We start from the raw sequence: 57,671 nt of genomic DNA, 5'->3' as shown, positions 1-57,671 counted from the left end.
TGTATTAACTGCGCCAATGATTACACTTCCTAAAAATAAAATACGTAACATCCATAAATAAATTTTATTATTGGTTTTGTCAATGTATTTTAAATTTGATTCAGCAATAAAATAATATGCCATCGCTGTTGTAAAAGCGAAAAGAAGTAACGCAATTCCAACAAACTCACTTCCAATTGCTGGGAAATGATACGAAATTGCACCTTGAGTAAATGCAGGGCCATCTTCAACGCTTGGTAGATTTTCTATTATATAAGTCGAGTTTTCTATTTGTTTGATATTTTTTGCTTCGTCTTTATAAACGTTGTATTGTCCTGTGAAAAGAATCATAAAAGCAGTTGCGCTACAAACAAATAACGTATCAATATATACAGAGAAAGCTTGAACCAAACCTTGTTTTGCAGGATGCGATGTCGCAGCAGCAGCAGCAGCATGTGGTGCAGTTCCTTGACCGGCTTCGTTTGAATAAATTCCTCTTTTAATTCCCCAAGCAACAGCAGAACCTAAGATTCCACCAAAAGTAGAATGAACACCAAAAGCTGAACTGATAATTAAAGAAAACACTTCAGGAATTTTAGAGAAATTCATTACCATTATAATGATTGCCATTAAAATATAGGCTCCAGCCATAAAAGGAACAATTACTTCTGCAAATTTTCCAATTCGTTTAGCACCACCAAAAACAATCAACGCTAAAGCAATAGCAACTCCAATTCCTGTATAAAGATGGTCAAAATTAAAAGCTCCTTCTAAACCGTTCGCAATACTATTACTTTGAACTCCAGGTAAAAAAAGTGTACAACTTATAATTGTTACAATGGCAAATAAAACAGCATACCATTTTTTACCTAAACCTTTCTCGATATAATAAGCAGGTCCACCAACGTATTCACCGTTTTTTTCTACTTTATAAATCTGACCTAAAGCAGCCTCTATGTATGCAGTTGCACTTCCAAAAAAAGCAATAACCCACATCCAAAAAATGGCTCCGGGTCCACCAAAAGCAATTGCAGTAGCAACACCAGCAATGTTTCCGGTTCCAACTCGTCCGGCAATTGCCATAGAAAATGCTTGGAACGGACTTACACCTTTGTCACTCGAACCTTCTTTAAAGAGAAGCTGAACCATGTCTTTTAAATTCCGAATTTGAAGGAGTTTTGTTTTGTAAGTGAAGTATAAACCAATTAAAATACAAACAATAATAAATGGAGGTGACCAAATAATACTGTTTAAAAAAGAAATAATACTATCAAAGTATTTCATAAAATTGTGTGTTGTGTGTTAAGAAATGCGAAATTCTAAAAAAGATTTTAATCCGAATATAATAAAATTACTTTTAACGTTCTTTTTTTTCTTGAAAATGTTTCAAACTATATTTTTTTATCAAATAATAATGTTTTTTCGTGATAATAATATAATTATTTACTTTTGTAAAGAATTAAAATTGAAATGAAAAAAATATTTAGCTTGTTGTTATTGGGAACTTTTACAATGGTAAGTGCTCAAAAAAGAAACATCATAGAACCATCTGCAGAATATGTTACGCATTTAAATGCTGCTAAGTCACATAAAGTTGATTTGATTAAAAACAAAAAACAACTTGATAGATTGGTTAAAGGCGGTAAATTAGTAAAAGTTAAACAACGTGGTTACGGTTACAGAATTGACCATTTAACACACAGTCATGCGTATTTAATTCCTTTAGCAAATTCGGTTTTATCTGATATGGCTCGTGATTTTGTTAAAGAAACGGGACAGAATTTTTTTGTTGTAACTTCGATGACTCGAACTGAGGATGACCAAAATAGATTACGTAAAATTAATCCTAACGCATCTTCAAACGATAGTTCACATAGCTACGGAAGTGCAATTGATATTTCTTACGTTAGATTTAATCATAAAAAAGAAGTAAATTCTAAATTAGAAAATAGCTTAGAGAATATTTTAAATCAATATGAAAAAGCAGGAAAGATTTATTTTGTAAAAGAAAAAAAAATGAAATGCTTTCATATCATTTTCAGAAAATAATTTCAAATTTTGATAAATTTCAAAGCCTTTATTTTTTTTGTAAATTGTGAGAATTAATAAAAGTAAAACCGTAATTTTACATCCCGAACACAACACTTCATTTATGAGTCCAAAAATATTGTTATCTTCAAAAGAAGTTAATATCATACTTCATCGTTTGGCTTGTCAATTAGTTGAAAAACATTTAGATTTTTCAAACACTGTTTTAATTGGAATTCAACCAAGAGGAAAATATTTAGCCGAAAGAATAAAAGAAATTATCGAAAAGGAATATCATATTCAAAATATAGAATTAGGTTTCTTGGATATTACTTTCTTTAGAGATGATTTTCGTAGAAACGAAAAACCTATTGAGGCAAACAAAACACAAATCGATTTTCTTGTAGAAGATAAAAAAGTGGTATTTATTGACGACGTACTATATACAGGTCGTAGTATTAACGCAGCTTTAACAGCTATTCAATCTTTTGGAAGACCAAATGAAGTTGAATTAATGGTTTTAATCGATAGACGTTTTAGTCGTCATTTACCAATTCAACCAGATTATAGAGGACGTCAAGTTGATGCTTTTAATGATGATAAAGTAAAAGTACAATGGAAAGGCGTTGATGCGCAAGAAGACCAAGTACTTTTATCTGAAAGTGAAAAATAAAATAAATTCGGGACAACAACACAACACCAGCAATACCAATGAAAGAATTAAGCGTTAATCATTTGTTAGGAATCAAGTACATAAATAAAAATGATATTGATTTAATATTTGAAACAGCCGACCATTTTAAAGAAGTTATTAATCGCCCTATTAAAAAAGTTCCTTCGTTGCGTGATGTAACGATAGCGAACATTTTTTTTGAAAACAGTACACGTACAAAGCTTTCGTTTGAGTTAGCTCAAAAAAGATTATCTGCCGATGTGATTAGTTTTTCTGCTGCGCAATCGTCAGTGAAAAAAGGAGAAACTTTAATCGATACGGTAAATAATATTCTTTCAATGAAAGTTGATATGGTCGTTATGCGTCACAGCAATCCAGGTGCGGCTCATTTCTTATCAAAAAATGTAAAAGCAAGTATCGTAAACGCAGGTGATGGTGCTCACGAACATCCAACGCAAGGTTTATTGGATAGTTTTACTATTCGCGAACATTTAGGTGAAGTAGGAGGTAAGAAAGTTGTTATTGTTGGTGATATTCTTCATTCGCGTGTAGCTTTATCAAATATTTTTGCTTTACAAATGCAAGGTGCAGAAGTTATGGTTTGCGGTCCAAAAACTTTAATTCCAAGATATATTACAGAATTAGGTGTAAAATACGAACCTAATTTACGCAAAGCTTTAGAATGGTGTGATGTTGCAAATATGTTACGTGTCCAAAACGAACGTTTAGATGTAAACTATTTCCCATCAACTAGAGAATACGCGCAACAATACGGATTAGATAAACAATTATTAGATTCGTTAAACAAAGAGATCATCGTAATGCACCCAGGACCGATTAATCGTGGAGTTGAAATTTCTTCTGATGTTGCAGATTCGCAACAATCGGTTATTTTAAATCAGGTAGAAAACGGTGTTGCTGTTCGTATGGCGGTAATTTATTTGTTGGCATCTAAAATAAAATAGTATCTTTAAGAAGATAAAAAAAGGCTCTCTATGAAAGTAAAAGAAAAAGGACATACCGTTATCATTAAACGCAGCGAAGAATCGATTGAAGAATTAATTACTAAGATTCAAGATAATTATGCAACGTTTCAAAACAACAATTTGGTTATTGATGTTTGTAACGAAACGTTTGATGCTACTGAACTTTCTTTGTTCGAAGATTTAAAATCAAAACATAAAAACAATAAAAAATCTTTTGTGATTGTTTTTGAAAATGCAGATTTTAATGAAATCGATGAAGAAGAAGTAATCGTTGTTCCTACACTTCAAGAAGCTTTCGATATCATAGAGATGGAAGAAATTGAAAGAGATTTAGGTTTTTAATTGATGAAAATCTTCATCAGTTTAAAATAAAACTAAATGAAATTAACCATATTAGGTTGCTATTCTGCAACACCTCGTACCATAACCAATCCGACTTCACAAATTATTGAAATCAATAATCAAATGTTTTTAATAGATTGTGGAGAAGGAACTCAGGTACAACTTCGAAAACACAAAATTAAGTTTTCAAAAATCAATCATATTTTTATATCGCATCTTCACGGCGACCATTTTTATGGTTTAGTCGGATTGATTTCTACGTTTATGTTGTTAAATCGCCAGAACGATTTACATGTTTACGGGCCAAAAGGAATTAAAGAAGTTATTTTGCTTCAATTGCGATTATCCAATTCATTTACTGGTTACGGATTGTATTTTCACGAATTAACTTCGAAAGAATCGCAAGTGATTTATGAAGATAATAAAGTAAAAGTTTCAACTATTCCGTTGCAACATCGCGTGTACACCAACGGATTTTTATTTCAAGAAAAACCAGGTGACCGAAAATTGAATTTAGGTGCTGTTTTTAATTATGAAATTGATAAATGTTATTATCAGAAAATAAAAAATGGTTCGGATATTACTTTGGATGATGGACGAGTTATTCCAAATGAAAAATTAACTTTCGATCCAACTCCACCAGAATCTTATGCTTTTTGTTCGGACACGAAATACGATGAATCGATTATTCCTTTAATAGAAAATGTCGATGTTTTGTACCACGAATCTACTTTTTTAGAACAAGATAAAGACAAAACCACACATACCATGCACGCAACGGCTATCGAAGCGGCTATAATTGCTAAGAAAGCAAACGTTGGAACCTTGGTTCTTGGACATTATTCTACCCGTTACGGAAACATTAAATTGTTTAAAGAAGAAGCTAAAACCATATTTGAAAATGTGCTATTAGGTGATGATGGAAAAGTTTTTGAATTTAATAAATAACAACAATGAGTGATTTAGGTAATTATAGAAAATCGTACGAAAAGAGTGAATTGTTAGAAACTTCAATCGATTCAAATCCAATGATGCAATTTCAGAAATGGTTTTATGAAGTTGAAGAATTTGGTGGAGTTGATGAGGTAAATGCCATGACAGTTTCTTCGATTGGATTAGATGGTTTTCCGAAAGCTCGTGTGGTTTTATTAAAAAAATATAACGAAAACGGATTTGTTTTTTACACCAATTACGAATCCGAAAAAGGAAAAGCTATTTTGGCAAATCCAAATATTTGTTTGTCTTTTTTTTGGCCTTCAATCGAGCGCCAAGTAATCATAAAAGGAATTGCTAAAAAAGTAGATCCACAAGTTTCAGATAATTATTTTCATAGTCGACCTGTAGGAAGTCAGCTTGGAGCATTAGTTTCTCCGCAAAGTCAAGTGATTGAATCGAGATCTTTTTTAGAGAATAATTTAAAAGATTTAGAACAAGAATTTGAAGGTAAAGAAATTCCAAGACCTGAACATTGGGGCGGATTTTTAGTAGAACCGGTTTCTATTGAATTTTGGCAAGGTAGAGCCAACCGTTTACACGACCGAATAAGATATACTTTAAACGATTTCGATTGGAAAATAGAACGTTTAGCACCGTAAAAAAATCCCTGAAGTTTTTCTTCAGGGATTTTTTTATTTATTTATTCATTTCAATTAAAGCTTTTCCGTATAAACTTTTAGCAATGTTTTCTGGAAGTGATTTTTGAATCGTGTCTAAATATTTATCAGAAATAGGAGCAATCTCAGTAATTGCAATATAAGGAGCAATTTCTTTATCTTTATTCTTAAGTGCAAAATTAGCAGCGTTAAGATAAATACGTGTACTTATTTTCTGAATGACCAAATCCAAACTATCAGCTTTTTTCTGAAATCCTGATTTTGAATATAATATTTGGTCTTTTATCAATTCATTTTGTTTATTTGACAATAAACGTTTACTAGCTAAATACTTATCAAATAATTCTTGATTTTTAGAACCTTCAACTTTTGCATCTCCATAAAATCGCTCTAAAGATGTTGTGATTTTCATCTCGCCTGGTTCTGCAAAAAACATCAAATCATTATCAATCGAATTTGAGACACCACGATTTAAACTAAAATATAAAACCTGCGGCTCTTCTATTTGCAACGATGTATTGAAAGTTGATTTGCCATCAAAAACAATACTATCTAAAGTTGTTAAACCAGATTCTTTAGCAGTTTTAATATAAATTGTCCCTTGTTTTAAACCTTTGATTTCACCTGATAAATTTAAATTTCCAGTTTCTTTTCCGCACGAAATAATCGAACAAGCGATTGCAGTTAAAAATAAAAACTTTTTCATTTTATTTAAATAAATCCATTCCTGGAATATTTGGCATTCCATCTTTTGCAGCAGCAGCCAATTCAGCTTCATTGATATTTGTAGCTTTAGCAATCGCTTTATTTAAAACCATAATTAAATAATCTTCCAATTGCTCTTTGTCTTCCATTAATTCTTCAGAAATATTTAAAGAACGAATCGTTCTGTTTGCAGTTAAAGTAACTTCAAGTAAACCGTCAGCGCTTTTTTCATCAACTAAAACAGTATCTAAACGTTTTTTAGCTTCTTCAATTTTTTTCTGAGCTTCTTGCATTTTGCCCATCATTCCCATTAAGTCTCCAAACATAGTATCTATTTTTTTATTTTATATTTACATTACAAATGTATCAAATTGAAAATAATAAAGCCTAATTTCTAATGAAAAATCAATCCGTTGTCGTGCTAATTTGTTGTATTTTTGTTGCTTCTTGTGGAACAAAAAAGAATCATATGAATCAAAATATAAAAGAACCAATTGCTAAAATTATTCCTAAAGAATTAGAAAAGCATGGCGATATCCGAATTGATAATTATTATTGGATGAACGAACGTGAAAACCAAGAAGTTATTGATTATTTAAATGACGAAAATAGTTATTATGAAGTAATGACTTCTCATACTAAAGATTTTCAGGTAGCATTGTTTGAAGAAATGAAATCGAGAATTAAAGAAGATGATTCTTCGGTTCCATATTTCTACAACGGTTATTATTACATAACTCGATTTGAGAAAGGAAAAGATTATCCGATTTACGCTCGTAAAAAAGGAAGTTTAGAAGCTGCCGAAGAAATTTTGTTTGATTGTAATGAAATGGCAAAAGGACATTCGTACTTTCAATTAGGTGGTTTAAATATTTCTGACGATAATAAATACGCAGCCTTCGGAGTAGATACCGTTTCGCGTCGTGAATATGTAATTCAGATTAAAAATCTTGAAACAGGCGAAATTTATCCTGAGAAAATTGAAAAAACTACTGGAAGTTCAACTTGGGCAAATGACAATAAAACCTTATTCTATTCACGTAAAGATGAGCAAACTTTGCGTCCAGACCGAATTTTTAAACATGTTTTAGGAAATGATTTAGCTGCTGATGAATTGATTTTTACTGAAGCTGACGAAACATTTACAACGCATATTTACAAATCTAAATCTAAGAAATATTTAATTTTAGGTTCTGAAAGCACCTTGACTTCTGAATATCAAATTTTAGAAGCCGATAATCCAAATGGTACATTCAGAATTTTTCAACCGCGTACGCGTGAGTTAGAATATTCGATTTCGCATTACGGAAATCATTGGTACATTACTACAAATGCAGATGATGCAACGAATTTTAAAGTAATGATTACCGATGAAGATAAAACGGCTATTGAAAATTGGAAAGATTTGATTCCTCATCGCGAAGAAGTTTTAATAGAAGGAATTGATATTTTCAAAAACTTCTTGGTAATTTCAGAGCGTTCAAACGGATTATCACACATTAAAATTCAACCATGGAAAAACCCAGAAGCATCGTATTATTTACCATTTGATAACGAAACTTATACAGCTTATACAACTACAAATGTAGATTTTGATACCGATATTTTACGTTACGGATATCAATCTATGGCAACACCTTCTTCTGTTATCGATTTTAATATGGTAACGAAGGAAAAAGAAGTTAAAAAAGAACAGCAAGTTTTAGGAGGTAAATTCAATAAAGATAATTACATCGAAAAACGTGTTTGGGCTACTGCCGAAGACGGAACAGAAGTACCCATGTCAATGGTTTATCATAAAGATACCAAATTAGATGGTTCAGCTCCGTTATTACAATATGCTTACGGTTCTTATGGCTCAACGATGGAACCTTATTTTTCAACCGTTCGCTTAACGTTATTAGATCGCGGATTTATTTATGTCATTGCGCACATTCGTGGCGGTGAAGATTTAGGTCGTGAATGGTATGAAGAAGGAAAATTATTAGAAAAGAAAAATACGTTTACCGATTTTATCGATTGTTCTAAATATTTAATCGCTGAGAAATATACTTCTCCACAACATTTGTATGCCGAAGGTGGTTCTGCCGGAGGATTGTTGATGGGTGCAGTTATGAATATGGCTCCAGAATTATATAATGGAGTGATTGCTCAAGTTCCGTTTGTTGATGTTGTTACTACTATGTTAGACGATAGTATTCCGTTAACAACAGGCGAATACGATGAATGGGGAAATCCGAACGAAAAAGAATATTATGATTATATGAAATCATATTCTCCGTATGATAATGTTGAAGCTAAAGAATATCCAAACCTTTATGTTTCTACAGGTTTCCACGATTCGCAAGTACAATATTGGGAACCTGCAAAATGGATTGCAAAGTTAAGAGCGCTTCGAACAAATAAAAATTTATTATTGTTTGATATTAACATGGATGCAGGTCATGGCGGGGCTTCAGGTAGATTCGAGTCTTTAAAAGAGGTTGCAAAAGAATTTGCTTTTTTATTAGATTTAGAAGGAATTTCGAAATAGTATTTATTTTTTTATTAATTTTGTATGGTTGTAAGAGAACTAAAAATGTAGTTCTTTAAAAATGGTATTATGAAAGAAGAAATTCAAGCTCATGATGATATTTTAGATTTAATAGGAAATACACCATTAGTTAGATTAAGAAAAGTAACTGAAGGATTAAAAGGAAACTTTTTTGCTAAAGTTGAAGCATTTAATCCAGGTCACTCATCAAAAGACAGAATTGCTCTGCATATTATTGAAGAAGCAGAACGTAAAGGAATATTAAAACCAGGTAGCATTATTGTTGAAACAACTTCTGGTAATACTGGTTTCAGTATTGCAATGGTTAGCATCATCAAAGGTTACGAATGTGTTTTAGCAGTAACTTCAAAATCATCGAAAGATAAAATTGACATGTTACGTGCTATGGGCGCAAAAGTTTATGTTTGTCCTGCTAATGTTTCTGCAGACGACCCAAGGTCATATTACAGCGTTGCAAAACGTTTACATGAAGAAACAAATGGTTCGGTATACATCAATCAGTATTTTAATGAATTAAATATTGATGCGCATTACAAAACAACAGGACCTGAAATTTGGAAACAAACTGCTGGACAAATCACGCATTTAATTGCTTGTTCTGGTACAGGTGGAACGATTTCTGGAACGGCTCGTTTCTTAAAAGAAATGAATCCAAATATACGAGTGATTGGAGTTGATGCTTTTGGATCGGTTTTGAAAAAATTTCATGAAACTAGAGAATTTGATTCTTCTGAAATTTATCCGTATCGAATTGAAGGAATGGGTAAAAATTTAATTCCAACTGCTACAGATTTTGATTCAATAGACGAATTTGTAAAAGTAACGGATGAAGAAGCTGCACATACAGCACGTCAGATTTCAAAAACAGAAGGTTTATTTGTTGGGTATACTTCTGGAGCAGCTTTTCAAGCAGCGAAACAATTAAACGAAATGGGAGAATTCAAAGCTGATAGTAATATCGTAGTTATTTTTCCTGACCATGGATCGCGTTATATGAGTAAAATTTATAGCGAAGAATGGATGAACGAACAAGGTTTCTTTGATAACGTAAATCGTGAAGAAGAAAAACAAATAGAATTTATCAAATAATATCAAAAAGAGAGAAGTTTACGCTTTTCTCTTTTTATTTTTTAACCTTTCTGTAACATTTATCAAAAAAGACATACTTATAACTAAAAATCATAAGTTATGAAGTTACAGATAAAAGGTTTGAGCAAAACCTACAAAAACGGAGTTAAGGCATTAGATAATGTAAATTTAGAAATTGGAACAGGAATGTTTGGTTTACTTGGTCCCAATGGAGCTGGTAAATCGTCATTAATGCGAACCATTTCAACACTACAAAGTCCAGATTCTGGAACCATTTCTTTTGGAGACATTGATGTGTTAAAAGACCAAATGTCGTTGCGTAAAGTTTTAGGCTACTTACCTCAAGAATTTGGTGTTTATCCAAACATGTCTGCTGAAAAATTATTAAATTATTTTGCACAACTTAAAGGAATTGCTTCTGCTTCAGACAGAAAAAAAATCATAAAAGAAGTTTTAGAAGTTACCAATCTTTGGGACGTTCGTAACAAAAGTGTTAGTGGATATTCTGGTGGTATGAAGCAACGTTTCGGAATTGCACAATTACTTCTTAACAATCCAAAATTAATTATTGTTGACGAACCAACTGCAGGACTTGATCCTGCGGAACGTCATCGTTTCTTAAACGTACTTCGAGAAATCGGGAACAATCATACCGTAATTTTCTCAACGCATATTGTTGATGACGTTCGCGAACTTTGTCATGAATTAGCCATTTTAAATGGTGGAAACATCCTTTATCGTGGAACACCAAAAGAAGCGGAAGAAAGTTTAGAAGGGAAAATTTGGATGCGTATTATTGAACGTGATGAATTTGACGAATTTGCTCGTAACTACAACATCATTTCTTCAAACTACAATCAAGACAATACATTGAATATTCGTGTTTATGCTGATGAGCAACCTCATGAAACGTTTGCAAAAGCTAAACCTCAATTAGAAGATGTTTATTTCGTTGCACTTAAAAAAGATAGAGTATAATGCTAAAGAACATATTTTTATTTGAAACAAAAAGATGGTTCACGAGCTGGTCTTTTTATATTTATTTAGCACTGTTTTTTGCCTTATCATTTTTTGTTATGGCTGGAATGGTTGGCTATTTCGATTTTTTAGGTGTCACAACAGCATCGAACACTTACGCAAATTCACCAATGGCAATAAATTCTTTAATTAATGGATTGTCACAATTGGTTTATTTTATTGTACCAACAATAATTGGTGCGACAGTGTACCGAGATTTTAAATACAATGTACATACTATTTTATTCTCGTATCCTTTTAACAAATTTGATTATTTAGCTGGTAAATTTTTAAGTGGATTTGTAATTACAATTCTGGTAACAATGTCAATTGGTTTTGCTTTCTTTTTAGCAACTATTTTACCATTTGCAAATCCTGAATTAGTTGGACCTATACGTTTTTGGGCTTATTTCCAATCTTATTTCTTATTTGTAATTCCAAATATTTTTTTCATCGGAACCATATTATTTGCCTTAGTTACTTTAGCAAGAAACGTTTCGGTTGGTGTAATATTCGTGTTTGTTTTATTTGTAGTTCAAGCGTTAATAAGCAATCTAACGGTTGATATGGATGATAAATTTGTTCCTGCTTTACTTGATCCGTTTGGTTCAGAAGCTATTCAATATGTAACTAAATATTGGACAATTGATGAACAAAATTTAAATAACGTACCATTTACCGATGTGATTATCTACAATCGATTAATTTGGATTGGTTTTTCACTTCTGGTTTTTGTAGGATTGTATTTTACATTCTCGTTTACACAGTCGCCAATTTCATTTTCAAGAAAGAAAAAAGGAATTCGTTTTGTAAAAAACAACTTTGGAAGCATCATGAAGTTGAACCTTCCTAAAGTAAACTATAATTATTCTTTTGGTCAAAATCTAAAAACAACTTGGAACTTATCAAGATTTGAATTTAGTTCTATCATTAAAAACTGGATTTTTATAACTATTGTGGTAATCATGCTTGTTTTTGTTTTGGTTTCTGGAGTTACATTAGGACAAGAATTATATGGCACAAAAACATTTCCAGTTACATGGAAGGTTTTAGAATTAATATCAGGAACGTTTAGTTTCTTCATCGCAATATTAATTTATTTATTCTCAGGAATTTTAATTCAAAACGGAGTTACTTCTCGAATGAATTTGTTAGTAGATTCAACTCCAATTCCAAATTGGGCATTGTATTTATCTAAAGTAATTGCCTTAATAAAAATGACCGTTCTATTACTTTTTGTAGGAATGTTGTCATGTATTTTGGTTCAGATTTATTACGGATATTATCATTTTGAATTCGATATATATTTACAATCATTATTTGTATTTGAATTGATTGATTATCTAATCATCATTCTATTCTCGATATTTGTTCAATCGTTATTCAAAAACTATTTAGCTGGTTTCTTTGCGATTTTAGTATTCATGATTGCAAAACCATTCTTGTACAAATTAGGTATCGAACAGCAAATTTTTTCGTTCAATTCTGGTGGTGTCGGAAGTTATTCTGATATGAATGGATTCGGCACTTTAAGAACTTTCTTTATTTACAAAGCGTATTGGTTTTTATTTACCTTAGTTCTTAGTTGTATTACTTTATTACTTTGGAGAAGAGGAATTGTTTCTGGAATTAAAGAGCGCTTATCGATTGCAAAAAGCCGTTTCAATTTTAAAATAGCGATTCCAATGTTGGTTTTCTTAATCGGATTTGTAGGAATTGGTTATGCAATTTATTGGCACAATAATATTATGGAACCATATTATTCTGCAAAAGAAATGGAATTACAACAAGTTGATTTCGAAAAGAAATACAAGAAATTTGAAAAATACGCGCAACCTAGAATTACAGATGTAAATGTTGAAATGAACATTTTTCCTTACGAAAATAATTACGATGCAACGGTTAAGTATGTTGTTCAAAACAAATCAAACCAACCCATTGATTCGTTATTTATCAACTACGGAAAAAACTTAAAATACATCAAGTTCAGTAAAGAAAACACGTTGGTTTCTAAAGATACGTTGCACGATTTTAATATTTATAAATTAGCTCAAGCTTTACAGCCAGGCGAAACCATGAACGTTGAATTTAAAGTTCAGAATAAACCAAATACCTTTTTAACGAATCGTTCTCCAATTATAGAAAACGGAACATTTATTAATAACAGTATTTTTCCTTCATTTGGATATTCAGACGGATTCGAAATTGCCGATAACGATGTACGAAAAAAATACGGTTTACCAAATAAAGAACGTATGCCAGAAGCTGATGATTTAGAAGCTCGTGCAAACACTTACATTTCTAGCGAAGCCGATTGGATTAACTTTGAAACAACGGTTTCTACAGCTGCAGATCAGATTGCCATTGCGCCAGGTTACCTTCAAAAAGAATGGGAAGATAATGGTCGTAAATATTTCCATTACAAGATGGATCAGAAAATGTTGAATTTCTACGCATTTAATTCTGGACGATATGAAGTCCGCAAAGAAAATAAAGATGGAATCAATTTCGAAGTATATTATCATAAAGGACATGAATATAATGTAGAACGAATGATGGATGCGATGCAAAAGTCTATCAAATATTATTCAGAAAACTTTAGTCCGTATCAGCATAAACAAGCACGTATAATTGAATTCCCTAGAACCATGGGAACATTTGCTCAAGCTTTTGCTAATACGATGCCTTTCTCTGAAGGAATTGGTTTTATCGCCGATGTAGATGAAGAAGATCCAAATGCTGTTGATTATCCATTCTCTGTTGTATCACACGAAATGGCACATCAATGGTGGGCGCATCAAGTAATTGGCGCAAACGTTAAAGGTGCAACTTTAATGTCTGAATCGGTTTCGGAATATAGTTCGTTAATGGTTTTGCAAGAACGTTATGGAAAAGGTCAAATGCGTAAGTTTTTGAAAGATGCTTTAGATAGTTATTTACAAGGAAGAACATTTGAATGGAAAAGTGAAAATCCTTTAATGTATAACGAGAACCAACAATACATTCATTATAACAAAGGTTCGTTAGTACTTTATGCAATGAGCGATTATATTGGCGAAAAGAATTTTAACGATGCTTTAAAAGAATATGTTTCGGCAGTTGCTTTCCAAGAAGCTCCGTACACAAACTCAATCGAATTTGTGAGTTATATTCAAAAAGCTACGCCAGATTCGTTGCAATATTTGATTAAAGATATGTTTGAAACCATCACTTTATATAATAACAAAGCAAATAATGTGATTTCGAAAAAACTTCCAAACGGAAATTATTTGGTTGAGATTGATTTCAATGTTGCTAAATATCGTTCAGGTAAAGACGGAGAGAAAATCTATAAAGATGAAAATGGAAAAACATTAGTTTATGGAACAGGTAAAAATAAAGTTGAATCGTTGCCTTTACAAGATTATGTTGAAATTGGAATTTTTGGAGAACCTAAAAAACAAGGTAAATACGAATTAGAAAATGAATTATTTATCAAGAAATATAAGATTGATAAAATCAATAATAAAATACAGATTGAAGTAAAAGAAAAACCAATCGAAGTTGGTGTAGATCCGTACAATAAATTAATTGATACCGATTCTAATGACAATCGTAAAAAGATTTAGTATTTAATTTTTAACATTTTTAGCAAAAAAACAAAAGGATTTAATCAATGAGGTTAAATCCTTTTGTTTTCTATTTACCCAGTTTTTGGGTTACCGGACACTATCCTAAAAAGTGTGTAAATTTCAAATATATGGACAAAAACCATTCATAATTTGGATGTGATTTTTAATCAATTTTTAGCTTTATTCGAAAAGGGTTCAACTGTAAAAACAGTCAAACCCATCTTAATTCTGTTTCCACAAAATTTTGGGCAGTGTCTTAAAAAAAAATCAAGGATCTAACTGATGAGGTTAGATCCTTGATTTTTTTATTATTTAGTTAAAACAATTTCTAATGTAGATTCTGTTTTCTCTTTATTGTAGGTAATAATAGATGTGTCCACTTTGAAAACACTAATTTTTGTCGCTTCTTCTTTAGTTACAACTTTACCATTTACTGTAACTTTTGTCACACTCGGATTCATTATAGATTTCACAAATTGACGTTGTAAATGATTCCCAAAATTAGTTGTTAAGGTAATGTCGTTTTCTTTTTTTCTTTCGTTTTCAGCAGCTTGTTTTGCTTCAGCTTCTAAACGTGCAATTTCAGCTTTTCTATTTTCTTCAGCTTTTTTTGCTTCTGCTGCTAAACGAATTTCTTCAGTCTTTCTAGCTTCCTCAGCTTTTTTTGCTTCCGCAGCTAAACGATCTGCTTCTTTTTTCGCTTCTGCTGCTAAACGAGTTTCTTCAGCCTTTCTAGCTTCCTCAGCTTTTTTCGCTTCCGCTGCTAAACGGTCCGCTTCAGCTTTTCTAGCTTCTTCGACTTTCTTTGCCTCCGCTGCTAAACGAGCTTCTTCAGCCTTTCTAGCTTCCTCGGCTTTTTTCGCTTCTGCTACTAAACGATCAGCTTCCGCTTTTCTAGCTTCCTCGACTTTTTTCGCTTCCGCTGCTAAACGAGCTTCTTCAGCTTTTCTAGCTTCCTCAGCTTTTTTCGCTTCAGCTGCTAATCGGTCTGCTTCAGCCTTTCTAGCTTCCTCAGCTTTTTTTGCTTCAGCTTCTAAACGAGCAATTTCAGCCTTTCTAGCTTCCTCGGCTTTTTTCGCTTCTGCTGCTAATCGGTCTGCTTCAGCTTTTCTAGCTTCCTCAGCTTTTTTTGCTTCAGCTTCTAAACGAGCAATTTCAGCTTTTCTTGCTTCTTCTGCTTTTTTCGCTTCAGCCGCTAGACGTTCTGCTTCTTTTTTTGCTTCAGCTTTTCTGTCTTCTTCAACTTTCTTTGCTTCAGCTTCTAAACGAGCAATTTCAGCCTTTCTAGCTTCCTCGGCTTTTTTCGCTTCAACCGCTAGACGTTCTTCTTCTTTTTTCGCTTCAGCTTTTCTGTTTTCTTCAACTTTCTTTGCTTCAGCTTCTAAACGAGCTACTTCAGCTTTTCTAGCTTCTTCGGCTTTTTTTGCTTCAGCTGCTAGACGATCTGCTTCTTTTTTCGCTTCAGCTTTTCTGTCATCCTCAACTTTCTTTGCTTCAGCTTCTAAACGAGCTACTTCAGCTTTTCTAGCTTCCTCAGCTTTTTTCGCTTCTTCGGCTAGACGATCCGCTTCTTTTTTCGCTTCAGCTTTTCTGTTATCTTCAACTTTCTTTGCTTCAGCTTCTAAACGAGCAATTTCAGTTTTTCTTGCTTCTTCTGCTTTTTTCGCTTCAGCCGCTAGACGTTCTGCTTCTTTTTTTGCTTCAGCTTTTCTGTCTTCTTCGACTTTCTTTGCTTCAGCTACTAGACGTTCTGCTTCTTTTTTTGCTTCAGCTTTTCTATCTTCTTCGACTTTCTTTGCTTCTGCGGCTAGACGATCCGCTTCTTTTTTCGCTTCAGCTTTTCTGTCATCTTCAACTTTTTTTGCTTCAGATTCTAAACGAGCTAATTCAGCTTTTCTAGCTTCCTCGGCTTTTTTCGCTTCTGCGGCTAGACGATCCGCTTCTTTTTTCGCATCAGCTTTTCTATCTTCTTCAACTTTCTTTGCTTCAGCCGCTAGACGTTCTGCTTCTTTTTTCGCCTCAGCAGCTAAACGTTCCGCTTCTTTTTTTACTTCAGCTTTTCTGTCTTCTTCGACTTTCTTTGCTTCCGCTGCTAAACGTTCCGCTTCTTTTTTTATTTCAGCTTTTCTATCTTCCTCCGCTTTCTTTGCTTCAGCCGCTAAACGTTCTGCTTCTTTTTTTGCTTCTGCTTCTGCTTCTAAACGAGCTATTTCAGCCTTTCTATTTTCTTCAGCTTTTTTTGCTTCCGCTGCTAAACGTTCCGTTTCAGCTTTTTTTGCTTCTTCAGCTTTTTTCTTTTCTTCAAGTTTTTTCGCTTCAGCAGCTAAACGATCTGCTTCAGCTTTTCTTGCAGCTTTAGCTTCAGCTTCTTTAGCTTTTTCATAGACCAAATTCAATTGTTTTGAATCGATTTGTCTACCTCCAGCTCCGAATTTTAATGATTTAAATCTTGATTTTAAAGTGATTACGACAACTCCATGCTTAGCAGGTTCACCGAAAATAGAGAAGCCATCTTCTTCATCAAGAGTAATATAAGTGTCGATATACTCTTCTTTTAATTTTAAAAACTCGGAATATTTAACGATATATCCATTAACGATTACCATTGGAATTGCATCTATCTTGATATTCTGATATTCAGTATCTCTTTGAGTAACAGTATTTACTGTAACTCCTACAAAACCAAGTAAAAAAACGCTAATATATTTTATATTCATAGATGTTTAATTTTAATCAAAGATAAAAACATTTTTCACTCTATTAAAAAAGAAGTTAGATTAATTAATGATTAAAGATATTTTTTATTATATGAAAAATAACGTTAATTTTATAAAAATGTTGTTTGATATGAGTAAAGCTTTTTCTGAAATGATTCCGCTAGGAATTAAAGCGCATGATTTTGTATTAGAAGATGTAACTTCTAAACGGAAATATTCTTTTGATGATGTTAAAGGAGAAAAAGGAACTTTGATTTTCTTTATATGTAATCATTGTCCATATGTTCATCATGTTATAGATGAATTAATTATGATTGCAAATGATTATCGAGTTCAAGGAATTGGATTCGCTGCAATTTCGAGTAATGACTTTGAAGCTTATCCAGACGATGCACCAAATAAGATGATTGATTTTGCTTTTGATCATAATTTTGAATTTCCTTATTTGATTGATTATGATCAGGAAGTCGCAAAGAAATATAACGCAAGTTGTACACCTGATTTTTATTTGTATGATCAACAAAATAAATTAATTTATCACGGTCAAATTGATGATTCTCGTCCTGGAAATAACATTCCAACTAGTGGAAATGATCTTAGAAATGCAATCGATTCAATTTTATATAATCGTTCTTTAAATTCTGTTCAAAAACCTAGTATGGGCTGTAATATTAAATGGAAAAAAAATAGTGTATTATAAAAACTTTTTTAACTTTGTGGCACTATTTTTTTAGTAAAATAATCTGTTTTTTATCTTGTTTTTAAAAAAATCATAAATTAAGTACGATAAATTTACGGTTTTGATAAATTGTGTAGAAAAAAAACAGGTTTCAAGATTAAATAGTATAAACAATAAAACAACAACCTTAAAATTTAAGTTAGAAGAAAACTTATGTTACATCAAAAATTTTTAAATCGTTTTGTTATTCGCCAAATTATTTGGACAGTTGTCATCATTTATTTAGCAGTTACAATTGGACTGGTTATTTTTAAAGGTCATAATTTGTTGACTTTAATTTTGCCATTAGTTTTGTTTTTTCTTGCATATACAGATGCTTTTCAAACAAAACATACCATCAGAAAAAACTATCCGATTATTGGAAGGTTGAGATATATTTTAGAATCTGTTCGTCCAGAACTAAGACAATATTTCTTTGAAGGCGAGTTAGATGGAAAACCATTTAATAGACGTGAGCGTTCAATTGTTTATCAAAGAGCTAAAAATGAAAAACAAACCGTTTCATTTGGTATGCAAGATGATCCAAATCGTATTGGTTATGAGTGGGCTTCACATTCTGTTTATCCTAAACATGTAACTGATTTCAATTTTAGAACTACTATTGGAAATTCTTCATGTAAACAACCTTATAGCGCAAGTATTTACAATATCAGTGCGATGAGTTATGGCGCTTTGAGTAAAAAAGCAATTACAGCTTTGAACAAAGGTGCTCAATTAGGTGGTTTTGCTCATAATACAGGAGAAGGAGGTATCTCTGATTATCACAGATCAGGAGGTGACTTAATCTGGCAAATTGGTACAGGATATTTTGGTTGTAGAACTAAAGATGGAAAATTCGACGGAGATTTATTCAAAGAAAGAACAGCTTATCCAGAAGTTAAAATGATTGAGCTAAAACTTTCTCAAGGAGCTAAACCAGGACATGGAGGATTATTACCTGCTGAAAAAAATACAATTGAAGTGTCTAAAATCAGAAATGTTGAACCATTCACGACTGTACATTCACCATCTTCACATTCCGCATTTTCTGACGCAAACGGATTAGTTCATTTTATTCAACGTTTGAGAGATCTTTCTGGAGGTAAGCCAGTTGGGTTTAAAATTTGTATTGGTCGAAAAGATGAATTCATTGAAATTGTTGAAGCAATGAAATCTAATAATATCTATCCTGATTTTATTACAGTAGATGGTGCTGAAGGTGGAACAGGAGCAGCTCCCTTAGAGTTTATTGACTATATGGGAATGGCTTTGTCTGATGCTTTGGTTTTTGTAAACAAAACTTTAAAAGAATACGGAATAAGAGAAAATATCAAGATTATTGCTGCTGGTAAAGTTATTTCAGCTTTTGATTTAGCAAAAAATATGGCACTAGGTGCAGATGCTTGTTATAGTGCTCGTGGAATGATGTTCGCTTTAGGATGTATCCAAGCGTTACAATGTGATAGTGGTCATTGTCCAGTTGGAATTGCTACTCAAGATCCGTTGTTATATAAAGGAATGGATATTACAGATAAATCTGTTCGTGTTGCTACTTTCCATAAAAATACAATGAAGGCTTTTGGTGAGTTTATTTCGGCTTGTGGTTTTGAAAAACCATCGGAGATTAAACCAGAAACATTTCATAAACGTATCGAACATGGAAAAAATTTAACATTCGCTGAAATGTATTTTAACGATAAAAAATAAAAAAACAGGAAGCTTAATTAAGCTTCCTATTTTTTTTCCATAACTATGTCAAGTGGTTTGTTTGTAACTTTTCTACCAAATTGCATAGCTTTTGCTCTTTCTTCTGAGGTACATAAAACGTACATATTGTAACTTGCTAAAGGAATAAATTGTGTTTTGAAATTCCCACCGTTTTCTTCACCATCGACATCCTCAACTTTTATGTTGTAATTTTCTGCAGGAAAAGTATTTGAAACTGTTAATAAATAATGATCATTTGCAAAATAATAAAACCATTTTCCTTCTTCGGTAATTGGAATTCGTTTGTTTTGTTCGTTTATTTTATAGTTTCTAGTAAATAAAAGTGGTTTACCAGAATTTATCCAACTTAAATTATTATTCTCATTTATTACTTCATTTCCATCTAAATCTACGATACTGATTTTGAGATTATCAATTGTTTTTGATTTTCCATCTTCATGCGGATGAACTACAAAATAGGAAGTAAAATCATAGCCGCAGTGAATGGGAACGTCAATTTGGGCAAATGAAAAGATAGGAAATAATAATAAAGAGTGTATTATTTTCTTCATTTTGAAAGTTTTTCCAAAAATACAATTTTAATAATTAAAAAAATCCTCAAAAAACTAAAATTAGTGTTAATGAGGATTTTAAAATTAAAATAATTATAGAATTACATTGGTAATACGTTTTTTTGATATTTATGATTGATCATAATTGCGCTTCCTTCATAAAAAGCGACAAAACCACATAGAATGCCTTCGAATCCTGCTAGTCTACCAATCCAAGTTATTCCTGTAAAATTAAAGGTTGATAATAAAGCAAATAAGATTACTAACAAGCCGAATAAAATTTTACCAACCCTTAAACCGTTTAACGTTTGAAGAAAAAACACAAAAGCAAATAATCCCCACATGGCTAAATAACAGCCCATTGAAACGGAATCAGGTTTTGGTAAACCTGCCGCTGTAGCTATCCAAATGAAAACAAGAGAAAGCCAAAAAGCACCAAAAGACATAAATGCAACGCTCCCAAATTGATTTCCTCTTTTCCATTCCATAACACCCGCGCAGAATTGTGAAATTCCTCCAAAGAAAATTCCCATTCCCATAATCATGGTATCGATTGGATAAAAACCGGCATTATGAATATTTAGTAAAATTGTGGTCAAAGCAAATCCAAATAAACCAATTGGGCCAGGATTTGAAGTTTGATCTTTTAAATGTAAGTACTCACTCATCTTTTTAAATTTTTACAAGTATAAAAAGAATCGTTAAACTGACCATTCAAAGATTCGTAATAATAAAACTAATAAAAACGATATGTTTTTTTTAATCTTAAAATTTATTAATTATATTAAAATTTAACATATTTCGTCTTTTTTGATCTTCTTAAAGACTACGTATGTGTCATTTTTTAACAAAAAAAAGCCCTTCATTTCTGAAGAGCTCATTTAATATTTAGTGAATATATTATTTTACGTCCATTAATTCAACGTCGAAAATTAAAACAGCATTCGGAGGAATAACTCCACCGGCTCCACGTGAACCATAACCTAAATGAGATGGAATTACAAAACGAGCTTTATCACCCACTTTTAATAATTGAATTCCTTCGTCCCAACCTTCGATTACTTGTCCAACTCCTAATGTAAATTCAATTGGATCTTTGCGTTTAAATGAATTGTCAAATTCCTTTCCGTTTACTAATTGACCTTTATAATGAACAGCAACTTTTTTACCTTTTTCAGCTTGTTTTCCGTTTCCTTTTTGGATAAACTGGTAACGTAAACCGCTTTCTGTAGTTTCAAAACCAGCAGCGATTGCATCTAATTCTGCAGCAGCAGCGGCTTTTTCAGCAGCAATTCTTTTTTCACGAGAACCTTCAAAAGTACGGAAAGCTTCAACCGCATTCCAGTTTTTAGCTTCTTCACCAACTCTGATAATTTCTACGCTTTCTAAAACATCTGATTGTTCAACTGCATCCACAATTTCTTGACCTTCTACTACATGTCCAAAAACAGTATGATTATTATCTAACCAAGGCGTAGCAATGTGTGTGATGAAAAATTGAGATCCGTTTGTTCCAGGACCCGCATTTGCCATTGATAAAATTCCTGGTTTATCGTGTTTTAATTCTGGATGAAATTCATCATCAAACTTATAACCTGGATCACCAGTTCCTGTTCCTTTTGGACATCCACCTTGAATCATGAAATCCGAAATCACGCGGTGAAATTTTAATCCGTCGTAATATGGTTTTCCTTGTGGACGTGCTTTGTTTTCTAAGTTTCCTTCTGCTAAAGCAACAAAGTTACCAACAGTTCCAGGTGTTTTATCGTGAGTTAATTTAACTAAAATCGAACCTTTTTCGGTGTTGAATTTTGCATAAATTCCGTCTTGCATCTTTATCTGATTTAAAATAAATAAGTACAAAGATACATATTTTGGCTGTAATTTAAATTGAGTTACGATTTGTAATCGTTAAAAAACACTTAATTATTTACGATTATTCAAAAAGCTAAAATATTGTTACTATTTAGTTTGGTAAAATGGTTTATTTTTGCACAAAATTAGAATTATGCGTATTGATATTATTACCGTTTTACCTGAGCTGATTAAAAGTCCGTTTGAAGCTTCGATTCTTAAAAGAGCAATTGCTAAAGGATTGGTAGAAGTTCATTTCCATAATCTTAGAGATTATAGTACAAACAAACATAAAAATGTCGATGATTATCAGTTTGGTGGTGGGGCAGGAATGGTGATGAGTATTGAGCCGATTGATGCTTGTATAACTAAACTTAAAAGTGAACGTACTTACGACGACGTTATTTATATGTCTCCAGATGGTGAAACTTTGGATCAACAAATGGCTAATTCGTTGTCGATGGTTGAAAATATCATTATTTTATGTGGTCATTATAAAGGTGTCGATCAACGTGTTCGCGATCATTTTATAACGCGTGAAGTTTCGATTGGTGATTATGTACTTTCTGGAGGTGAACTTGGAGCTGCAGTTCTTTGCGATACTATTATTCGATTAATTCCAGGAGTTTTATCTAACGAGACTTCTGCTTTGACAGATAGTTTTCAAGATAATTTATTAGCTCCACCAATTTATACTCGTCCGGCTGAATATAAAGGATGGAAAGTTCCGGATATTTTATTGAGTGGAAATTTTCCTGAAATTGAAAAATGGCGCGAGCAAAAAGCTTACGAACATACATTAAATCGTAGACCTGATTTGTTAGATAAAGAATAATCTGAATATAAATTCAGATTTTTTTTATTTTTAAATGTAACGTTTTTAAAATTCGGTTACTTACTTGTAAATTAAACTTTAAATCATGAAAAATCTTAGTTCTGCTTTATTCACATTTGTATTATTTTTAGTTTCTTCTGTAGGATTTACTCAAAATGAAAATTCATTATTATGGAAAGTTTCAGGAAACGGCTTAGAAAAACCTTCGTATGTTTTTGGAACCATTCATATGATTTGTGAAGAAGATTATTTCTTTACAGAACAATTTCAAAATGCATTATCTAATTCTGATGTATTAGCAACTGAAATTGATTTTAGTAATATGCAAGAAATGATGGAAATGCAACAAGCGATGCAATCGAATATTTCTTTGAAAGAAAGAATTTCAGCAGATCAATACGCAAAACTAACAACTTTATTAAAAGAGAAATTAGATTTAGATATCATGATGTTTGATAAAATTTCAGAAAGTGGAATTGCAAGTATGATTACCATGAAATCTTTTCCATGCGAGAATTTTAAAATGTATGAAATGGAATTGATTCAAAAAAGTTTGGTTGATAAAAAGGCTTTAACTGGATTGGAAAGCGTAAAAGAGCAAATGATAATTATGAAAGATCATCTAAATATTGATGCTTCTATTAAAATGTTAGAAGAACTTGGTACTGATGTAGATTCTAACAAAGAAATGGTTTCACTTTATAAATCTCAAAATATTGATAAGCTTTTAGAATTGTTAAAAGAATCAAGTTATATGAACCCAAAGGCTTACGATGAATTTGTAGTAAATAGAAATAACAATTGGGTTTTAAAAATGCCTGAAATGATGAAAACCAATGCAACTTTTTTTGCTGTCGGTGCTGCTCATTTAGGTAGTAAAGACGGTGTGTTGGATTTGTTACGTAAAGCAGGTTATAAAGTAGAAGCTGTAAAATAGATGTAATTCGTTGTTTATTAAAAGATTAAATGATATTAAAATCTAAAAAAGCATTTTGTAATATTTGATTTCATATTAAAAAAATAATTATATTTGCACTTCATTTGGATCAACCTCTAGCGAGAAACGTGTACGTTGTTCTGATTTAACCTAAATTCAATTTAAGCAATGGCTTTAGATTTATTAAAATTCGTTCAAGACGAATTCGTTACTAAAAAAGATTTCCCTACTTTCAAAGCTGGAGATACAATCACAGTTTATTATGAAATTAAAGAGGGTGACAAAACTAGAACTCAGTTCTTCAAAGGAGTTGTAATCCAAAGAAGAGGTGCAGGAACTACTGAAACTTTCACAATCCGTAAAATGTCTGGAAACGTTGGTGTTGAGCGTATCTTCCCAATCAACATGCCAGCTTTACAGAAAATTGAAGTTAACCAAAGAGGTAAAGTTCGTAGAGCTCGTATCTTCTACTTCAGAGAACTTACTGGTAAAAAAGCTAAAATTAAAGAATTACGTCGTAAGTAATCTTTTAATTAAGACCATAAAAAACTCCATTCAAATTGAATGGAGTTTTTTTTGTTTCTATTTGTAAACTTTTTTGTAAACCGAATACAGTTGATAAAAGTGTTGAATTTGTTCAATCTCAAATTCAATTTTCTTCCATTGATTCAATTCTAAAATGAGTTTATCTTCTTCTTGACGATATTTTCCAATCATTACGTCATCTTCTACTAAAAATAATCCAAATTTATCTTCAAGTAAATGAAGATTTTCAACTTCTAAATTTTCGAAAAATAAGATAGTTGGTTCTTCGTATGGAAAATCAATCGGAGCACCCATTCCCGAATTATATTCTAATGCAATGAAATTATGCGAATTGTAAATCGGAAAAAATATGGATGGATATTTGTCAATATTCGATTCTAAATCCTTTTTTTCTTGTAAAACTTCCCTAGATAAAAATGGAATCTTGCTCATATTTTTAACATTTTGTAAAGGATTACCTTCTTCGAAGTAGTTGTCAAAATGTAAAATTTCATTTACAGTTAAGTTTTTTTCAATCAAATGACCTATGGGTATGCTAAAATATTTAGCAATTTTGCTAATGGTTTCGATTTTTGGTTCTGCACGTTTTTCTTCGTATGAAGATATATTTCCACGGCTAACTTCAAATAAATCAGCAAATGATTGTTGTGTTAGATTCTTTACTTGTCTTAATTTCTTTATGTTTTCACCAATCTTTGTCATTTTAAGAAAATTTTAACATTTCAATTTGCTAATTATTTTAGCAAATTGTTTAATTTTATGGGAGCAAATTACAAAAAACACAATTAACATCAAAATGAATTATTTCTCTAAAGTTGAATCTTATATTCGAAATGTAGATTATACCATTTCTTACAGTAATGAAAGCGAAGGTGTTTTTATGATTGAGAATCTAATGGACGGCATTCAAAACTTAATTGTTGGAATTGCGCCGCCAATTATAATTTTCGAATTGTATTTGTTTACACTTACAAACGAAAATAGTGAAATGTTTAAAGCCTTGTTGATGAAAAATCGCGATATCATTCACGGTGCTTTTGCAATCACAGAAGACGGTACAAAAGTAATTTATCGTTACACGCTTCAAATTTCAAATCTGGACCAAAACGAGTTTGAAGCAACTTTAAATTCTTTAAGTTTATTAATGAGCGAATATTCTGCTCAAATCATTGAATTTTCTAAACAATAAAAAATAATTAAAATGAATATTTTTAAACGCATATTTAGAATCGGTCAAGCCGAAATACATTCGGTAGTCGAAAAAATGGAAGAACCAATTAAAATGACCGAACAAGGAATTCGTGAAATGCGCGAAGACTTAAATCAAGCCTTAGAAGCTTACGCAAAAGTAAAAGCGATGGCAATTAGAACTCAAAATTCGGTTAACACAAAAAGAAAAGAAGCCCAAGATTATGAAAACAAAGCGGTTTTGCTATTAGAAAAAGCTAATCGAGAAGAAATTTCTGTTGAACAAGCTGAATCTCTTGCTAAAGAAGCTTTGATGATTAAGAAACGTTTATTGGAAGAAATTACCGAATTGGAATATCAAGTTACGGTTCATGAAAAATCTGCCGAAGAAGTTCAGAAGAACACAGAAGTTTTAAAGTTCAATATCAATAAATGGGAAAACGAATTAACGACTTTAAAAGCACGTGTTCGTGTAGCAAATGCTACAAAAATGGTGAACAAGCAAATGGCAAAAATCGATTCGAATAGCACTGTTAGTATGCTAGAACGTATGAAAAATAAAGTCGAAGAAGACGAAGCTTTAGCGCAAGCTTACGGTTCTATGGCGAATAACACCAAAACCATTGATGATGAGATTAACGAAACTTTAAAAGGTGATTTAATCGAAAACGAATTAGAAGCCTTGAAACTTAAAATTAAAAACAAAGAATAATTAAATATCACTGTTTTTGATGATATTTTTTAATCAAAATTTATTGAATTTACTAAGAATTCAAACGTAAAAAAAATGATACGATACGAATATACAACTATTGAAATTTCTTGTAAAGTTGGATTTACAAAAGTTTCTGCTGATGTCGATAAAATAAATTTAGAATTTAATAAACTGGGAAGCCAAGGATGGGAACTTGTAACTTGTGCAACAATTGGAACGTCTGGTGTTTCTCAGCAAATTTATTACACATTTAAGCGACCAATATAAAACTAGTTCAACCAAATTAAAACGATAAATGACAGATTTACTAAACCTATTATTCAATCCATTGCCAAACGGAATTATGTCCATTTTAATGGGATTTTCATTAATCTATTGGATATTTCAATTTTTGGCTGGTGATGGATTTGATTTCGGTGGCGATTCAGACATTCATTTAGGTGATATTTCTGACATTGATACCGATGCAGATTTTGACATTTCAGATGGAGCTGAAACAGCCGAACCTTCGTTTTTTGCTAAATGTTTAGATTTTATCAACGTCGGAAAAGTTCCGTTAATGGTCATCTTTACCATATTTAAATTCATAAGTTGGGTAATTACATTAGTTTCAACAACTGTTTTAGGTTTAGCTAAATTCGGAATTTGGTCAACATTAATATTAATTCCAGTTTTCATTATCGTTTTTATATTGATGCACTGGATTACAAAACCATTAGTAAAAGCATTTAAAGAATTGGGATATCACGGCGAAGAAGAAACCGATTTCATAGGACGAATCGGTAAAATGAAATCAACTATCGAAGGAGATAAAATCGGTTCGGCCGAATTCCCAATCGATAAAGATATTATCACTTTAAACATAAAAAGTTTGTCAGGCGAAAAAATCAATTTCGGAGATACCGTAATTATTACTGACGAAACTCCATCAAAACATTATTATCTAGTAACTAAACACATCACACTAAACTCTTTTTAATTATGATTTTTATTCATTTAATCCATTCAATTATCGAAACAACAATTACTTTCTTATTCAATTAAAACCAAAAAAAACTAATTATTTATGACAAATTTTATACTACTTGCTGTTGGAGTTATCGTTTTTATCATCATCGCGTTCTTCATCGTATTAAGTGTTTTCTATAAAAAAATCCCACAAGGAAAAGCTATTGTTCGTACTGGAGTTGGTGGTTCGCAAGTTGCTTTCAATAAAGGAATGTACGTAATTCCTGTTTTTCATAAAATGGAAATTATGGATATTTCTGTAAAGAAAATTGAAATCTCACGCCAACAAAACGAAGGTTTAATTTGTAAGGATAACATTCGTGCAGATATCAAAGTTGCGTTTTTCGTTCGCGTAAATAAATCTGTAAACGATGTTATTAATGTGGCTCAAAATTTAGGATGTGAGCGCGCGAGTGAACAAGAAACATTGAAAAGTATCTTCGAAGCAAAATTTTCAGAAGCTTTAAAAACGGTAGGAAAGAAATTCGATTTTATTGAATTATACGAAGCACGTCGTGAGTTTCGTGATGAAATTTTAAACATCATCGGAACTGATTTAAATGGATATATTTTAGATGATTGTGCAATTGATTATTTAGAACAAACCGAGTTACAATATTTAAGTCCGGATAACATTTTAGATTCTGAAGGAATTAAAAAAATCACTGAATTAACGGCGCAACAAAATATGAACGCGAATTTAATTCGACGTGAAGAAGAAAAAGTAATCAAAAAACAAAACGTTGAAGCACGTGAAGCAATTTTAGAATTAGACCGTCAATTAGCTGAAAAAGAAGAACGTCAACGCAGAGAAATTGACAATATCAAAGCTCGTGAAGATGCTGAAATTACTAAAGTTCGTGAAGAAGAACGTTTAAAAGCAGAGACCGTTCGTATCACAACCGAAGAGCAATTAGCGATTCAGGAAGAAAATAAATTACGTCAAATCATCATCGCTGAGAAAAATAAATTACGTACCGATGCTGTTGAAACCGAGCGTGTAGAAAAAGACCGCGCGTTAGAACAAACCGAGCGCGAAAGAATTGTGACGTTAGCACAAATTGATAAAGAACGTTCAATTGAGGTTGAAAAGAAAAACATTCAAGGTGTTATCAAAGAACGTGTAATGCTTGAAAAAGGAGTTGTTGAAGAGCAACAAGGTGTAAAAGATGTAGAAGTTTTCCGTGAAGTTGAACGTAACAAACAAGCTGGAATCATCGCTGCATCGCAAGAAGCAGAAGAGCGTTTAATCGAAACTGTAAAAGCTGCCGAAGCTGCAAAAATCGCATCTGAACAAGAAGCAGCTCGTTTAGTAATCGAGGCTGATGCACAAAAATTAGTTGCTGAACGAAAAGCACAAGAATTATTAATTGAAGCTGAAGCGAAAAAAGAAGCATCGGCAAGAGATGCAGAAGCTCGTAAAATTATCGCTGAAGCACAAGCGAAAGAAGAAGCTGCAATTGGTTTATCTGAAGCAGAAGTTATGGTTGCTAAAGCAGATGCTGAAGAAAGACAAGGTTCTGTTGAAGCTATTGTTATCGAGAAAAAAGCAGAAGCTTTACGTAAAGAAGGTTTAGCACAAGCTGAAGTAGTTCGTGAAAAAGCATTTGCAGAAGCGAAAGGAATTGAAGAAAAAGCGGAAGCAATGAAGAAATTAGATGGTGTTGGAAAAGAACACGAAGAATTCAAGTTGCAATTACAAAAAGAGAAAGATATCGAATTGGCGCAAATTAACATTCAAAAAGATATTGCAGGAGCGCAAGCTGAAGTTTTATCTAACGCATTGAAATCTGCGAAAATTGACATCGTTGGTGGAGAAACTATGTTCTTCGAAAATATTGTTAAGCAAGTTTCAAACGCAAAAGGTTTCGACCATTTAATCAATAATTCAAAACACGCAACCGATATCAAAAATGCGTTGATTGACGAAAATGGAGAAGGAGATTTAGCGGGAAAAATCCGTTCGATTTCTGAGAAATACGGAATTTCTTCAAATGATATTAAAAACTTAACCATTACTGCAGCGTTAATCAAATTGCAACAAGCAGCAACTGCTTCAGGAAATAATGAAGACACAGGTTTCATTAATTCGTTGTTCGGAATTGCGAATCAATTGGGAATTGCAAATCAAAAATTGAGATAAGCTAATTTGTTTATCCGATTGATTTAACCACCTTTTAGATTTTATTTTAATGCAAAAAGAAAACATAAATGTTACCGAAACGCTTGATGCAGGTGCGTATGAAATCATAAGAAAAAGGCTCCTTACACAAAAGGAGCTGCTTTCTACCGATTTACAAAAATTGAACGAAGCTCGTAAAGAAGTTTTCAATTCAACCAACTTTGCATTAAGTGCCAACCAACGCATAACTACTGAAAATACGTGTGTTGCCAGAGGAATTATCGCTTTCGATGAATTGTGTATTTTTGGATACAACGTTCATTTCGGATTGCGAACCGATATTCAATTGAGCGATGTTTTCAGTATTTATTCGTTTCAAGAAAATCAGTTTATACCGCATTCGTTAGATTTAATCGACGACAAAAATTTCTTTACCGATTTTCAAAATTTATATAAATATTACAGAGATTCGATTTTTTCTAAATTCAGAAAAACCGATAATTATCTGTATATGATTTTCCAAACCAGTAAAAGCGCGCAAGATTTAAAAGCGTTTAAATGGTTGATTAAAGATGGAAAATTAATTTATCAAGACGACAGAAGTATTCACGAAGTTCAAAGAGCCAATCCGTTTGATTTTGATTGGAACAAAACTTCGATTGACGACCGTCGTTTGGGACGTCATCCACATATTTCGATTTTGGATAAAGTTTTCATCGAATCGATTAATGGCGATATTACTTTTAAAGTTGAAGATAATACAGAAACCGGAAAAGGAATTTATTCCGAAAAAGTTACTAATGTTGACCAACAATTAGATGATGCCGAATATTTTTATGCCGATTTAGGAAATTTAATTGCTGTAAAAGTAAAACCGTTTCAAGAAGATTTTCGCGCATTTATTTTCAATGTTCGAACGAAGGAAGTGGTCAATATTCCTGCGCTATTAAATTCGGCAGTGCTATTGCCAGATAATCAAGGTTTGATTTTTTCAAATGGATATTATCTACAAAACGGAACCTATCATTTGTTTGATAATCAAATTAAAGATGCACAATTTTTCCGTCGTGTCAATTCGCCAAACGGAGAAGATTTTATGTACATCTTCAATCATCCTGAAACCAATACCTACGTTTTATTGTCGTACAACATCATTCAGCAAACAGTCGAAACACCGATTATTTGTAATGGTTTTACGATTTTTCAAGATGGAAGTTTAATTTATTTTAGAACCGAAGAAGAAGCAACACGTCATCATCAAGTACAAATTTGGGAAACGCCATTTGCAAATCAATTGATTGAAAATGCCACGCAAACCAATCATCCACTTTACAAAATCGGAAATAAAGATATTGTAAAAGCGATGGCAGAAGCGCAAGAAGTTATTCAATTAATCAACAAAGAAGATTCGTACGAAGGTTTGTATGAAGATATTGTTCGAAAATCGAATAACATTATCGATAGTTATTTTTGGATAAACACCAAAGAAACCTTTGAATTAGCGGTTCCGTTACAAGAAATCAAATCGATTGCAAATACTGCGATTGATGAATTTGCGAAAGTTCAAGTTCAGAAAAAATTCGCGCAAGAAAATTTAGAGCAAACCGAGAAAATCATCGAAGAAATTATTTTTAAGGTAAACAGTACCATTTACAATCAGTTAGATTTGTTGGTTGAACATTTAGCGGATGCTCGAAAATTACAAGGAAAAGTTATTGATTTACGTTCGATTCGTTATATCGATTTAGAACGTGTGCAAGATTTAGAAAATCAATTGACAGAAATCAATGAAAATTTATCTGCCAAAACGATTGCTTTTTTATTGTTGGATGAAGCTTTGATTCCGTACGAAGAAAAAGTTTCTGCACAAAAAGATTTGGTTGCTGCGATTGAAAAGGTTTTCGATGCCAAACAGATTGAAGAATCTTGCTTGAAAATCGCCTCTGAATTGGAATTGTTGATTGATATTCTCAACAGTTTAAAAATCGAAGATGCGACGCAAACAACCAAAATCATTGAAAAAATTTCGTTGATTTTTGCTTCACTAAATGAAGTTCGTGCGCAATTAACTCGTAAAACAAATGCGTTAAAAAGCAAAGAAGCAGTTGCAGAATTTGGTGCGCAAATGACTTTGTTGGAACAAAGCGTTGTAAACTTTTTAGAATTATCTTCAACTGCTGAAAAGACTGAAGAATACAACACAAAAATCATTGTTCAATTAGAAGAATTAGAAAGTAAATTTTCTGATTTTGATGATTTTGCTTTGAAAATTGCCGATAAACGCGATGAAATCATCAAAGTGTTTAACACCAAACGCGAACAATTGGTGGAGCAAACCAATAAACGCACGAATTCGTTAGAACAAATTGGTTTACGTGTTTTAAAAAATATCGAAAACAAAGCGAAAACATTTTCAGTTAAAGAAGAGATTTTAGCTTTTTATTCGTCGGATTTGATGATTGACAAAATGCGTCAAATCATCCAAGAATTGAAAGATTTAAAAGATGTTTCAAAAGCAGAAAATCTTGAAAATCAATTAAAAAAATCTCAAGAAGATACGCTTCGAGTTTTACGAGATAAAACGGAATTATTTGTCGATGGGCAAAATATCATTGCGCTTGGACAAAATAAATTTTCGGTAAATACGCAGCATTTAGCGTTGACTTTGTTGAATAGAAACAACGAATTGTTTTTCCATTTGACGGGAACGAGTTTTTATCATAAAGTAAAAAACGAAGAAATTTACCAATATCAATCGATTTGGAATCAAGAATTTGTTTCAGAAAATCAGTTGGTTTATCGTGCTGAATATTTGGCTTATCAAGCATTTTTGGTTCGAAACGAAAAAGATTTTGAAGCAGAAAAATTCATCAATCAAATCATTGAACAAAATTATTCTGAAGGTTACATAAAAGGCGTTCATAATTTTGATGCGCTGCAAATTTTCAATGCTTTGGTTGCGATAAATTCGAAATTAAATGTGTTGCAATTCGATTCGGAAACTCGAACAACTGCTCAGATTTTTTGGCATTCTTTAACTGAATCGTTACAAGAAAAATTAAAAGCAATGTTGGTTTCGGCTCAGTTGATTTTAAAGAATTTTCCAAATTCAAATCGTTTTCATTCTATCATAAACGAAATTAAAATTCGATTTGAAAATTGGCAAACCGATTGGGATAAATCCAAAACAACTTCAGAGAATATTGCGAATTATTTGTTTACAACGTGGACGAAATATCAAGCATTTTCGATGAGCAACGAAGCAGAATATTTCAATCGTGAATTTCATAATTATCTTGAAAAGAATAAAAATTCAGTTGATTTCAAGAACTTAATTTCTGATGAACGATTTTCGGAAACAGAGAAATTTTATTTAATCGAAAATTGGATTCATGCGTTTATTGATGAAAATGAAAAATATGTTTCGTACAGAAATGTGGTGAATGAAGTGGCAACAATGATTTTGTTTTCGGGAGATAAATATCATTTCAACGACGGTAATGCAACCATAGAAATTTTAGATTTAAAAGGAAATCACAACGTAATTGTTGATGGAATTTACAAACAAGATTATCACGAAATCATATCAAAATTAGAAAATTTCACTAAAGTTGATGTTCCAAATTATAAAGCTTTTCAAAACGTAAAAGAAGCCATTTCTAAAGCTTACGAAAAGGAATTAAAAATTAAAGAATTCGAACCAAAAGTTTTGACTTCATTTGTTCGAAATAAATTAATCAACGAAGTTTATTTTCCGTTAATCGGAAATAATTTAGCCAAACAATTGGGAACGGCAGGCGAGAATAAACGAACTGCAAGAATGGGAATGTTGTTGTTGATTTCGCCGCCGGGTTACGGAAAAACGACTTTGATGGAATATTTAGCCAAAACCATGGGCTTGCATTTTGTAAAAGTTAACGGACCAACCATCGGACATAATATTACGTCGATTGACCCGATTGAAGCGAAAACTTCGGGCGAACGTGAAGAGTTAAAGAAAATTAATTTAGCGTTTGAAATGGCTGATAACGTGATGTTATATTTGGATGATATTCAACATTTAAGTGCTGAATTTTTACAGAAATTCATTTCACTTGCCGACGGTCAACGAAAAATTGATGGAATTTTTGAAGGTGAAAGTAAAACGTACGATTTACGTGGCAAACGTTTTTGTATTGTGATGGCAGGAAATCCGTACACAGAAAGCGGTTCCAAATTTCAAATTCCAGATATGTTAGCCAATCGTGCTGATGTGTATAATTTGGGTGATGTGATTGGAGATACTGAAGCTTTGTTTAATTTAAGTTTGATTGAAAATGCAACGAGCGACAATCCGTATTTAGAAAAAATCGCTTCAAAAAGTTTGACAGATTTTTATAAGTTGGTGCATTTCGTTACAGAAAATCAAGAACAATTGCCTGATTTAGAAGGCAATTATCTGAAACAAGAAATTGACGATTTTATTTCGGTTTTAAAACATGTAATCAAAATTAGAAACGTAGTGGTAAAAGTCAATCAGAATTATATTTCGAGCGCTGCGATGCAAGATGATTACCGAATCGAACCGCCTTTTAAAATGCAAGGTTCGTACAGAAACATGTCGAAATTAGTTTCGAGAATTGTTCCGATGATGAACGAAAAAGAAATTGATGAAACGATTTTGGCGCATTACGAAAGTGAATCGCAAACGTTGACAACTGATACCGAATCGAATTTGTTGAAATTAAAAGAAATTGCAGGATTGATTTCCGGCGACGAAAAGCAACGTTGGGAAACCATCAAAGCAACCTTCGTGAAAAACAACAAACACGGTGGTTTAAATAAAGACGATAAAGTTTTGGCGCAGTTAATTGATTTCAACGAAAACTTAGAAGGAATTATTAATGCGATATTAAATAAATAAGCATAAAAAAATGAGGTTTTTTAGACCTCATTTTTTTGTTTATAATTTTTCGATTATCAAATTCATTTTATGAAAATCGGCTGCAGCGTTGATTATCTCGCGATATTTTGGATAATCAGAAACAGGTAAAGTTTCAAAATCGTAATTCTCGGTGTTTGTAATCGTTAATTTATTTTCTTCAATTTTATAATTCGAGATGAAATCAGCTACTACTTTTCCGTCTTTGGTTAAAACGTGATTCATGTTTATGATTTCAGGATTTTTGATTTGATAACCATCAGGGATAATTAACGAAATTTTTCTTGTATAGAAATGCGGATAATCGATTTCAATTGGCAGTTGGCGTTCTTTATCTGCATACATTTCCATTTGTCTTCCAATCACAGAACCGATTTTTACTAAATAATTATTTCCAGCTTTTGAAATGATATCTTCAGCATTTCCTTCAATTGTTACGATGTAAGGTTTCAATGCTAAATTTACAACACCATCATTTACAGTAGTAACTTTTGGTTTGTTTGAAGTTTCAAAAGCATAATTAGAAGCTAAATCTTGTTTCATGTTTTCGAAATCCGTCTCGTTAACAAAGTCCTTAACCACCTGGAAATAAGATGCTGTATAACCAGTAAATTCTAAAACCGATTTAAATGTTGCATCATCAATTCCTTTACTAGCATCAATAGTAATTTCCATGTTTGTGATATTTAAATCATCGGCAAAATGAATTTTACGAGTTGTTGTAACGGGCATTTTTACGCCTTGATAAACTTTAGGTTTGATGAATAAACCGTAATTGTTTCCATAATTAAAATCAATCAAAGGCGTTCTGTAATTTGTTGCAATTGGTTCGATAAATGAATTTGCAGCAGTCATATAAATTAAAACTTCTTTTATATTTTCATAAGATTCAAAATCAGGATCAAAAGTTGCTTTGTCTTTTTCTGTTGTAAAAACCAATTCATGTTCAACATTTTGTTGATTTAAAACAGCGATGTAAAGTTTGATTAAATCAAAAAGATTAGCTTGTTTACTTTTTAAAATATCCGAAATGTTCGAATTTAATTTGTAATAACGATTGTATTGAATGTTTTCTTTAATTAAGCCTTCAATGGCACGTGCGTTTAAAAGTGGATCATTTGATTTTTTTAACTTCGATGTAAATTTTTCAAGTTCTTTTTTGTCTTTTGTATCTAAATCAACATAATAATTTTCAAAAAAATCACTTACAAAATCTTTGTGAGCGTAAAGATTGCTAGTGTTTTTTGAACTGTTTGTTGCTAATTTATAACGTAAAGCTTTTGCATTTCTGATCCAATTACTTTGTTGCTCATCGGCATTTAATCCAGCAATGTTTTTGGCTTCTAATGAATTCGAATTTTTGTTTGTATATTTATCTTTATTGAAGGTTGCATCTGCTAATCCGTTATATGATTTTGTATCGAATTGTAAATAATTTGGATAAATCAATTCTAAAGAAAAGTTAACAATCGGAAAATTTTCCTGTACATTTATTGTTTCACCAGAAACATCGACGGGTTTTTTAAGAATATAAAATCGTTCAATTATTGCTCCTTTTTCTAAACCATTTACAGCAAAATACTCGTAAGTAACTCCTGTTTGTTCGTTTTTATCTTTCTTGATGTCTGATTCTTTTAACTCAATTTTTTTTCCGTTCGGAAGAATTACGCGAAGTTTATTTACAATCAAATCTTCTTTTTGAGAATATGGAATATAAACTTTGTTATTTCGTTCGATTGCGATGTTTGAATTTAAAAGCTTTTTTTCGTGAAACAAATAATATTCATTTGCATCGTTACTTGTAAAATTGAATTCTGATTTTAAATTTTGTTCTAATATAATTTCTTCTTCGTTCTTAAATTCTTCTGGAATTACAATTTCATTATCATTGAATTTATAGTTTTTAAATTCGATATTTTGGGCATTCGTCAAATTTATGAAAGCAAAGAATAGAATTAATAAACTTTTTGTTTTTAGATTTTTCATGTTTTTTTGATTACAATGGTTTCGTTAAGATTTGATTTTAGTTTTTTAAGTGATTCGTTCCAGCCTTTTACTTCAGTTGGTTTTATATATGTTTTTTTATTTTCGATTGAATAATTTAGATTTATGTGACGTTCTTTTTTATCGAAAGTGATTTTATATTTTATATAATCGTTTTCAAAAGTAACATTTTCAGGAACGTAAGTAACTTTTGAGTTTTCTGGAATTGTAAATGAAGTTTTGAATTCAAATTTTTGTAAACGATCTAGATCTGCAGTAGTTTTTCGATTTTCATCAAAAATCAAATCGATTAAAGGTTTGTGTAAAAACATGTTCAAATAGGTTTCGTCAGCTGCGAGAACTACGTAATTATCATTTTCGAAAACATAATCTATTTCATACGGAAGTGTTTTATCTTGAATATTATTTTCTGTAAAAGAAACAATATTTAGTTTATCATTACCTCTTTCTAAAATACCTTCGATATATTTTTTACGATTCTTAGAAATATCACTCATCACATTAAGATAATAAGTTCGAGTTAATCCATTGGTTTTTAATTTCCCTTTTCCTTCTATTTTATTTCCATTTATAACATACGAATATGTATCTTCATATTTATTTTGTTCTGCCGATAAAGTCGGAACGGTAACAATTTTAAATGAATCTCCTTTTGAAATTAAAGCTTCTTTTCCTTGAATAAATTCTGAAGGTAAACCAAATGGAACTTGAGAATCGGTTGCGTCTAAGAAAATGATTTCTCCGTTTCTTTCATAAGTTGCAATCATGTGATTATCGACTGCTGGTGTTGGAAGTTCTTCATACGAATAAGGTAATTCTCTAGTTCCAATCCAAGTTAAATTCACATTCGGAACGTCAGCATATTTAGCCATTTCTGTCAAAATGCTTGACATATCTTTACAATCGCCAAACTTACGTTCAAAAACTAAAGACGCATTTCTTGGAATAAAACCTTCGTAACCGCTTTCAAAAGCAACATATTTAATCTGTTCTTGTGCAAATTTGAAAATCTTTTCCATTTTTTCATCATTTGTCTTTACATCTTTAACCAGCTCTAAAGTGAATTTCTTTAAAGCAGGATCTTCTGTTTTGTTTACATTTTTGATGAAGTCGCTATAATATTTATATAAACCATCTACTTTTCCGAAGACTGGAATTTTTTCTCCTTTGATTGTGTAAGAATTAATCCAGAAATGTAAATGCGGAATTTCATATGAACGACCTGCTGCTTTAGGTTCATTTCTGAAAACAGGAGCATCATTAATTATAAATGTGTAAGTAGTTGTTTTTTTATTATCTTCTGTAGTTTGTTTTACTAAATGGTCTTTATCGTTGAAAATCTTAAATCCGATTTCAATTGATTTATCTACCGTTAAAACAATTTTTCTATTTACAGAAGGAATTCCCGCAGTAAAATTAAAGCGATGCAACAACATTGGATCTTTGAAATCTAAACTGTGTTTTAGAACTTTTCTTGTACCTTGAGATAAGTTACTAAAAGTAAAAACTTTCAATTTGGTGTCAGAATCAAAAACTGAACTTGAATTATATGGTTTGTCAACTATTAATTTTACAGGTGTTTTTTTGAACTTTTCAGTTTCATTTCCAACCGTGTAAGCTTCATAATTTGTAATTGAAACCAATTCTGAAAACACCAGCGATTCATTAATCGAAGCTCCAGCGGATGTGTTTTTAAGTAATAAATAATCTTCTACGGAATTCGCAGTTACTTCGATTTCATTCTTTTTGTTTAACGTAATATAATAATGTTCTGAAACTTCTAATGCAATTTCGCTTTCGTTTGGATATTTATTTTGAAGTTCGGTTAAGTTCTGAGAAAAGAGATTTAAGCTTGATAAAAAGATTACCAAGCTTAAATTTAATCTAAAGAATTTCTGCCAATTGATCTGAATCATATTTTTTAATTGGTTTTAATGTATTGTTTTCAAGTACTTTAAAAAATCCGTGTTTCTCGTTGTTTTTATAATCCGTGCTGTAAAGAATTTGCTCTTGCTCGTTGTAATACGCGATTTGCCCATCAAGAATTCCATCGATATAATCCAATGTTTTGTATTTTTTTCCGTTTAGAAAATAGGTTACAGTTCCATTAACTTTTCCGTTTTTATAATTTATTTGAAAATCTTTTTGGTTTTTTGAATTATAAATAATCAAATCATTATTTAAAATTCCATTTTTCAAACTCATTTCTAAAGCTGGTTTTCCATTCGAAAAATTAGATTTAATTACCGTCATTTCTGATGTAATCGGAATTTCTTGTCCTAATTGATTTTCGTTATTTAAAGTTTGATAACTTACAATGTTGTTGTTATTAAAGTTCAAAATTAGCACTTTAGTACCATCAGAATTGTAATAAGTTTCTGGACCTGTTTTTACGCCAATATCATAAGTACTCACTAAAAACTCTTTTTCGTTTGGATAATAAATTGTACTTTTTCCGACAATAATTCCGTTCTCAAAATTATCAAGAGCATTCATTTTTCCGTTTAAATCGAAATTTTTCGAAGTACCGTTTAAAACTCCCGAATGATAATTGTTTTCCATTTCTATTTTACCTAAAGCATTATATTCTGTAGCTTTTCCATGTAATTTATTATTTACATAATTTTCTTTGCTTATTGGTTCATTTTTAGAATTTGAAATTTCGTAAATACCATCTTTGTTTCCGTTTTTAATCGATACTTTTCGTTTAACGGCTTTATTTTCGATTACTTCAACAATTCCATTTTGATTGACATAATCTATTTTATCACTTTTTCCATCATAATAATAAATAATGTCCGTGATGATATCATTAATAAAATTTGTTGTCTGAGTTAATCGACCATCTTGAGCATACGTATTTGATTGACCTTCTTGAAGCCCATCTACATAAAAAGTTTCTCCTTTAATATTTCCATTTAAATAATATGAAGTCAATGGTCCATGAAATAAATCATCTTTGTAATATGCTGTATAACTGATTTTATCATTGATATAATCTTTATACAAACCGTTCATTTTTCCATTTGAAACTTGAGCAATGTAATCAAGACTTCCATTATCTAAATATGCAGTTCTCAAACCATTTTCTTCGCCATTGGTATAATTGTTTTTGGACCTTAAAACTTTGTTTGGATAATAATAAATCCATTCACCTTCAAGTAATCCATTTTTGATGTTCCCTTCAGAAATTGTCGTTCCTTCTAAATCGTTAAACTTAATTAAACCATTGTTTTTTAATTTTTGAGAAGTTCCATCAGCAAAATATTGTACCGATTGTTTTGCTTTTCCGCCTGTATAAATGTCCTCGTAAAAAAGTTTACCTTCTTTGTTGTAATATTTCAGATTGTTTAATTCTTCTTTATCATTAAATGATTTCAAAAAACTTAAAGTTCCGTTTGTGTTATATTCTTTAATCTCTTTTAGTTTTCCATCGTTATAAAAGAATTCTGATTCTTTATTTCCGTTTGAAAAATAAGAAACATAAGAAATAGGTTTTTTGTTTTTTACAGTATTAACGGATTTTAATTTGTCTTTAGAAAAATAAGTATTGTATTCACCTTCTATTTCACCATCAAGATAGTTTGCTTGCTCAATAATTTCGCCAGTCTCATTGAATTTTTTGAATGGACCATCAAACTTTCCCTTTTTGTAATTTGCGATTATTTTCTTTTTACCATCAGGAAAATAGCAAATATTTTCACCTTCAAATTCATCATTAAGATAAATTCCATCGCAACTTATTTTTTCTGTAGGTAAATAAACTGTGTATTTTCCGTTTAATTTGTCGTCTTTATACGAACCTTTAAACATCAATTTTTTGTTTGGATAATACGTTACGGCTTCGCCATCTTTTTTGCCGTTTTTGAAATTTTCTTCTAATTGAACGTTTCCGTTTTCAAAAAAAGTAGTTTTTTTACCAACTAATAAATCTTGTTTGACACTTCCTTTTGTTTCTAAATATCCAAGATTTGAAGTGTAAAAATAATCACCATCAGATTCACCATCTTTAAATTGATAGAATGATTTTGATTTTTCATCAACAAAAACTTTATATTCATTTCCATTTAAATACGCCTTGTTGTACATTTCGTACCAAAGTACATTGCTCAAATGATTGGTATAAAATTCATTGATTTTCTTTTCATTTTTTTTATATTCTTTTTGAAAAGCACTATTGAAAAGCGAAAGCGAGTGATATAAATATTCTTTGGTTAAATTATTTTCTGCAATATATTTAAATAGCTGCCCAAATTGATTTTCGAAATATCCATCTTTTATTTCATGATCTTTGAAATATTCTGTTATGGCTTGCATATTTCTTGGAGCCAAATCATCGAATTCAATTAATAAATTGAACTTACTATTGTACGGATATTTGTTTCTAAGAACCTCTTCAAGAAGTGAAAAATCATCACCTTTTTCTTTGATTTTTAGTTTTGGTTTTGCAGTATATGTTTTTGAATAATCTTCATTCAAAGAGATTAAAGCTTGTTTTGCTTTTGCATTTTCGGGCTCAAAAAGTAAATAGGTCATTAAAAGTAAATTTCCTTCAACTAATTGACCGTCATCAAGTGCCAGAAGACCTAAGTTATAAAGTGAAGAAGAATGCGACGGATCAATTTTGATGTTTGTTTTTAATAAATCAACCGCTTTTTGTTTTTCATCTTTTCGAACGTAAACTATAGCTTTGTTGTAATTTAATCCTGCTGAGTTCGGAAAATATTGATCAGCCTCATTAAATATTTTTAAAGCTTCATCGTATTTTCCTTGATCGCTTAAAATGATTCCATGAACTAATAAAAGTGGTGGAAAAACTTCGTGTAATTTATCGTTATAATTTTTTTCGCAAACTTGTAAGGCTTCTTCTTTTTTATCTGCATAAAGTAACGAAAGAATCATCTCATATTGCGCTTGAGAATATTTAGGATCTAACTTATGAATTTTATTATATGCGATGGTTGACTCATCGAATTTCGAATTTTTTGTGAATTCAACACCTTCAGAAAAAAAAATATCTGTATTATAAAAGGACATTTCATTTTGAGCATGTGAAAATATGCTGAATAATAATGTTGAAAAGATTAAATTTTTGTGTTTCATTGTGTTGTTTTAATAAATGCTTTTGGTTGTTAAGTTGTTGAAATATATGTTTATATATTTATTTTTTCTTTTGTTTAAATAAACAAAATAGAAAAAGTTAAAATACTATTTTTTTCATTATTATGTGTAATTGTGTAAATAAAGTATTCAATATTATAAATAATCTTTATGATAGCATAAATTATAACATTTGTAAACCTTTATTAATGCTAAGTTGACAAAGTAATTTTGTGTTGTTAAAAAATAATAACAACTTATACACTACTTTTTATGTTGAAAAAATCAATAGCATTAGGATTCGTTTTGGCAACTTCAGTTTCGTTTGCTCAAACCTTAACCACGAATTCAGGAGCTCCAGTTGGAGATAATCAAAATTCTAAAACGATTGGAAATAACGGGCAAATTTTATTAGAAGATATTCATTTAATTGAAAAATTAGCTGCTTTCGATAGAGAACGTATTCCAGAAAGAGTTGTTCACGCTCGTGGAGCTGGAGCTTTTGGAGAGTTTGTTGCTTCTGCAGATTTTTCTGATGTAACAATGGCAGATTTCTTATCTCAAGCAGGTAAAAAAACGCCTTTGATGGTGCGTTTCTCTACAGTAACTCACCAACAAGGTTCTCCTGAAACGTATCGTGATCCACGTGGATTTGCAGTTAAATTCTATACACAAGAAGGAAACTACGATTTAGTTGGAAACAACTTACCGGTCTTCTTCATCCGTGATGCAATCAAATTCCCAGATATGGTACATGCGTTCAAACCATCTCCAATCATGAACAATGCATCTGATCCAAACCGTGTATTCGATTTCTTTTCTAATTTACCAGAATCGACACACATGTTAACTTGGTTATTCTCTGATTACGGAATTCCTGCTAACTACCGTCAAATGGAAGGAAATGGAGTTCACGCATACAAATGGGTAAATGATAAAGGTGAAGTTACTTACGTTAAATACAAATGGGTTCCTCAGCAAGAAATCAAAAACTTAACGCAAGAAGAAGCTAATAAAATTCAGTCAACTGCAATTGAGCACGCAACAGTAGATTTATATACAGAAATTGCTAAAGGTAATTTCCCTAAATGGGATCTTTATGTTCAAATGTTGAAAAGAGAAGATTTCGATAAATTAGATTTCAACCCTGTTGATGTAACTAAAATTTGGCCAGAAACGGTTGCTAAATCGGTAAAAGTTGGAACAATGACGTTGAACGAAAATGCAACAAACTATTTTCAACAAGTTGAGCAAGCTGCTTTTTCGCCTGGTACATTAGTTCCTGGAATTGAGCCATCAGAAGATAAATTATTACAAGGTCGTTTGTTTTCTTATTTCGATACACAACGTCACCGTATTGGAGGAAATTTCCAACAAGTTGATGTTAATCGTCCAATCAACAATGTAAAAACGTACAACCAAGACGGTTATATGTCAATGCGTAAGCAAGAAGGAGATGTTAATTACCAACCATCTACCAACAAACCAGAGGTTGTAGATAATGCTAAATTCAAATATTCAAAATCGGTTTTTCCAGCAGGAACAACAACGGTTCAAAACGTAATTGATAAAGAAAATAACTTTGCTCAAGCTGGTGATTTATACCGTTCGTTTTCTAAAAAAGACCAAGATAACTTAATCAAAAATTTAGGTGGAGCTTTAAATGCGGTTCAAAATAAAGTTATAGTTAAGAAAATGATTGCTCATTTTTACCAAGCTGATAAAACGTATGGAGAGCGTTTATTAAAAGCAACGAACTTAAATGTTTCTGACATTCAAGAATATATCAAAAAATAATTAAATCAATCAATAGGAGTGTGGTAACTCGCACTCCTTTTTTAAAATAAATTCGCATGAAAAAATTAGTTTTTACTTTACTATTAGCTTTAACTTTTGTTACAGCTCAAGCACAAGATATTTTTGCCGCTTCACGCGCAAATAATGTTAAAGAACTTAAAAAGTTTGTTTCTGAAAAAGTTGATATCAATCAAACAAATGAAAAAGGATTTACGCCGTTAATTTTAGCGGTTTACAATAACGCGCCAGAAGCGGTTGAATTTTTAATTGCAAACGGAGCTAACCTTAATGCGCAAGATAAATCTGGAAATAACGCTTTGATGGGAGCTATCTTTAAACAAAATGTAGCCATGGTCGATTTGCTTATTGCAAAAAAAGCGAATGTAAATCAAGTTAATTTTAATGGCGCATCAAGTTTGATTTTTGCAGCGACTTTCGGAAAACCAGAAATGGTAAAGTCTCTTTTAAAAGCTGGAGCAGACAAGTCAATCAAAGACAGTAGAGGTAAAACGGCATTAGATCATGCGACAATGCAAGAGAATGTAGAAGTAATTTCATTATTGAAATAGTTTTTGTTTTATTTTGTAATACGAGCTAAATAATCAAAATTGTCGCCTTCTAGGATTAATTCACAAGTTAATTCATTAGCAAGACATGCGTTTTGTAAGGTGTTATAATCTAAATACAACCAATCAAAAGGTTCTTCATTTTCGCCTTTATAGCTAAGATTAAAAACCAATTCTCCATAATAATCGGCGTGCATCGGAATCCATTTACCGCCATCTTCATCTTCGTCAAACATATAAATCAAATCAGAACTATCGATTAAAATTTGACCGCCATCGTTTAACAAACTTTTTAAATGATTTAAATAATGAGCAACTTTATTTAATTTTCCGAAAATTCCGGTCCCGTTCATCAATAATAAAATCGTATCAAATTTTTGATTATTCAATTCTAAAACATCTTGAACAACTGCATTTTCTAATCCACGTAATTCACAAGTTTTAATGGCATTTTCAGAAATATCGATAGGTAAAACTTCAAAACCTTTATCTTTCAAATATAAAGCATGACTTCCAGCGCCGCAACCTACATCCAAAATTTTACCTTTTGCTAATTTCAAAGCTTGTTTTTCAAGTTTTGGCATTTCGTTAAAATCACGGAACATATAAGCAATTGCCATTTCATCTGGTTCAGATATGGTTGTTTCTGTGATAACATTTTCGGGATTGTTGTTGGTTTGAAAATCTAAAATAGCTTTACCTAAAAGGTCTTTCATTATAAGTTGATTTAAATCTTTTATTATTAATTTTGCTGTTCGAGAAAGTTACTATGGAAAAATTTTTAAAAAACTTGCCAAAGCTTGCCAAAGATACGCATAATGAAAATAAAAAGTATTTTGATAAGCTAAAAAAGAAAACACCAAAAAATTTAGATGTTCAGATGCAAGAAATTCATGATCGTGTTTTTAAAAAAACAGATTGTTTATCTTGTGCAAATTGTTGTAAAACAACAGGGCCGTTATTTACTTTGGCTGATATCGAACGTATTTCCAAGTTTTTGAGAATGAAACCACAACCTTTCATCGATCAATATTTACGTATTGATGAAGATAAAGATTATGTGTTGCAAAGCGTTCCTTGTATTTTTTTAGACAATGAAAATTATTGTATGATTTATGATGTTCGTCCAAAAGCTTGCAGAGAATTTCCGCATACAGATAGAAAGAAATTTCAACAAATAACAAACTTAACATTGAAAAATGTTGAGATTTGCCCGGCAGCTTATCAGGTTGTAGAAGAAATGAAAAAGAAAATGCCTTTGTAAACAAAGGCATTTTTTTATACAAATAATTGATCGTTTTCGATGTAATTTTTCAGAAAAGTTTCAATTTCATTTTCAGTTGTAATTTTGTCTTTGATGTAGTAAACTAAATCTAAAATCCAATTTTTGATTTTATCAAATAAATCAACTACATGTCCGAATAAACGTACAAACCATTCATAAATAAATTGGCAACGGTCTATGATTTTAATGATGATATCTGTGTAATCCATAACAATTTTGATTTGTACCAAATATAATAAATTGATTTGAAATTCCCATCATTTTAATGAAAATCTAATATTAATTTTTGTCGTTATAGATTAAATATTTTTTTCTAGTATTTTTAAAATCTTCAATCCCGGTTGTCCAAGTTTCTTTGATTTGCTTTTCGGTCAAGCCTTGTTTGATTTGATTTTGCAATTTTTTATTTCCAGCTAAATTTGTAAAAAAAGAATTAAAAAATTCTTCTTTTTTTCCTGAAGTTTGATACGCTTTTAAAAGCCATTTTAATTGAATTCCTTCAACTCGATCAATTTCAGATAAATCTTCGCCATAACATTTTTTGCCATTGTGCATTGGATCTCTTGCACCTTCATTTGGTTCAGGAGTAAAACTAAATGTTGTTTTAGCTAAATTTGGTGAACCATAAACTTGAAATTGTTTTTCTGTTCCTCGTCCAACACTTATGTTTGTTCCTTCAAAAAAACACAAACTCGGATACAAATTTATCGATTGATCGTTTGGTAAATTTGGAGATGGTTTGATGGTTAATGAATACGACATGCTTTTATCGTAATTCGAACAAGGGACAATTTGTAATTTGCATTGTAAACCGTTTTCTAACCATTTTTCACCATTTATCATTTGCGCATATTCGCCAATTGTCATACCATGTAAAACAGGAATCGGATGCATGCCAACAAAACTTTTAAATTGCATATCCAAAATTGGTCCGTCAATAGTTGCTCCATTCGGATTTGGTCTATCCAAAACAACAACTTCAATATTATTTTCGGCGCAAGCTTCCATCAAATAATGTAACGACGAAATATAAGTATAAAAACGAGTTCCAACATCTTGAAGATCAAAAACGATTACATCAACATCTTTTAATTGTTCTTTGGTTGGTTTTTTATTTTTGCCATATAACGAAATAATAGGAATTCCTGTTTTAGAATCTTTTCCGTCTTTGATCAATTCACCTGCATCGACCGTGCCTCGAAAACCATGTTCTGGAGCATAAATTTTTTTTAAATCAACTTCATTGTTTAATAGAAAATCTACTAGATGTATTGATTCGTTATTTGTATTCACAATTCCAGATTGATTGGTTAATACACCCACTTTTTTCCCTTTTAATAAAGGTAAATATTCCTGATAATTATCTGCTCCTGTTTTTATAGGTGCTTTGACTATATCGGTTGAAAAGTAAGTTTCAGAATTTTGTGAAATTGTATTTGCACTAGAACTCCAAATTCCTATTGAAAAAAAAGAAATCCCTGCGAATAAAAATGTATTTTTGAAAAGCGAATTATACTTCATAAATTTTGAAATTAGAATATTTTATATCCAAACGTTTAGCTACTTCTAAAGAATATAAAAGTAGTGTTTCTGCACCAATAATAAAAATTGCAATCGTTGCTATTGCCATTAGTATTATAATGATGTTGGTTTCGGTTTCGACCGGATTAGGACTACAAGAAAAAATTAGAGATAAAATAACTTCTTTTAACGGTCATTTAACCATTTTAAATTACGATAACAATCAATCTGAAGTAACAACCGTTCCAATTTCGTTACATCAGGATTTTTATCCAAATTTCAAAAACGTTGCTGAAGTTTCAAAAATCCAGCCCTTTGCAACAATTGCTGGAGTTGTGAGAACACCAGAAACTTTTGAAGGAATCATTTATAAAGGTGTTTCAGCTAATTATGATTTTAGCTACATAACCGAATACCTTAAGCAAGGAAATTTGCCGAAATTTGCAACTGATGGTATGACAAATGAAATTTTGATTTCGGATTATCTAGCGCGTCGATTAAAATTAAAAGTAGGCGATAAAATGCAAACTTATTTTATGAAAGATTCCGGAAATAAAATGCCTTACATTCGAAGTTTTGAAATAGTAGGAATTTATGATTCTGGTTTTAAAGAGTTTGACGAAACTTATGTAATTGGTGATTTAAAGCATGTGCAGCGTTTGAATAAATGGGAGAAAGATGAAGTTGGAGCTTTTGAAATTTATGTAAATGATTTTACAAAAATCAATGAAATCAACACGAAAATTTATGAAGATATTCCGTCTGATTTAAATAGTATTTCTATAACAGACAAATATTTTGGAATTTTTGAATGGATGAAATTGTTTGATTTTAATATTTATCTCATTATTGGAATTATGATTGTGGTTGCAAGTATTAATATGATTGTAGCACTTTTAGTTTTAATTTTAGAACGCACACAAATGATTGGAATTTTGAAATCTTTAGGTGCAAACAATTGGACTATTCGAAAGATATTTTTATTAAATGCAACGCATATAATTTTTCGAGGATTAATTTGGGGTAATTTTATTGGGATTTCAATTTTGTTGATTCAGAAATATTTTGGAATTGTAAAACTAGATCCTACTCAATATTACGTTGCAAAAGCGCCTGTTTATTTAAATATGCTTCATATTTTGGGATTAAATGGTTTGGTGATATTTTTATGTTTTATCATTTTAATAATTCCTTCTTATATTATAACAAAGGTTTCTCCAGTCAAAGCAATAAAATATCAATAAAAAAAACTCCAAAAGTTAGATGCTTTTGGAGTTTTTTGTCAAAGTAGTTTTTTTAATGCTTATGTATATTTTACTTATGATTATTTTAATATCTTTTATAGGTACACATATTTATGTTGAAAGAAGATGGTTGTTTTAAAGTTCATATTCTTTTTTAAATTTTGTGACCTTCGAAATTAAATAATATTTAAAAGGATCTTCATTTGAAATTAATTTTTTATCGAAATCATCTTCGTTAACAAGAAAGTAAACAAACATATTAATATAATCTTTTGGTACTTTATACGCATTGACAAGAATTTCATCTGTATAAACATTCTTGAAAGCTTTGAAATTAGCCTCTTCTTTTTCAAATGAAATTTGTTTTTTAATATCTTTATTTCTTCCAAAAAGTCGATTAAAAACACCGTCTAGAGTCACCCCAGTACTATTGTTAAAAACAGGTTTGATACTATTTTGATGTTCAAGTTTCTCATCTTTTGTTTTAGGAGTTGTGCCAAAATTGAAAGCAGCTCCGCGATCAATAACCATTTCATCTAAGGTTATACCATCTTTTTTTAGAAAATGACGTAGCGATTTAGATTGTATAACTGCGTTTGGAACAATGAATTCATCAAAGATGGTTTCATTTTGAAAAAATACAAGGGTATCATTTTCGGACATTTTCATTTGAAAAACACCACGAGCATCAGTTTCAATATTTTCTTTAGAATTTTTATTAAAAACGTTTAATTTGATTGTCGTGTGATCTTCTAATAAAAGCTTTCCTTGAATCAATTCTTGAGAAAAAGATTTACATGAAAGTAGAATAAAAATGAAATATAATATTTTTCTCATAAAATGGTGTTTTATATTTTTTGGTCTGTTAAAAACGTGTAGAATTTTATTTTATAAATTAAATAAAAAACAATCTTTATTTTAACATATTTAACCTTTCTGTAACATAGTTTGGTGGTAGGGTAGGACGACCTGATTTCATGTCTATAAACACCAACATTGAATAGCCCGTTGTTAATAACTCACCAATTTGATTTCGTATTTCATAGTCAAATTCAATCTTAACTGAAGTCTGACTTTTTAGTATAGTTGTAACTGTTAGTATGTCATCATACTTTGCTGGTTTTTTGTAATTCATTGTAAGAGAAACCACAGGAAGCATGATGCCGTTTTCTTCCATCCATTTGTAAGAAATCCCTTGATTTCTAAGCCATTCAACACGTCCTATTTCAAAATATTGGGCATAATTAGCATGATAAACAACTCCCATTTGATCTGTTTCTGCATAGCGAACTCTAACTTCAATATCAAATTTTTTCATTATTTTTTTATATTAATTTCGTTACTAAATTTATTTATAATACTTACAATTTTATTTTTAAAAAACAAATAGCAATAAGTTTTTTTTTAACAAAAAATGTATTCATATTTGTCAAAAGGAATCAACCACAAATTCCAGAAAATTAACATTTACGAGAACACAATAATATTCACAATAACATGCTTGATTATACTACCAATAATGCAAAATCTGTATGGAATAACTGTCTTCTTTTCATAAAAGACAATATTCAAGAGCAAGCGTTCAAAACGTGGTTTGAACCAATAAAAGCAATAGAACTAACAGATAATGTTTTGTATATTCAGGTACCTAGTAAATTCTTCTACGAATGGTTAGAAGAACACTATGTAAAGATATTAAAATCTGCTTTACAAAAAGAACTTGGTCCGAGTGCAAAATTATTATATAAGATTGAAATGGAAAATGCTCAAGGAAATAAAAAACCTTTTACAGAGCAGCTTCCAAGTACGCACAGAGAACCTGTTAAAACACAAGAATTAGATGTACCTGTTCAACAAAAAAATCCAGAATTAAAAAATCCTTTTGTTATTCCTGGAATTCGAAATGTAAAAATTGAATCACAATTAAATTCAAATTACAGTTTTGATAATTTTTTAGAAGGAGAATCGAACCGATTAGCTCGTAATGCTGGTATGGCTGTTGCCAACAAACCTGGCGGAACTGCTTTTAATCCGTTGATGTTATATGGAGGTGTTGGATTAGGAAAAACGCATTTAGCTCATGCAATTGGTGTGGAGATTAAAGAGAAGTTTCCCGAAAAAACAGTTTTATACATTTCTGCTGAGGTATTCACACAACAATATGTAGATTCAGTTCGTAAACAAACACGAAACGATTTTATTTATTTCTATCAATTAATTGATGTTTTAATCGTTGATGATATTCAATTTTTATCAGGAAAATCAGGAACACAAGATGTATTCTTTCATATCTTCAACTACTTGCATCAAAACGGAAAACAAGTTATTTTAACTTCGGACAAGGCTCCAGTTGATATGCAAGATATTGAACAACGTTTATTATCTCGTTTTAAATGGGGATTATCTGCAGAGATTCAACATCCTGATTTTGAAACACGCGTGAATATTGCAAAAAGTATTTTATTCCGCGATGGAGTTGAAATGCCTGAAGATGTTATAGAATATGTAGCTAAGAACGTAAAAACAAATGTTCGTGAATTAGAAGGTGCAATCATTTCGTTAATCGCGCAATCATCATTCAACAAACGTGAAATCACTTTAGATTTAGCAAAAAGTATTGTAGAAAAATTCGTTAAGAACGTTAAGAAAGATATTTCAATCGACTACATTCAAAAAATAGTTTCTGATTATTTTAGTTTAGATGTTGAAACATTATGTTCTAAAACAAGAAAAAGACATATCGTGCAAGCAAGACAATTAGCGATGTTTTTTGCAAAAAAATATACCAAATCATCGTTAGCAAATATTGGATCTCAAACGGGTGATCGCGATCATGCCACCGTACTTCATGCTTGTAAAACAGTTGATAATTTGTTAGAAACAGATAAGCAATTCAAAGGTTATTTTGAAGATATAAATAAAAAACTTACCATGTAATATGAAAGTTTTAATGATTTGCTTAGGAAATATTTGTAGATCACCTTTAGCTGAAGGGATTTTAAAATCAAAAGTTTCTAAAAACATAACCGTTGATTCTGCAGGAACAGCCGCTTGGCATTCAGGAAGTTTACCAGACAAACGTTCAATTGCCGTTGCTAAAAAACATGGAATTGATTTAACTGATCAACGTGCTCGACAATTTTTAGTAGAAGATTTTGATCGATTCGATTTAATTTATGTGATGGACAAAAGTAATTATGTCAATGTTTGTCGATTAGCTCCAAATGAAAATGCTTTAAAAAAAGTTGAACTTATTTTAAATGAAAGCCATTGTGGAAAAGATTTAGAAGTTCCAGATCCATATTACGGCGAAGATGATGGATTTGAAAATGTTTTTCAAATGTTAGATGAAGCTTGTAACCAAATTAAAAATAAACTTGAAAACGCTTAATTTACTAAGCGTTTTTTTTATTGCTATATTTGTAAAAATTTTTGAATCATGTCCGAAAAAGGTATTCTATATTTAATTCCAGTTCCCTTAGGAGATAACAATCCAGAAGAAGTTTTACCACAAAGTGTTAAACGAATCATCGATTTAATTGATACTTATGTTGTGGAAAATAGTAAAGTTGCACGAAAATTCATTAAAGCAATTCATCCAGAAAAAGTGCAAGCAACTTTAACACTTTTTGAATTAAATAAACATACCGATTCCAAAGAAATAAATGATTTTATAAAACCTCTATTAGAAGGTAAAAATATGGGATTGATGAGCGATGCAGGTTGTCCTGGTGTTGCAGATCCTGGAGCTGTTGTTGTAAAATTAGCTCACGAAAAAGGAATTAAAGTTGTTCCGTTAGTTGGACCTTCTTCTATTTTAATGTCAATAATGGCTTCAGGAATGAATGGCCAATCTTTTACTTTTAATGGCTATTTACCAATCGATAAATCTGAAAAAAAATCGGCTTTAAAGAATTTAGAACGTTGGTCGCAAGAACGTGATCAATCTCAAATTTTTATTGAAACTCCTTATCGAAACAATCAAATCTTGGACGAAATGATTCAGATTTTAAATCCAAATACTTTGGTTTGTGTTGCTTGTGATATTAGTTTGCCCACTGAGTTTATTGTTACGAAACCGATTAGTTTATGGAAAAAATCAAAACCAGATTTACATAAGCGCCCTTGTATTTTCATTATACATAAATAAAAGCATAAAAAAATCCAGCAACTGCTGGATTTTTAATTATAAAGAGAAATTATTTCTTTTCATTTACTTTTTTAGATAATTCAATTGAAACGGCATTGCGTTCTATTTTTAATTTACCTGCCATAGTTTCAATGATGATTGTATCTTGATGTAGTTCAGATACTCTAGCATGAATTCCAGATTTAGTAACAATTTTATCACCAACTTTCAAAGCAGATTCAAATTGTTTTTCATTCTTAATTCTTTTTTGTTGCGGACGTATCATCAAAAAATACAACACAGCAAACATTGCCACTAAAGGCAAAAATTGTTGAATATTTTCCATTCTAATTATTTAATTATTCTTCTACATTAGCTTTAACCGTTAAAAGCTCAGATCCAGTAGCTGTATTCGTAGTTAAAGTAACTGTTTTACTTTGCGCTCCAGGACTAGAAGCATTAAAAGCAACTTTGATTGGTGCTGAACTTCCTGGTTTGATTGGTGTTTTAGGGTAATCTGGAACTGTACATCCACAAGAAGCAGAAGCATTGATAATAACCAAATCAGTATTTCCATTATTTGTTACGATAAACTCAGTTTCGTTTTTTGTCCCTTTTTTAATAGTACCAAAATCGTGTTCTTTTTTATTGAAATTTGCAACTGCAGTTCCGTCTTTACTTGAAGCAACTGGAGTTTGTTCAACTTGACCTTCTTGTGCTACTGTATTCGGTTGAGTTTCTGGAGCAACCTCGCTTTGCGTAGTTGGATTTTCAGAATTAATTTTTGAAGATGCGTCTTCATTTTTTTTACATGAAACAAATGCTACCGAAGCAATTGCCAATGCGAAAACTATTTTTTTCATTTTTAAATTAAAATTTTACATTAAACCTCTACCAACTTTAGCAAATTTTCCTTCTTTTTGGTATTCTTTTACTAAAGCGTCTAAAATTCCGTTGATAAATATACTACTTTTTGGTGTAGAATATTCTTTTGCAATTTCTAAATATTCGTTAATTGTTACTTTAACAGGAATTGAAGGGAATTTTTGCAACTCGCAAATAGCCATTTTCAAGATAATGATATCAATTTCTGCAATTCGTTCTGTATCCCAATTTGGCGTTTTGTCGTTAAATTCATCAGCTAATTCACGCGCATTTAACATAGTTTTTCTAAACAAAATTTTCGCATATTCTTTATCGTCCTCATCTTTAAAAACACGAGGAATTCTAAAGTAATCAACGTCTGATTTTAATTGTTTCAATTGTTTCTGAATTGCCGTATTTACGAGAGGAATGTCATCAACCCAAGTTAGTTTGTTGTCTTCTAAGTATTCGTAAATTTTTTCGTTTGGTGCGATAATTTCTGTAAAAATAGCTACAATAAAATCACGATCTTCTTCGAAAGTTGAAGTCGATTTTTTCATGTAATTCTTATACAAATCAGATTCTTTAATTTCAGAAAGTAAAATCTTGATGTATTGATCGTTTACTTTGAAATCTTTAATTCCAGATTCATCGATATTATTATTCAAAGATTCAGAATTAACTAAAACTTGTAATAAACTATTGTTTACGAATTTTTTATTTGGATTTCTTTCTTCTGGAGTAGCTAAATGTTTGTTTGCAGAAAGTTCAAGGAATTCATTTTCTACCTTTTGAACTTCTATTAAAGAAGATAGCATTAACAAGTATAAATCGCGAATTGATTCTAAACTATAGGTTAAAAATTTCTCGCTCGAATCCATTAAATCGGATTGATTTTGTTGCATCGCATAAATGGTTTGCATCACTTTTATACGAATATGTCTTCTGTTTAACATACTTTGAAAGAACTTATAAATTTAAATTAAAGAAAGCGAAAACCTGAATGATTTTCGCTTTGCAAAATTATAAAATAATCGTTAGAAAACTATTTTTTTTCATTTTTTTTAGCTTCAATACGTTGTTCAGCTTTACGCATTGCTGCTTGATTAGCTGTAATACCTTGTTCTTTCGCGTAATTTAAAATATCTAAAGTTGTATTATAAATATTTTCTGTTCTTCGTAAAGCCTCAGCAGCATCGTATTTAGCAATTTCACCAAATACATTTATGATTCCACCTGCATTAATTAAAAAATCAGGTGCATAAACAATTCCACGTTCTTGTAAACGTTTTCCATGAACTGCTTCTACAGCTAATTGATTATTTGCAGCACCAGCAATAACTTTGGCTTTTATTTTTTCAATCGTATCATCATTTATAGTTGCACCTAAAGCACAAGGTGCATAAATATCAACATCGGCAGAATAAATATCAGAACCAGAGAAAATTTGAGCATTATATTTTTTTGCGACTTCTTGCATACGATCCTCGCTAATATCAACTATTTGTACCAAAGCTCCAGCATCTGTTAAATGTTTTACTAAAGTTTCACCAACATTTCCAATTCCTTGAACGAGTACTTTTTTACCAGCTAAATTATCAGAACCAAATTGAAAATTAGTTGCAGCTTTTAAACCCATAAAAACACCGTAAGCAGTAACTGGCGATGGATTTCCAGAACCACCTAAACTTTCAGAAATCCCGGTTACATGAGGAGTTATGGTATGAATTAAATCCATATCTGGAGTAGTTGTTCCAACATCTTCTGCAGTAATATAACGCCCACTTAAAGAATCGACATATTTAGCAAAAGCAATCAACATTTCAGGATTTTTATCTTTTTTAGAATCACCAATAATTACAGCTTTTCCTCCACCTAAATCCAATCCAGAAATCGCCGATTTATAGGTCATCCCTCGAGACAAACGCAATACATCATTTAAAGCTTCCCATTCCGATGTGTAATTCCACATTCTAGTTCCTCCTAAAGCAGGTCCCAAAACTGTGTTATGAATACCAATAATTGCTTTCAAACCTGTATCTTTGTCGTTGCAAAAAACAATTTGTTCATGGTTATCAAAAGAAAACTGACCAAAAACAGGGTCGATTTTTTTTAATTCATCAGGACTATAGCTATTTGTTGTCATAATTTATTTTAATTTTAGTTTGTTATGGTTATTCCAAATATAATTAAATATTTACTATTTCGGACTTTATTAAGTTATAAAAACATTATTTAAAACAAAGATGTTAATTTAATAATAATATCATATTTATTAGATTAAAACATAAAATATATCAGTAACAATTTCATGAAAGAATTAAAACAATTAAACAAATATTTTATAAAATATAAATATCGTTTTATTTTGGGAATTGCAATTACAATTGCTTCTCAGGTATTTAGTGTTTTTACGCCTTCTTTTGTCGGGAATATAATATCTGCATTGTATGATTTTCATAAATCAATCGTTTCTTCAGAAAACGTTAAAGAATTAATCATTAAAAATGTGCTATTAATTCTAGGTACAACATTGATTGCAGGATTTTTCACTTTTTTAATGCGTCAAACATTGATTGTAATGTCGCGCCATATCGAATTTGATTTAAAAAACGAAATCTACAAACAGTACCAAAATTTATCCCAAAGTTTTTACAAACGAAACAAAACGGGAGATTTAATGAGCCGAATCTCTGAAGATGTGGGAAAAGTTCGTCAATATGTTGGGCCAGCAGTAATGTATTCTGTAAACACAGCTATTCGTATGACGGTTGTCATTGTACAAATGTATGTTACTTCGCCAGAATTAACTTTGTACGCTTTACTTCCTGTTCCGTTTTTAGCTTACGTGATGATGCGCCTAAGCAAAGAAATAAATAAACGTAGTTTTCTGTATCAGCAAAATTTATCACGCTTGTCATCATTCTCACAAGAAATTTTTTCAGGAATTCGCGTAATTAAAGCGTATGCTCTAGAAAACGAAAAAGATAAAGAATACGAAAAAATCACAACGGAAAGCAAAAACATTTTTATGCGTTTAGCTAAGGCAAACGCCATGATTGGACCTTTGATGGTTTTGATAATTGGCATCAGTAATTTACTTGTTATTTATATTGGAGCCAAATTATTTATGAATGGAACCATTACAGAAATTGGAATTATCGCACAGTTTATATTGTACATAAATATGTTAACTTGGCCGATTGCTTCGTTAGGATGGGTTTCAACCATGATTCAAGAAGCGGATTCGTCACAGAAACGAATTAACGAATTTTTGAATGAAAAACCAGAAATTGTAAACAATGTTAGTTCAAATACTCCAATTGAAGGAAAGATTGAATTTAGAGATGTAACTTTTGTTTATGAAGATACAAATATTCAAGCTTTAACAAATGTTTCTTTTACATTAGAACAAGGAAAAACTTTAGCCATTTTAGGAAAAACAGGTTCTGGAAAATCAACCATATTAAATTTAATTTCAAGATTATACGATACAACAAGTGGCGAGATTTTAATTGATGATACGAATATTAAAAATATCAATTTAAATAATCTTCGAAACGAAACAGCAATGGTTCCGCAAGATGCTTTTTTATTTTCTGATTCGATTAAAAACAATATTAAATTCGGAAAAGAAGATGCAACAGATGAAGAAATTGAACATTTTACAAAACTTGCAGACGTTCATAAAAACATCGTTAAATTCGAGAAAAAACACGATACAATTTTGGGAGAGCGCGGTTTAACTCTTTCTGGCGGACAAAAACAACGTGTTTCAATTGCTAGAGCATTGATAAAAGACCCTAAAATTTTACTTTTAGACGATTGTTTATCTGCTGTTGATACAGAAACTGAAGAAACGATTCTAAATAACCTACAACAATTAACAAAAAACAAAACAACAATTATTGTAACGCACAGAGTTTCGTCTGCAAAAAACGCTAATTTGATTCTGATTTTAGAAGACGGAAAAATCATAGAAAAAGGCTCACATACCGAATTAATTGAGAAAAACGGATATTACAAAGAATTGTATTTTAAACAACTTTCTGAAAAAGAAATTTCTTAACTGTTGGATTTATAATTTTTTTTTTAGACTTTTGAAAACAAGTTAAAAAAATTAACGCACCGAAAAATTATGAGAGAACATGACTTATTAGAAAAAGATGAAATTTTTTCTAAAGTATTACGAGCAGGAAGAAGAACTTATTTTTTTGATGTTAGATCAACAAAAGCTGACGATTATTATATAACAATTACCGAAAGTAAAAAATTCACTGAAGAAGATGGATCTTTTCACTTCAAAAAACACAAAATTTATCTGTACAAAGAAGATTTTACTTCATTCAGAGAAATTTTAGACGAGATGACTCAATTTGTTTTAGATCATAAAGGCGAAGAAGTTATTTCTGAAAGACACCAAAAAGATTTCAAAAGAGATTTTGCTGATGTTGAAGAAATGCCTTCATCAAGTTTCACAAATATTAATTTTGACGATATTTAATTTAAAAGCCGGTAAAAGCCGGTTTTTTTTAATATTCAGAATAATATGAAACATTTTTATTTTTTATTTCTTTTTGCGATTGCTTCCAGTGTTTTTGGACAAAAATATATTCCTGATCGCATTCAAATTAATGGAAAGGAATATGATTATAGATTTCATCATCTTGAACAATATTTCAATTATTATCCAGATAAACGTATTGTGCAAAACAAGGATTCTA

Annotated in this window: 51 protein-coding genes (2 of these 51 cut by a window edge); 31 read left to right on the top strand and 20 right to left on the bottom strand. The window is 31.0% G+C overall.

Annotated features, from left to right (window positions below):
- Positions 1-1,263: the 5' portion of an alanine/glycine:cation symporter family protein gene (locus tag HW119_RS00560; protein WP_177760792.1), read on the bottom strand. The gene continues 198 nt to the left of window position 1, outside the view; 1,263 of the gene's 1,461 nt are visible here — the first part of the coding sequence; it begins with the start codon at positions 1,261-1,263; its stop codon lies off the left edge, out of view.
- Between the two features lie 186 nt (positions 1,264-1,449).
- Here HW119_RS00560 and HW119_RS00555 point away from each other — a divergent pair, with 186 nt between their 5' ends.
- The 6 genes from HW119_RS00555 to pdxH all read left to right on the top strand — a co-directional run bounded on the left by HW119_RS00555 (position 1,450) and on the right by pdxH (position 5,603).
- Positions 1,450-2,028, top strand: a complete 579-nt coding sequence (locus HW119_RS00555) for a DUF5715 family protein (protein WP_177760790.1) — start codon at positions 1,450-1,452, stop codon at positions 2,026-2,028.
- 103 nt (positions 2,029-2,131) lie between these two features.
- Entirely contained in the window at positions 2,132-2,680 is a 549-nt protein-coding gene (gene pyrR, locus HW119_RS00550; protein ID WP_177760788.1) for a bifunctional pyr operon transcriptional regulator/uracil phosphoribosyltransferase PyrR, read from the top strand.
- Between the two features lie 38 nt (positions 2,681-2,718).
- Positions 2,719-3,645 carry an aspartate carbamoyltransferase catalytic subunit gene (locus HW119_RS00545; protein WP_125016185.1) on the top strand — a complete coding sequence of 309 codons (927 nt, stop codon included), beginning with the start codon at positions 2,719-2,721 and terminating at the stop codon, positions 3,643-3,645.
- A 30-nt stretch (positions 3,646-3,675) separates the two neighbouring features.
- Positions 3,676-4,008 (top strand): ribonuclease Z, encoded by a 333-nt coding sequence (locus HW119_RS00540; RefSeq protein WP_177760786.1) that lies wholly within the window; start codon positions 3,676-3,678, stop codon positions 4,006-4,008.
- 36 nt (positions 4,009-4,044) lie between these two features.
- Entirely contained in the window at positions 4,045-4,956 is a 912-nt protein-coding gene (locus HW119_RS00535) for a ribonuclease Z (protein WP_177760784.1), read from the top strand.
- A gap of 5 nt (positions 4,957-4,961) precedes the next feature.
- Positions 4,962-5,603 carry a pyridoxamine 5'-phosphate oxidase gene (pdxH, locus tag HW119_RS00530; protein ID WP_177760782.1) on the top strand — a complete coding sequence of 214 codons (642 nt, stop codon included), beginning with the start codon at positions 4,962-4,964 and terminating at the stop codon, positions 5,601-5,603.
- A 37-nt stretch (positions 5,604-5,640) separates the two neighbouring features.
- On the opposite strand, the gene HW119_RS00525 is transcribed toward pdxH, so the two are convergent.
- Positions 5,641-6,327, bottom strand: a complete 687-nt coding sequence (locus HW119_RS00525; protein ID WP_177760780.1) for a DUF4369 domain-containing protein — start codon at positions 6,325-6,327, stop codon at positions 5,641-5,643.
- A 1-nt stretch (position 6,328) separates the two neighbouring features.
- Complete coding sequence (locus HW119_RS00520; protein WP_177760778.1) at positions 6,329-6,652, bottom strand: YbaB/EbfC family nucleoid-associated protein; 324 nt, start codon at positions 6,650-6,652, stop codon at positions 6,329-6,331.
- Positions 6,653-6,795: 143 nt separating this feature from the next.
- Between HW119_RS00520 and HW119_RS00515 the strand changes: the two genes are divergently transcribed.
- From HW119_RS00515 to HW119_RS00500, 4 genes are all read left to right on the top strand, one after another.
- The gene (locus HW119_RS00515) at positions 6,796-8,859 is read left to right on the top strand and encodes a S9 family peptidase (RefSeq protein ID WP_177760776.1); all 2,064 of its coding nucleotides are present in this window, start codon (positions 6,796-6,798) and stop codon (positions 8,857-8,859) included.
- A gap of 69 nt (positions 8,860-8,928) precedes the next feature.
- Positions 8,929-9,969: a PLP-dependent cysteine synthase family protein gene (locus HW119_RS00510; protein ID WP_177760774.1), complete on the top strand. Its 1,041-nt coding sequence runs from the start codon at positions 8,929-8,931 to the stop codon at positions 9,967-9,969.
- Positions 9,970-10,068: 99 nt separating this feature from the next.
- Entirely contained in the window at positions 10,069-10,947 is an 879-nt protein-coding gene (locus HW119_RS00505) for an ABC transporter ATP-binding protein (protein ID WP_177760772.1), read from the top strand.
- Entirely contained in the window at positions 10,947-14,594 is a 3,648-nt protein-coding gene (locus HW119_RS00500) for an ABC transporter permease/M1 family aminopeptidase (protein WP_177760770.1), read from the top strand. The genes HW119_RS00505 and HW119_RS00500 overlap by 1 nt, the downstream gene beginning before the upstream one ends.
- Positions 14,595-14,905: 311 nt before the next feature.
- On the opposite strand, the gene HW119_RS00495 is transcribed toward HW119_RS00500, so the two are convergent.
- Positions 14,906-17,314, bottom strand: a complete 2,409-nt coding sequence (locus HW119_RS00495) for a hypothetical protein (RefSeq protein ID WP_177760768.1) — start codon at positions 17,312-17,314, stop codon at positions 14,906-14,908.
- 91 nt (positions 17,315-17,405) lie between these two features.
- Here HW119_RS00495 and HW119_RS00490 point away from each other — a divergent pair, with 91 nt between their 5' ends.
- Together HW119_RS00490 and HW119_RS00485 are read left to right on the top strand one after the other, a co-directional pair.
- Complete coding sequence (locus HW119_RS00490; RefSeq protein ID WP_410503966.1) at positions 17,406-18,014, top strand: thioredoxin family protein; 609 nt, start codon at positions 17,406-17,408, stop codon at positions 18,012-18,014.
- A gap of 192 nt (positions 18,015-18,206) precedes the next feature.
- Positions 18,207-19,739 carry an FMN-binding glutamate synthase family protein gene (locus HW119_RS00485; protein WP_177760765.1) on the top strand — a complete coding sequence of 511 codons (1,533 nt, stop codon included), beginning with the start codon at positions 18,207-18,209 and terminating at the stop codon, positions 19,737-19,739.
- A 26-nt stretch (positions 19,740-19,765) separates the two neighbouring features.
- Here HW119_RS00485 and HW119_RS00480 read toward each other — a convergent pair whose 3' ends face one another.
- The 3 genes from HW119_RS00480 to HW119_RS00470 form a co-directional block, all read right to left on the bottom strand.
- On the bottom strand, positions 19,766-20,311 hold the full coding sequence (locus HW119_RS00480) for a hypothetical protein (RefSeq protein ID WP_177760763.1): 546 nt from the start codon (positions 20,309-20,311) through the stop codon (positions 19,766-19,768).
- A 101-nt stretch (positions 20,312-20,412) separates the two neighbouring features.
- Entirely contained in the window at positions 20,413-20,979 is a 567-nt protein-coding gene (locus HW119_RS00475; RefSeq protein ID WP_177760761.1) for an acetate uptake transporter, read from the bottom strand.
- 232 nt (positions 20,980-21,211) lie between these two features.
- A complete protein-coding gene (locus tag HW119_RS00470; protein WP_177760759.1) occupies positions 21,212-22,144 on the bottom strand; it encodes a peptidylprolyl isomerase in 933 nt (310 codons plus the stop codon).
- 175 nt (positions 22,145-22,319) lie between these two features.
- Between HW119_RS00470 and trmD the strand changes: the two genes are divergently transcribed.
- From trmD to rplS, 3 genes are all read left to right on the top strand, one after another.
- A complete protein-coding gene (gene trmD, locus HW119_RS00465; RefSeq protein ID WP_177760757.1) occupies positions 22,320-23,000 on the top strand; it encodes a tRNA (guanosine(37)-N1)-methyltransferase TrmD in 681 nt (226 codons plus the stop codon).
- Between the two features lie 85 nt (positions 23,001-23,085).
- Complete coding sequence (locus HW119_RS00460) at positions 23,086-23,937, top strand: TraB/GumN family protein (RefSeq protein WP_177760755.1); 852 nt, start codon at positions 23,086-23,088, stop codon at positions 23,935-23,937.
- Between the two features lie 168 nt (positions 23,938-24,105).
- Positions 24,106-24,462 (top strand): 50S ribosomal protein L19, encoded by a 357-nt coding sequence (gene rplS / locus HW119_RS00455; protein WP_177760753.1) that lies wholly within the window; start codon positions 24,106-24,108, stop codon positions 24,460-24,462.
- A 57-nt stretch (positions 24,463-24,519) separates the two neighbouring features.
- On the opposite strand, the gene HW119_RS00450 is transcribed toward rplS, so the two are convergent.
- The gene (locus tag HW119_RS00450; protein WP_177760751.1) at positions 24,520-25,185 is read right to left on the bottom strand and encodes a helix-turn-helix domain-containing protein; all 666 of its coding nucleotides are present in this window, start codon (positions 25,183-25,185) and stop codon (positions 24,520-24,522) included.
- A 94-nt stretch (positions 25,186-25,279) separates the two neighbouring features.
- On the opposite strand from HW119_RS00450, the gene HW119_RS00445 reads away from it, so the two are divergent.
- The 6 genes from HW119_RS00445 to HW119_RS00420 all read left to right on the top strand — a co-directional run bounded on the left by HW119_RS00445 (position 25,280) and on the right by HW119_RS00420 (position 34,419).
- On the top strand, positions 25,280-25,672 hold the full coding sequence (locus HW119_RS00445) for a molecular chaperone Tir (RefSeq protein WP_177760749.1): 393 nt from the start codon (positions 25,280-25,282) through the stop codon (positions 25,670-25,672).
- 12 nt (positions 25,673-25,684) lie between these two features.
- Positions 25,685-26,383, top strand: coding sequence for a PspA/IM30 family protein (locus HW119_RS00440; protein WP_177760747.1), 699 nt, complete (start codon positions 25,685-25,687; stop codon positions 26,381-26,383).
- A 75-nt stretch (positions 26,384-26,458) separates the two neighbouring features.
- Entirely contained in the window at positions 26,459-26,653 is a 195-nt protein-coding gene (locus HW119_RS00435; RefSeq protein WP_177760744.1) for a DUF4177 domain-containing protein, read from the top strand.
- A gap of 28 nt (positions 26,654-26,681) precedes the next feature.
- Positions 26,682-27,365, top strand: coding sequence for an OB-fold-containig protein (locus HW119_RS00430; RefSeq protein WP_177760742.1), 684 nt, complete (start codon positions 26,682-26,684; stop codon positions 27,363-27,365).
- A gap of 87 nt (positions 27,366-27,452) precedes the next feature.
- Positions 27,453-29,537: a flotillin family protein gene (locus HW119_RS00425; protein ID WP_177760740.1), complete on the top strand. Its 2,085-nt coding sequence runs from the start codon at positions 27,453-27,455 to the stop codon at positions 29,535-29,537.
- 49 nt (positions 29,538-29,586) lie between these two features.
- On the top strand, positions 29,587-34,419 hold the full coding sequence (locus HW119_RS00420; protein WP_177760738.1) for a DNA repair ATPase: 4,833 nt from the start codon (positions 29,587-29,589) through the stop codon (positions 34,417-34,419).
- 39 nt (positions 34,420-34,458) lie between these two features.
- On the opposite strand, the gene HW119_RS00415 is transcribed toward HW119_RS00420, so the two are convergent.
- Genes HW119_RS00415 through HW119_RS00405 form a run of 3 tightly spaced genes read right to left on the bottom strand, consistent with a single transcriptional unit; the run spans position 34,459 to position 41,544 of the window.
- A complete protein-coding gene (locus HW119_RS00415; protein WP_177760736.1) occupies positions 34,459-36,423 on the bottom strand; it encodes a DUF3857 domain-containing protein in 1,965 nt (654 codons plus the stop codon).
- Positions 36,420-38,357, bottom strand: a complete 1,938-nt coding sequence (locus HW119_RS00410; RefSeq protein ID WP_177760734.1) for a transglutaminase family protein — start codon at positions 38,355-38,357, stop codon at positions 36,420-36,422. The genes HW119_RS00415 and HW119_RS00410 overlap by 4 nt, the downstream gene beginning before the upstream one ends.
- Complete coding sequence (locus tag HW119_RS00405) at positions 38,326-41,544, bottom strand: tetratricopeptide repeat protein (RefSeq protein ID WP_177760732.1); 3,219 nt, start codon at positions 41,542-41,544, stop codon at positions 38,326-38,328. Before HW119_RS00405 ends, HW119_RS00410 begins: the two co-directional genes overlap by 32 nt.
- A 270-nt stretch (positions 41,545-41,814) precedes the next feature.
- On the opposite strand from HW119_RS00405, the gene HW119_RS00400 reads away from it, so the two are divergent.
- On the top strand, positions 41,815-43,338 hold the full coding sequence (locus tag HW119_RS00400; protein WP_177760730.1) for a catalase: 1,524 nt from the start codon (positions 41,815-41,817) through the stop codon (positions 43,336-43,338).
- 56 nt (positions 43,339-43,394) lie between these two features.
- Positions 43,395-43,907, top strand: a complete 513-nt coding sequence (locus tag HW119_RS00395; protein ID WP_177760728.1) for an ankyrin repeat domain-containing protein — start codon at positions 43,395-43,397, stop codon at positions 43,905-43,907.
- Positions 43,908-43,915: 8 nt separating this feature from the next.
- Here HW119_RS00395 and HW119_RS00390 read toward each other — a convergent pair whose 3' ends face one another.
- On the bottom strand, positions 43,916-44,620 hold the full coding sequence (locus tag HW119_RS00390) for a class I SAM-dependent methyltransferase (RefSeq protein ID WP_177760725.1): 705 nt from the start codon (positions 44,618-44,620) through the stop codon (positions 43,916-43,918).
- 53 nt (positions 44,621-44,673) lie between these two features.
- Between HW119_RS00390 and HW119_RS00385 the strand changes: the two genes are divergently transcribed.
- Entirely contained in the window at positions 44,674-45,168 is a 495-nt protein-coding gene (locus HW119_RS00385) for a YkgJ family cysteine cluster protein (RefSeq protein ID WP_177760723.1), read from the top strand.
- Positions 45,169-45,182: 14 nt separating this feature from the next.
- Here the strand turns inward: HW119_RS00385 and HW119_RS00380 are convergent, their stop codons facing one another.
- Together HW119_RS00380 and HW119_RS00375 are read right to left on the bottom strand one after the other, a co-directional pair.
- The gene (locus HW119_RS00380) at positions 45,183-45,398 is read right to left on the bottom strand and encodes a hypothetical protein (protein ID WP_177760721.1); all 216 of its coding nucleotides are present in this window, start codon (positions 45,396-45,398) and stop codon (positions 45,183-45,185) included.
- A 70-nt stretch (positions 45,399-45,468) separates the two neighbouring features.
- Positions 45,469-46,710 (bottom strand): exo-beta-N-acetylmuramidase NamZ domain-containing protein, encoded by a 1,242-nt coding sequence (locus tag HW119_RS00375; protein ID WP_177760720.1) that lies wholly within the window; start codon positions 46,708-46,710, stop codon positions 45,469-45,471.
- A gap of 5 nt (positions 46,711-46,715) precedes the next feature.
- On the opposite strand from HW119_RS00375, the gene HW119_RS00370 reads away from it, so the two are divergent.
- Complete coding sequence (locus HW119_RS00370) at positions 46,716-47,954, top strand: ABC transporter permease (RefSeq protein ID WP_177760718.1); 1,239 nt, start codon at positions 46,716-46,718, stop codon at positions 47,952-47,954.
- A 135-nt stretch (positions 47,955-48,089) separates the two neighbouring features.
- On the opposite strand, the gene HW119_RS00365 is transcribed toward HW119_RS00370, so the two are convergent.
- A complete protein-coding gene (locus tag HW119_RS00365) occupies positions 48,090-48,791 on the bottom strand; it encodes a hypothetical protein (protein ID WP_177760716.1) in 702 nt (233 codons plus the stop codon).
- Between the two features lie 76 nt (positions 48,792-48,867).
- A complete protein-coding gene (locus tag HW119_RS00360) occupies positions 48,868-49,272 on the bottom strand; it encodes an acyl-CoA thioesterase (protein ID WP_177760714.1) in 405 nt (134 codons plus the stop codon).
- 179 nt (positions 49,273-49,451) lie between these two features.
- On the opposite strand from HW119_RS00360, the gene dnaA reads away from it, so the two are divergent.
- Genes dnaA through HW119_RS00345 form a run of 3 tightly spaced genes read left to right on the top strand, consistent with a single transcriptional unit; the run spans position 49,452 to position 52,104 of the window.
- A complete protein-coding gene (gene dnaA / locus HW119_RS00355) occupies positions 49,452-50,891 on the top strand; it encodes a chromosomal replication initiator protein DnaA (protein WP_177760712.1) in 1,440 nt (479 codons plus the stop codon).
- A 1-nt stretch (position 50,892) separates the two neighbouring features.
- Positions 50,893-51,345: a low molecular weight protein-tyrosine-phosphatase gene (locus HW119_RS00350; protein WP_255497940.1), complete on the top strand. Its 453-nt coding sequence runs from the start codon at positions 50,893-50,895 to the stop codon at positions 51,343-51,345.
- Between the two features lie 48 nt (positions 51,346-51,393).
- Positions 51,394-52,104: an SAM-dependent methyltransferase gene (locus HW119_RS00345; protein ID WP_177760710.1), complete on the top strand. Its 711-nt coding sequence runs from the start codon at positions 51,394-51,396 to the stop codon at positions 52,102-52,104.
- A gap of 49 nt (positions 52,105-52,153) precedes the next feature.
- On the opposite strand, the gene yajC is transcribed toward HW119_RS00345, so the two are convergent.
- From yajC to HW119_RS00325, 4 genes are all read right to left on the bottom strand, one after another.
- On the bottom strand, positions 52,154-52,429 hold the full coding sequence (yajC, locus tag HW119_RS00340; RefSeq protein WP_177760708.1) for a preprotein translocase subunit YajC: 276 nt from the start codon (positions 52,427-52,429) through the stop codon (positions 52,154-52,156).
- A gap of 13 nt (positions 52,430-52,442) precedes the next feature.
- Positions 52,443-52,946: a DUF1573 domain-containing protein gene (locus HW119_RS00335; protein WP_177760706.1), complete on the bottom strand. Its 504-nt coding sequence runs from the start codon at positions 52,944-52,946 to the stop codon at positions 52,443-52,445.
- A 15-nt stretch (positions 52,947-52,961) separates the two neighbouring features.
- The gene (gene nusB, locus HW119_RS00330) at positions 52,962-53,903 is read right to left on the bottom strand and encodes a transcription antitermination factor NusB (RefSeq protein WP_177760704.1); all 942 of its coding nucleotides are present in this window, start codon (positions 53,901-53,903) and stop codon (positions 52,962-52,964) included.
- Positions 53,904-53,992: 89 nt separating this feature from the next.
- Positions 53,993-55,093: a Glu/Leu/Phe/Val family dehydrogenase gene (locus HW119_RS00325; protein ID WP_177760702.1), complete on the bottom strand. Its 1,101-nt coding sequence runs from the start codon at positions 55,091-55,093 to the stop codon at positions 53,993-53,995.
- Positions 55,094-55,258: 165 nt separating this feature from the next.
- Between HW119_RS00325 and HW119_RS00320 the strand changes: the two genes are divergently transcribed.
- From HW119_RS00320 to HW119_RS00310, 3 genes are all read left to right on the top strand, one after another.
- Complete coding sequence (locus HW119_RS00320) at positions 55,259-57,016, top strand: ABC transporter ATP-binding protein (protein ID WP_177760700.1); 1,758 nt, start codon at positions 55,259-55,261, stop codon at positions 57,014-57,016.
- Positions 57,017-57,085: 69 nt separating this feature from the next.
- Positions 57,086-57,451: a PUR family DNA/RNA-binding protein gene (locus HW119_RS00315; protein WP_177760698.1), complete on the top strand. Its 366-nt coding sequence runs from the start codon at positions 57,086-57,088 to the stop codon at positions 57,449-57,451.
- Between the two features lie 45 nt (positions 57,452-57,496).
- Positions 57,497-57,671 carry the 5' end (the start) of a hypothetical protein gene (locus HW119_RS00310; protein WP_177760696.1) on the top strand. 461 nt of this gene lie beyond the right edge of the window, so only the first 175 of its 636 coding nucleotides appear in the window; the start codon lies at positions 57,497-57,499; its stop codon lies off the right edge, out of view.

The sequence above is a fragment of the Flavobacterium sp. I3-2 genome (assembly GCF_013389595.1).
Lineage (GTDB): Bacteria > Bacteroidota > Bacteroidia > Flavobacteriales > Flavobacteriaceae > Flavobacterium.
Note: the sequence above shows the minus strand (reverse complement) of the source record. Positions and strands in the feature narration are given on the sequence as shown.

What these genes read in the sequence shown, in the direction of transcription:
- HW119_RS00555 (WP_177760790.1), top strand. Translation starts at nt 1,450, where the DNA reads ATGAAAAAAATATTTAGCTTGTTGTTATTGGGAACTTTTACAATGGTA.
- pyrR (WP_177760788.1), top strand. Translation starts at nt 2,132, where the DNA reads ATGAGTCCAAAAATATTGTTATCTTCAAAAGAAGTTAATATCATACTT.
- HW119_RS00545 (WP_125016185.1), top strand. Translation starts at nt 2,719, where the DNA reads ATGAAAGAATTAAGCGTTAATCATTTGTTAGGAATCAAGTACATAAAT.
- HW119_RS00540 (WP_177760786.1), top strand. Translation starts at nt 3,676, where the DNA reads ATGAAAGTAAAAGAAAAAGGACATACCGTTATCATTAAACGCAGCGAA.
- HW119_RS00535 (WP_177760784.1), top strand. Translation starts at nt 4,045, where the DNA reads ATGAAATTAACCATATTAGGTTGCTATTCTGCAACACCTCGTACCATA.
- pdxH (WP_177760782.1), top strand. Translation starts at nt 4,962, where the DNA reads ATGAGTGATTTAGGTAATTATAGAAAATCGTACGAAAAGAGTGAATTG.
- HW119_RS00525 (WP_177760780.1), bottom strand. Translation starts at nt 6,327, where the DNA reads ATGAAAAAGTTTTTATTTTTAACTGCAATCGCTTGTTCGATTATTTCG.
- HW119_RS00520 (WP_177760778.1), bottom strand. Translation starts at nt 6,652, where the DNA reads ATGTTTGGAGACTTAATGGGAATGATGGGCAAAATGCAAGAAGCTCAG.
- HW119_RS00515 (WP_177760776.1), top strand. Translation starts at nt 6,796, where the DNA reads ATGAATCAAAATATAAAAGAACCAATTGCTAAAATTATTCCTAAAGAA.
- HW119_RS00510 (WP_177760774.1), top strand. Translation starts at nt 8,929, where the DNA reads ATGAAAGAAGAAATTCAAGCTCATGATGATATTTTAGATTTAATAGGA.
- HW119_RS00505 (WP_177760772.1), top strand. Translation starts at nt 10,069, where the DNA reads ATGAAGTTACAGATAAAAGGTTTGAGCAAAACCTACAAAAACGGAGTT.
- HW119_RS00500 (WP_177760770.1), top strand. Translation starts at nt 10,947, where the DNA reads ATGCTAAAGAACATATTTTTATTTGAAACAAAAAGATGGTTCACGAGC.
- HW119_RS00495 (WP_177760768.1), bottom strand. Translation starts at nt 17,314, where the DNA reads ATGAATATAAAATATATTAGCGTTTTTTTACTTGGTTTTGTAGGAGTT.
- HW119_RS00490 (WP_410503966.1), top strand. Translation starts at nt 17,406, where the DNA reads ATGAAAAATAACGTTAATTTTATAAAAATGTTGTTTGATATGAGTAAA.
- HW119_RS00485 (WP_177760765.1), top strand. Translation starts at nt 18,207, where the DNA reads ATGTTACATCAAAAATTTTTAAATCGTTTTGTTATTCGCCAAATTATT.
- HW119_RS00480 (WP_177760763.1), bottom strand. Translation starts at nt 20,311, where the DNA reads ATGAAGAAAATAATACACTCTTTATTATTATTTCCTATCTTTTCATTT.
- HW119_RS00475 (WP_177760761.1), bottom strand. Translation starts at nt 20,979, where the DNA reads ATGAGTGAGTACTTACATTTAAAAGATCAAACTTCAAATCCTGGCCCA.
- HW119_RS00470 (WP_177760759.1), bottom strand. Translation starts at nt 22,144, where the DNA reads ATGCAAGACGGAATTTATGCAAAATTCAACACCGAAAAAGGTTCGATT.
- trmD (WP_177760757.1), top strand. Translation starts at nt 22,320, where the DNA reads ATGCGTATTGATATTATTACCGTTTTACCTGAGCTGATTAAAAGTCCG.
- HW119_RS00460 (WP_177760755.1), top strand. Translation starts at nt 23,086, where the DNA reads ATGAAAAATCTTAGTTCTGCTTTATTCACATTTGTATTATTTTTAGTT.
- rplS (WP_177760753.1), top strand. Translation starts at nt 24,106, where the DNA reads ATGGCTTTAGATTTATTAAAATTCGTTCAAGACGAATTCGTTACTAAA.
- HW119_RS00450 (WP_177760751.1), bottom strand. Translation starts at nt 25,185, where the DNA reads ATGACAAAGATTGGTGAAAACATAAAGAAATTAAGACAAGTAAAGAAT.
- HW119_RS00445 (WP_177760749.1), top strand. Translation starts at nt 25,280, where the DNA reads ATGAATTATTTCTCTAAAGTTGAATCTTATATTCGAAATGTAGATTAT.
- HW119_RS00440 (WP_177760747.1), top strand. Translation starts at nt 25,685, where the DNA reads ATGAATATTTTTAAACGCATATTTAGAATCGGTCAAGCCGAAATACAT.
- HW119_RS00435 (WP_177760744.1), top strand. Translation starts at nt 26,459, where the DNA reads ATGATACGATACGAATATACAACTATTGAAATTTCTTGTAAAGTTGGA.
- HW119_RS00430 (WP_177760742.1), top strand. Translation starts at nt 26,682, where the DNA reads ATGACAGATTTACTAAACCTATTATTCAATCCATTGCCAAACGGAATT.
- HW119_RS00425 (WP_177760740.1), top strand. Translation starts at nt 27,453, where the DNA reads ATGACAAATTTTATACTACTTGCTGTTGGAGTTATCGTTTTTATCATC.
- HW119_RS00420 (WP_177760738.1), top strand. Translation starts at nt 29,587, where the DNA reads ATGCAAAAAGAAAACATAAATGTTACCGAAACGCTTGATGCAGGTGCG.
- HW119_RS00415 (WP_177760736.1), bottom strand. Translation starts at nt 36,423, where the DNA reads ATGAAAAATCTAAAAACAAAAAGTTTATTAATTCTATTCTTTGCTTTC.
- HW119_RS00410 (WP_177760734.1), bottom strand. Translation starts at nt 38,357, where the DNA reads ATGATTCAGATCAATTGGCAGAAATTCTTTAGATTAAATTTAAGCTTG.
- HW119_RS00405 (WP_177760732.1), bottom strand. Translation starts at nt 41,544, where the DNA reads ATGAAACACAAAAATTTAATCTTTTCAACATTATTATTCAGCATATTT.
- HW119_RS00400 (WP_177760730.1), top strand. Translation starts at nt 41,815, where the DNA reads ATGTTGAAAAAATCAATAGCATTAGGATTCGTTTTGGCAACTTCAGTT.
- HW119_RS00395 (WP_177760728.1), top strand. Translation starts at nt 43,395, where the DNA reads ATGAAAAAATTAGTTTTTACTTTACTATTAGCTTTAACTTTTGTTACA.
- HW119_RS00390 (WP_177760725.1), bottom strand. Translation starts at nt 44,620, where the DNA reads ATGAAAGACCTTTTAGGTAAAGCTATTTTAGATTTTCAAACCAACAAC.
- HW119_RS00385 (WP_177760723.1), top strand. Translation starts at nt 44,674, where the DNA reads ATGGAAAAATTTTTAAAAAACTTGCCAAAGCTTGCCAAAGATACGCAT.
- HW119_RS00380 (WP_177760721.1), bottom strand. Translation starts at nt 45,398, where the DNA reads ATGGATTACACAGATATCATCATTAAAATCATAGACCGTTGCCAATTT.
- HW119_RS00375 (WP_177760720.1), bottom strand. Translation starts at nt 46,710, where the DNA reads ATGAAGTATAATTCGCTTTTCAAAAATACATTTTTATTCGCAGGGATT.
- HW119_RS00365 (WP_177760716.1), bottom strand. Translation starts at nt 48,791, where the DNA reads ATGAGAAAAATATTATATTTCATTTTTATTCTACTTTCATGTAAATCT.
- HW119_RS00360 (WP_177760714.1), bottom strand. Translation starts at nt 49,272, where the DNA reads ATGAAAAAATTTGATATTGAAGTTAGAGTTCGCTATGCAGAAACAGAT.
- dnaA (WP_177760712.1), top strand. Translation starts at nt 49,452, where the DNA reads ATGCTTGATTATACTACCAATAATGCAAAATCTGTATGGAATAACTGT.
- HW119_RS00350 (WP_255497940.1), top strand. Translation starts at nt 50,893, where the DNA reads ATGAAAGTTTTAATGATTTGCTTAGGAAATATTTGTAGATCACCTTTA.
- HW119_RS00345 (WP_177760710.1), top strand. Translation starts at nt 51,394, where the DNA reads ATGTCCGAAAAAGGTATTCTATATTTAATTCCAGTTCCCTTAGGAGAT.
- yajC (WP_177760708.1), bottom strand. Translation starts at nt 52,429, where the DNA reads ATGGAAAATATTCAACAATTTTTGCCTTTAGTGGCAATGTTTGCTGTG.
- HW119_RS00335 (WP_177760706.1), bottom strand. Translation starts at nt 52,946, where the DNA reads ATGAAAAAAATAGTTTTCGCATTGGCAATTGCTTCGGTAGCATTTGTT.
- nusB (WP_177760704.1), bottom strand. Translation starts at nt 53,903, where the DNA reads ATGTTAAACAGAAGACATATTCGTATAAAAGTGATGCAAACCATTTAT.
- HW119_RS00325 (WP_177760702.1), bottom strand. Translation starts at nt 55,093, where the DNA reads ATGACAACAAATAGCTATAGTCCTGATGAATTAAAAAAAATCGACCCT.
- HW119_RS00320 (WP_177760700.1), top strand. Translation starts at nt 55,259, where the DNA reads ATGAAAGAATTAAAACAATTAAACAAATATTTTATAAAATATAAATAT.
- HW119_RS00315 (WP_177760698.1), top strand. Translation starts at nt 57,086, where the DNA reads ATGAGAGAACATGACTTATTAGAAAAAGATGAAATTTTTTCTAAAGTA.